Genomic DNA, 56887 nt, shown 5'->3' with positions numbered 1-56887 from the left:
GGCGTGGCGCTGGTCCTCAGCGTCCTGCTGGCGATGGTGATCATGCGCTTCGTCCGGGCAACCCTGGGCGCCGAGCCGACCGAGGTCGGCCAGGCCATCGAACGGCTGGCCGCGGGTGACCTGTGCCAGCCGCTCGTCACGCGTTACCCCAACAGCGTCATGGGCGTGCTCAAGACTGCCCAGGACCGTCTGGCCGACACCATCGCCCAGGTTCGCCTCGCCGCCCAGGACGTCAACCGCTCCTCCGGCCAGCTGTCGCAGACCTCCAGCGCCAACAACGAGCAGATCGGCCTGCAGACCCACGAGACCGAGCAAGTGGCCACAGCCATCGCGCAGATGGCCGCCACGGTCAACGAAGTCTCTGGCTACGCCGCCCAGGCTGCCGAGGCGACGCGCCAGGCAGACCAGGAAGTCGAACAGGGCAACCGTCTGGTGGCAGGCACCACCACGGCCATCGAACAACTGGCCACGACGCTGGCCGACACCACCGAGACCGTGGAGCAGGTCTCGCGCCAGGGCGAGCGGATCGAGACGGTCATCGACGTGATCAACTCGATCGCCTCGCAGACCAACCTGCTGGCCTTGAATGCGGCGATCGAAGCGGCGCGCGCCGGTGAGCACGGACGCGGCTTCGCCGTGGTGGCCGACGAGGTACGCTCGCTGGCCAACCGTACGCAGCAATCGACCGAAGAGATTCGCGAGATGATCAGCGCCTTGCAGAGTGGCACCGAAACCGCCAGCCGGACCATGCGCAGCAGCTGCGAGCTGGCGGACTCGACGGTCACCCAGACCCGCGATGCGCAGCAGGCCCTGGCGCGCATCAGCCAGGAAGTCGGCGCCCTGAACGCGATGAACGCACAGATCGCCAGCGCTGCCGTGCAGCAGAGCGCTGTGGCCGAGGACGTGGCGCAGAACCTCAACCGGATTCACGGCTCGACGGTGCAATCGGCCAGTGGTTCGCGGCAGGTCGCCTCCGCCAGTCAAGAATTGACCGAACTGGCCGATCGACTGACTGAAAAAGTCGCGATGTTCAAGGTCCGGTAAGCGCAGGATCGACGCCCTGGCCCGCCGATGCACCGGGCCAGGCGCCGGCCGGTACGCGCTGCCCTGGCCGCATTGCAGTAGAATAGGCAGTCGACGCACAGCGTAATGGGACGGTGAATGAGCGCCAATGACCCTCTGGGTTACTACCAACTGCTCGGGTTGCAACCGGGTGCTACACCGCAAGACATCAAGACCGCGTATCGCCGACAGGCCATGGCCCTGCACCCGGACCGCAATCCCGGGCAAGACACCACACCTCAGTTCCAGACCCTCAACGACGCCTTCGCGACCCTGTCCGACCCTGTCGCCCGCGCCGCCTACGACGCCCGTGGCCCACAGCGGCAGGCGCCCAAGGCGCCACGCTCGGTCAGGCCCGAGCCCGTGCGCTGCTCGCGTTGCGCCAAGGTCTCGGCGCAGCCGCGCGTGGTCGTGCTGCGTTCGGTCAGGAGCTTTCTGCTGCTGACGATGCGCAAGCCGGTCGCGGGCATCTTCTGCAGCGATTGCGCCCGACGCCTGGCGCTCAAGGCCTCGGCCACCACGTGGCTGCTGGGCTGGTGGGCGGTGCCGTGGGGGCCGATGTACTCGCTGCAGGCGTTGTTCGAGAACATGCTCGGTGGCGATCAGCCCGCGCTGGACAACGCCCGGTTGCTGGCCTATCAGGCCAACTACTTCCAGACCAAGGGCCGGCACGACATCGCCTATGCAGTGGCCAGCGACGCGCTGAAGTTCTGTGCGAAGATCCGCCCGACGTCGCGCCAGACCGGGTTGATGCACGAGCGCGACGACCTGCGCATCCGGCTCACGACCTTTCTCGACGCCTTGAAGCCGGCGGCCCCGGCAGCGCCGCTGAAGAACAGCTGGCGGATCCTCAACCCGCTGTTCCCGATCCATGCCACGGCCATGGGCCTGGGGATCGCCGCCCTCAGCTACGTCCTGGCGACGACGGTGTTCGACACCCCCAAGGCTGCGCCTGACGCCAACGATCAGTATTCGGTCCAGGTGCCGGCCGTCACGCCCCAGCTGTCGCTCGGCCTGCCGGCGCAACCGGCCTACACCATGCCCCAACGGGCGCCGAACGGTCAGCCATGGCCCCAAGGCGCCGGCTACCTCAAGGGCGAAGCGCAGACACGAACGGCCGGGTATTGCCAAGTCACCATCGACAATGGTGCCAACGATGCCGACATGCTGGTCAAACTGGTCTCGCTGGCCGGCGCCACGCCGCGCACGGCCCGCCAGATCTACGTACCCGCCCACGGCACGTTCACCATGAAGAACGTGCAACCGGGTCGATACGATGTGCGCTACCAGGATCTGCGCACCGGCCAACGCTCCCGCTCGCAGGCGATGACGTTGACCGAGAAGAAGACCGAACGCGGCATTGAGTACAGCACCCTGACCCTGACGTTGAGCCGGGTCAAAGGGGGCAACGTGCAGGTGTTCGACTTGCCGAAGGATGAGTTCTGAGGGGTGCGGGGGCGTACGTGTGAGGGGTTAGTGCCTACAGCGAGGGCAGCGGAGGCTGCACGGGCGCCATCGCGGGCAAGCCCGCTCCCACTGGCCCTCATTTCAGGCAACTGCCTGACATCAGCCTACTGACGAACCCCTCATTTCAGGCAACTGCTTGGTATCAGCCTACTGACGAACCCTGTGGGAGCGGGCTTGCCCGCGACAGGGCCGGTACATCCGCCTGAATTCAGCAGGCCAGTGCTTGGCCTGCTGATGATTCACAGCCGTGGAGCCCTACTGGCGCTCGCCAGGGTCTCTGCACGACAGCGCAGTACCGGGGGGCGGCAGGCGGACTCCCGTGACACGACGGTCCGTAATCCTGGGGTGTGACTGCAGGTGTGACGGCAGTCCTCGATGTATCCAAGCCACAGTGTACGCCCCCTGCCCTCGGTCAGACTTGCGCGTGGCCTGTGCCGTCCTTGATCACCTCGAGCACGATCTTGCCGATATGCGAGCCTTCCTCCATGCGTGCATGCGCCTGGCTCGCTTCGCCCAGGGCGAACACCTGATCGATGATCGGCAGACAGCGCCCCTGGGCCAGCAAGGGCCAGACGTGCGCCTCCAGGCTCTGGGCGATGGCCGCCTTTTCCTCGGCGCTGCGTGAACGCATCATCGAGCCGGTCACCTGGGCCTGCTTGTCGAGCAGTTTCATCAGCTTGAACCCGTCGATCGTGTCGCCCCCCAGGGTGCCGATGATCACCAGTCGCCCACGCCGCGCCAAGGCGGCCACGTTACGCTCGAAGTAGCTGCCGCCCATGATGTCGAGGATCGCATCCACGCCCTTGTCCTGGGTCGCGGTGGCGATGGCGTCGGCGAAGTCCACCTCGTGGTAATTGATGGCCTCGGCGCCCAGCGCGCGGATGCGCTCGCACTTGGTCTCGCTGCCGGCCGTGGAGAACGCCTTCACCCCGAGCGCGTCGCAGAGCATCAGCGCAGTGGTGCCGATGCCGCTGGTGCCGCCGTGCACCAGCACCGTCTCGCCCTTGCGGGCCTGGCCCAGCTGGAACAGGTTGGCCCAGACGGTGAAGAAGGTCTCCGGGATCGCCGCGGCCTCGATCATGCTCACGCCGGCCGGTACGGGCAGTACCTGCGTCTCGACGACGGTGCAGTACTCGGCGTAGCCACCGCCATTGGTCAGCGCGCATACCGCGTCGCCGACCTTGAACCGCGAAGCGTCAGGCCCGACGGCGACCACTTCGCCAGCCACTTCCAGCCCCGGCGACGGGCTCATGCCAGGCTTCATCGGGTAAGCGCCGGCACGCTGCAGCACGTCCGGGCGGTTGATGCCGGCGGCGTGCACGCGGATCAGCACTTCGTTCGCCTGGGGCGCGGGCGTGTCGGCGTCGGTCAGCGTAAGGACTTCCGGCCCGCCTGGGTGATCGATCTCGACGCGGCGCATGCGCTCGGGGTAGGACATGATGACTCTCCTGACGGTGAAAGGATGTGCAATGGACCGACCGCATGCGCGAGGCGTTCCGCCCGGCGCGGCGCCCGACCTGCACAGGGGCTCATATCACGCGGGAGGCAACGGCCATCACCGCAGGCAATGCCAGTGCCGCGAGCAGCGTCTGCCCGGCGATGATCCCGGCCATCAGCGGCGCATCGCCACCGAGCTGACGCGCCATGATGTAGGCCGAGGACGCCGTGGGCAGCGCCTGGAACACCAGTGCAGCCATCGCCGCATCGCCCTCGAGCCCGAGCAGCCGACACAACACGACGGTCACCACCGGCATCAGCAGGAACTTGAACCCGCAAGACACGGCGATCGGCGTCAGCCATTGCCTGACGGCACTGAGGTTCAATGCCGCGCCGATGCACAGCAAGCCCAGCGGCAAGGAGGCCTGCCCCAGTGCCTTGAGCGCCGGTTCCAGGCCCGGTGGCAGTGGCGCCTCGACCAGCCTGAACGCGCCCCCCAGGGCACAGGCGAGCAACAGCGGGTTCAGCGCCAGCTGCTTGAGCACGCCTCGCCAGGTGGCCCGCCCGCCGACGCCATAGCGGGCGAAGACCAGCACGCAAAGGATGTTCACCGTCGGTACGATGGCAGCGTTGGCGACCGCAGCCAGGGCGATGCCGTGCGCCCCGAACAGCCCGACGGCGGCCGAGACGCCGACGTAGTTGTTGAAGCGTACGCCGCCCTGGAAGACGGAGGTGAAGCCTGGGTCGTCGAAGGGCAGGCGCCGACGCGCCGCCCACAGCACCAGCGCGACCAGTGTGGTGGCGATCACCAGCACGCCCATCAGGCGCTCGACCGGCACCGCCTCCAGCCGCGCCGTGGCCAGGCCATGGAAGAGCAGCGCCGGCAGCAGCACGTAGTAGCCGAGCTTTTCGGCCTGGGGCCAGAAGGCCTCGGCGATCCAGCCGCTGCGGCGCAAGGCGACGCCCAGGGCGATCAGCAAGGCGACCGGCACCAGCGCCAGGATCAGCACGCCAGTCATCGCACCGGCCTGCCAGGCACGGACTGGATCAGCCACACCGCCTGTGGGCGGGTGTAGCGCAGGAAGACCTCTGGTTTCGCGTCAGGCATGGAAGGCTCGCGTGTCAGGAAAGCGCCCACGATACTCCCGCGCTTGTGTTGCGAACACTGGCCTCGAGGGCGCCCTGAAGGTCTACGTGCGACAGGATGACCCAGCACGCACGACATGGGTTTACACACCGGGACAGGCTCTGGATGATGGCGACCCGCTTCCAATGCCCTGGCCTGCCTTCCATGCACCTGTTCATCAGCTCCACCTCGCCTTTTGCGCGCATCGTGCGCATCCTGCTGCAAGAAAAGCAGCTTGCGCACGAAGCGATCATGGTCGACCCATGGTCACCGCCGCCGGCCCTGCGTGAGGCTAACCCGGCCTGCAAGGTGCCGGTGCTGATCGACCAAGGCGTCGCCATCAGTCACAGCCTGATGATCGTGCAGTATCTCGAATCTGCCTACCCTGAATGTGCCCTGCCGCCGGTCTCGGCCAACGAGACGGCCCAGACCGCCATGGCCTTCGTGGCCCTGGAGGCGTTTGCCTCCCTCATCATCGGCCGACGCTCGCGGGCAGATTTCGATGAATCGCCCGTAGGGCTGCGGCGACGCGACGGGTTGGCCGAGGCTTTGCGCCGTCTCGAGGCGCAACCACCCGCGCCGTTCGAGGGCGGTACGCCCAGCCTGCTGCAGACCGTGGTCGTGGTCCTGCTCGAGGCGGTGCGGTTTCGTTTCGACGATGCTGCCTGGGTGCCGGCCGTCCCCAGGCTGACGGCCTTGTGCACAGCGCTCGGGCAACGCCCGTCCTTTCAGGGCACGCGGCCGTTCATGGTCTAGCGCACGAGGCGCTCTGCCGATGCCCGCCGCTCGGGCACCGACGTTGCAGCGTGCGCAGCGCGGCGCTGCTCCCTGAGATGACGCCGCAAGACGGCCAACGGTGGCGCGTAGAAGAAGCCGAACGACACGCCCTTGCCATGCACCTGGCCACGGTGGTGCAGCCGATGCGCCAGGTGCAACCGACGCAGGTAGCCGTTCAGGGGCAGCAGGCGGCGCGGCCAGTGCCGGTGGAACAGCCCGTCGTGGAAGACGACATAGAGCACGCCGTACCCGGCCACGCCCAGCCCGACCCACTGCAACGCAGGATGGCCCGCCCGGCCCAGTAGCATCAGGCCACTGGCGATCAGGGCCAGGGCCAGCAGGTACAGGTCATTGGGCTCGAGCATGCCCAGCTGGGGCCGGTGATGCGAGCGATGCAGCCACCAGCCCCAGCCGTGCATGACGTGCTTGTGGGCCAGCGTGCCGACGCCCTCCATGGCCACGAGGGTGCCCAGCAGCACGGCGAGGTTGAACAGCATGGACGGTCCGTGAATGAGCGGCGAAAACGCCAAGGGTAGCATTGCCGGTTCGGCCTGCGTCCTTCGGTTGCGGTAAATCTTTGTCATGTTTCACGACTTGACCGATTTCCAGACGTTCTTTATCGTCCGCGCCGCCTCTGTATCGAGCCACAAGGAGCCTGTATTGGACAGTTCGTATCGGACAGTCACCCCCCTCGCGTGCGACAGGTCCGCACCGCCCGCCAGGCCAGCCTGCCACCCGTCACCCGTCTGAACGAGACGGGGGCGTCATCGGCCGACCTGGCCGACGCTTGCACCCTGCCCCCTCACCTCATCCGGTAGAGGGCGTTCGACCTCTCGCGCGTTCATCAACGATCGCATCGTCCACGGCGATGCCTGCGCGGGATCGCCCGCACGTGAGGTCCATCATGGAGTGGAAGCTCTTTCTGCTGCGCGTCGGCGCGGCCCTGGTCCTGGGGGCGCTGATCGGCGCCGAACGTCAACTGCGTCAGCGCCTCACCGGCCTGCGCACCAATGCCCTGGTCAGCACCGGCGCCTGCCTGTTCGTCCTGTTCACCCAGGCCGTGCCGGGCATGGTGCCCAGTGATGCCTCGCGCGTCGCGGCCTACGTGGTGTCGGGGATCGGTTTTCTCGGCGGCGGCGTGATCATGCGCGATGGCCTCAACGTGCGTGGCCTGAACACCGCCGCCACACTGTGGTGCACGGCGGCCATCGGCGTACTGTGCAGCCTGGGCCTGCTGACCGAAGCCCTGCTGGGCAGCCTGATGGTGCTGTGCGCCAACATCCTGCTGCGCGAGCTGGCGCAGCGCCTGGACCGTCAGGACGTCCTCCCGGCCCATGAGCAGGAACAGCGCTTCGACCTGCGCGTGGTATGCCGCAGGGGGGAAGACATTCACGTGCGCAGCCTGATGCTCCAGGGGCTGAGCGACCCAGGCCTGCGGCTGCAGGCGCTTCACAGCGAAACCGGGTCGGACCCTGCCTGCACCGAGGTGCGCGCCGAGATCGTCGGCAGCCCCCGGGCGCCGGCGCGCCTCGAGTCGCTGGTGAGCCGCATCGGCCTGGAGCCGGGCGTCAGCGTCGTGAGGTGGCAGCTGTGCACCTCGGCGAGCAGTGACTAGCCTCATGGCGCCTCGGCGACCCAGTAGCGGTCACGGCCCTGGCGCTTGGCGTGATAGAGCGCTTGGTCGGCCGCACCGGTCAGGGCTTCGGGCGGTGCCACCACCTGCCCTGGCAGGGCCACGGCGATCCCGGCGCTGAGCGTTACCTGGCCCAGAGGGCTGGCCGCATGCGCCAGGTGCAGATCACGTACCCGCTGGAGAACGTCATTGACCAGGCGCTCCGCGCCGGCCAAGTCGGTGTCGGGCAGCAGGAGTGTGAACTCTTCACCGCCATAGCGCACCGCCAGGTCGGCCGGCCGCTTGACGGCCGTGCGCAGGACGTCACCGATGCGCCGCAGGCACGCGTCGCCGGCCTGGTGGCCATAGTGGTCGTTGTAGAGTTTGAAGTGGTCGATGTCGAGCATGACCGCGGCGATCGCATACCCCTGACGTTGGGCACGTCGCACCTCATGGTCCAGCACCATGTCGAGCTGCCGCCGGTTGCCGAGCCCGGTCAGCCCATCGGACAGCGCCAGGTTTTCCAGGGCCTTGTTGGCCTGTTGCAGGGCATTTTCGAGCACCAGCCGTTCGCGCAACTGGCGCAACACCACCCAGCCGAAGGCTGCCAGACCAGACACCAGCAACAGCAGCACGATGGCGGTCTTGATCACATCGTGCCGCCAGGGCGCCATGATCGTGTCACGCGACAGCCCGGCTTCGACCAGCAAGGGATAACTGCTCAACGCCTTGTAGGCATACAACCGCCATGTACCGTCGACCACGGCTCGGGCCTCGGTGACGCCCTCGTCGGCATAGGGCAGGTGGTTGCGGAAGATTTCGCTGTCGACCAGGCTGCGCCCGACCTGACTGGCGATGAGGGGCCGACGCACCAGGATCGTACCATCGCGCTTGGCCAGCACCAGCGCCCCCCGCTCGTCGATCTCGAAGGCGCCGTAGTAACGCACGAACCAGTCCACCTTGATGGTGCCGAGTATCACCCCGGCGAAATGCCCGTCGGGGTACTCCAGGCGTCGCGAAATGGGGATGATCAGGTCGCCCGTGGAGCGGCTCTTGACCACCGAGCCGATCTGCACGCCTCGGTCACGGTGGTTGCGGTGGTAAGTGAAATAGGCCCGGTCGGCATTGTTGGCATCCTGGGGGATGACGTCCTTGTCCGTCACCACCCAGCGGCCCTGGGCGTCGTACACGAACAAGCCGTGCAGCTGCGGCATGATGCGCGCCTGCTGGTAGAGCGCCGCATGCAGGCGCTTGCGGTCGAGCTTGTCCAGGCCGTCGCCTTCGATGCGTTCGGCCAGGGCGGCGGTGACCACATCCACCTGGCGGATCGCATCGTCGGCATGCTGCGCCGTGGCCCGCGCCAGGTTGGAAACCGTCACTTCGGCGCTCTCGAAGGCGTGCCGGTAATCGCGCCAGATACGCCAGCCCTCGACCGCGACGAAGGTCAGCAGCACCACTGCCATGAAGCTCAGCGTCAGGCGAAACAGCGCAGCCGACCGCACCGGATCCGACAGCAACGTGTCGACGTCGTCAGGTGGGGGCGTGTGGGGTTGGCGACGGGTCGTCATGATCCACCTTGAGGCGCACCTAGACCGCGCGGCGCTTGCGGGTGCCCAGCTCGATCCAGGTGGGCGCATGGTCACTGGGGTGGGCTTCGTTGCGTACCCAGGCATCGACCCCTGCCGCTTTCAAGTACGGCGCGGCGGCGCGGTTGAGCAGCACGTGATCGATGCGCAGGCCGGCGTTGCGCTTCCAGTGATTGCGGAAATAATCCCAGAACGTATAGAGCCGGTCCTCGGGGTACTGCTGACGCAGCGCGTCGGTCCAGCCTTGTTCGAGCAAGGCGCGATAGCGCTCGCGTGACTCGGGCTGCAGCAAGGCATCCTTGCGCCAGGCGGTGGCGTCGTAGATGTCCTCGTCCGTGGGCACCACGTTGAAGTCGCCGGCCAGCACCACGGGATGCTCACTGTCGCACAAGGTGCGGGCATGGCGATTCAGGCAATCGAACCAGGCCAGTTTGTAGTCGAATTTCGGCCCTGGCTGTGGGTTACCATTGGGCAGGTACAAGCAGCCGACCACCACACCGTGCACGGCGGCCTCCAGGTAGCGGCTGTGCGGGTCTTCCTCCATGCCCGGCAGGCCGCGGCGAATCTCCAGCGGCTCGCACCCACGCCCCAGGATCGCCACGCCGTTCCAGGCCGCCTGGCCATGGTGCAGGCACCCGTACCCGCTGTTTTCGAGCGCTTCGCGCGGGAAGGCGCTGTCGGCGGCCTTGAGCTCCTGCAGGCACACGATGTCCGGTTGCTCACGCGCGAGCCAGGCGCAGAGCGCCTCCAGACGCGTACGAATGCCGTTGACGTTGAAGGTGGCGATCGTGAGCGCTTTCATGGGCTCAGGTGTCCGGATCGTCGACATGCGCCTGCACCGCCCGTTCGAGCGCATGGGCATGCGCAGCGTCGGCCAGGGCCTTGAGCGCCAGCCAGTCGTCCCAGTCGATGAGGCCGTCGTCGCGCAGGGCTTCGGCCATGCAGACCAGCGCACGGTGATAGGCGTCAGGGGACTCGCTCCGATAACTGACGTCATCGTACCGGGCGTACCAGGCCGCCAGTTCGGGAATCGTGCGTTCGATGCTCATGCAGCGCCTCCTGTGCAGGTCCGTCTGTTTTTCTGAGCCTGCTCGCCGGACGATCGTTCAACGCGATTGCCGAGGAGCGCCCCGCGCGGAAAAAATGAAAACTTTGGCGCCCAGGTGCGTTCAACCCTAGGTGACCCGGTGCAGGAGGCTGTCGATGTCGATCGCCACGCCCATTGCACGGTCCCACAGCGCCAGGTGACACAGGCTTTGCTCGACCGAGCCATCAGCGTCCAGGCGTGATCCGAATGCCGCATTCATCGACACGAGGTAATTTATGAGCAATGACGCACTGCAGGCCGAACTCCTCACCCGCTTGCTGCACGCCCATCCCCAGGGCCTGGGCAAGGAAATCCTCGACAACTACCGTGGCGAAAAGGCCGTCGCGGGCATGCTCAAGACGATGCAGGACCAGGGTCTGATCCACGCCGGCAGCGTCAGCGTCGAAGACCATGACATCAGTGTGACCTACCCGATCAAGCTGTCCTCGTCAGGGGTAGACGCTGCCAAGAGCGCCGAAGCCAAGACTCAGCTCGATACGTGAGGCAAGACGGGGCGTGCACGTCTGGTGCACGCCCCTTCAGGTCAGGCCTTCTTCTCGTGATCACGCGGTGGAATGGCCGGGCCTTCCGGGTCTACCTGAGGATCTTCCACATCCGGGGAGTCCGGATCGAAGCCCAGGTCGCTGCCTTTGTCCGCGTCTTGCGAGGAATGAGGGCCTTTATCGTGGCCGGTCGCCGGGCCTTTCGAATCGTGGTTGGACATGTGCGTTCTCCTGTGAAGGTCTACAGAAGAAACCCCCACGCTCAGGAAGTTTGATTTATCTGCCCGGCTCCACCGCAGCCTGCTTCGCCGCGTGCTCGGCAGCCAGGCGCGTCTCGCAGGTGTCGAGCCGTTCCTGCTGTTGCGCCACCTGACGCTCGAGCTGCACGAGGACCGTGTCCTGCCGGTGCGCCTCGGCTTGAAGCGTTGCAACCTGAACCTGGGCAGCCTCCAGTTGGCGACGCAGCTCCTCGGCGATCCCCTGACCTTGTGCCACCTGGTGAGTCAACCCTTGAATCTGGCCGTCCTTGCGCTCCAGCGCGTCGCGCAACTGATCCTGCGTCTTGGCGCCCTGCCGAGCGTCTGCCAGTAGGCGCTCGTTGTCCCGGTGCAACCGCGTCAACTCGTCCTGCTTGACGATCTGCGCCTGCTGCAGCTGACGCACCTCCATCTGCAACTGCTGCACCTGGGCTTCGTGGCGACGTTGTTCCTGTTCGCGCTGCTCACGCGTGGCGGCACGGTAATGCTCCAGGGCATCACGGGCATGCTGGTGCTTGTCTTCCAGCGAGCGGACCTGCTCGGCCTTGTCGGCCAGACGTACCTGCCATTCCCCCAGGGCCTGGTTGAGGCCGGCGTTGCGGGTCTGCTCGGTTTGCAGCGCCCGGGTGGTGGTCTCCAGTTCCTGCGCTTGGGCAGCCAGCGCCTCCGCCTGGATGGTCACTTGCCGCTCGGCACTTGCCTGCGCCAGGCGAGCGGCCTCGAGCGCGGTGTTCAGCGTGGCCTGGCGTTCCTCGAAGTCCAGGTGCGCGGCCCGTACCTGGGCGTCCGCTTCCTGCAGGAGCTGGGTCGACAAGTCCTGAACGAGCCGGCCCAGGCGATCGCCCAGGTAGGCGTCAGCGTCTCTCGGGGCGGACGCCTGGTCCTCGAGTTCCTTCAGGTAGCGATGAATCGTGGTTTTCGAACCCGTATTACCCATTTCGATGCGTACGGCATCGATGCTGGGGTGTTCGCCTCGGTCGAGCAGCGCCTGGCGGGCGTGCTGCACGAGGGCCTTGTTGATGCCACCTCTGGCCATGACGGCTCCTACGATTTCGTATTGTGGTACGTATTATGTATTTATGTACAAAAATGACAATGGATTTGTTCGTTTTCTCTTAAGAATTGAGAAAGGATAATCACGGCTTATCACATCTTAAGTCCGATTTGGGTCGTCTTAGAGGTATGAGTCAGTACGTTTGGCAGGGATCAGACGGGAGATGGCCGGATTCTGTGGTCAGGCGATGGCACTGGTGCCTACATGGGCGTGGAACTGCGGCATCGAAAGCCAAGGTGGCTGATGACTGATGCCACGAGACCGCCTGCTTCTGCGAACCACATCGGCTCGGCACCGGGACGGGGATTTTCGCAGGGGACGCTAAACGTTTGCCGCGCCGCACGTTCAAAGCGCCCATGCGCCCTACTTTTTTCTGGAGTCTGCTCACGTGAGCGATAAAGTCCGTGTCGATAACGCTGCCAGCGCCAACCTCAAACAACCGCACAAGGACGTGTTCTTCGCAGCGGTAGAAACGACGCGCATGCCGATGATCGTGACCGACCCGAATCATTCGGATAATCCGATCATCTTCGCCAACAACGCGTTTCTCGAGATGACCGGATACGCCTTGGACGAAATCCTCGGCGAGAACTGCAGGTTCCTGCAGGGCCCGGACACGGACCGGTCGGTGGTCGACGCCGTACGCGAGGCCGTGGCCAACAAGGAGGACATCGCCACCGAGATCCTGAACTACAAGAAGGACGGATCGAGCTTCTGGAACGCGCTGTTCATCTCGCCGATCCATAACGACAATGGCGACCTGATCTACTTCTTCGCCTCCCAGCTCGACGTGAGCCGCCGCCGCGACGCCGAAGACGCCCTGCGCCAGGCGCAGAAGATGGAAGCGCTCGGCCAGTTGACGGGCGGCATCGCCCACGATTTCAACAACCTGCTGCAGGTCATGGGCGGCTACCTGGGCCTGATCGGCTCGGCGGTCGACAAGAGCACCATCGACGTGGCGCGGGTCAAGCGCAGTGTCGAGCATGCCCGCTCGGCAGTGGACCGGGCCAGCACCTTGACCAAGCAGCTGCTGGCCTTCGCGCGCAAGCAGAGCCTGCAGGGTCGGGTGCTTAACCTCAACCACCTGGTCTCCGACATCGAGCCCTTGATCGAGCGCACCTTTGGCGCCGAAGTGGCCGTGAGCTACGACCTGGAGCCCAACCTGCGCAACTGCCGGATCGACCCGACCCAGGCCGAGGTGGCGCTGCTGAACCTGATGATCAATGCGCGTGACGCGCTGATCGGGCGCGAGGCGCCACGCATCCTCATCGAAACCCGCAACATCGCGGTCAAGGACCTGGCCAGCGTGTCCTACGACGGCCTGCTGCCGGGCAACTACGTGAGCATCTCGCTGACCGACAATGGCATCGGCATGTCGGCCGACATCCGCGACCGGGTCATGGACCCCTTCTTCACCACCAAGGAAGAAGGCAAGGGCTCGGGGCTCGGTCTTTCGATGGTGTACGGGTTCGCCAAGCAGTCGGGCGGCGCGGCGCGCATCTACACCGAAGAGGACGTCGGCACCACCTTGCGGCTGTACTTCCCCGTGGACGATGCCGGCGTGATCCATCAGGACCCGGTGCGCGCCGTCGACCGCAAGTCGGGCAGCGAGAAGGTCCTCATCGTCGAGGACCGGCCGGACGTTGCCGAGCTGGCGAAGATGGTGCTGGAAGACTACGGTTACAGTGCCGACATGGTGCTCAACGCGCGTGAAGCGCTCAAACGCTTCGACACCGGGCATGACTATGACCTGCTGTTCACCGACCTGATCATGCCGGGTGGGATGAACGGGGTGATGCTGGCCCGGGAAGTGCGTCGTCGCTACCCGAAGATGAAGATCCTGCTCACGACCGGTTATGCGGAAAACTCGCTGGAGCGTACGGACCTGGGGGGTTCGGAGTTCGAGGTGATCTCCAAGCCCTGCATGCCCCACGACCTGGCCCGCAAGGTCCGGCAGGTACTCGACGGGCCCAATGGCGTGGCATGAGCCGGTGAAATCGACGTAGCGCCCTACCGTTCGGCGCTGCGTCGTGCCAGGCGGATCCAATTTGTCGGTAGACCCCTCAAGGATCGACGCTGCATGGCCGATAAGCCGTGCATGTCATAGCAGGTAGCTCATCATGTTCAATACCCGACTCAAGGATACGATCGCCGCCCAAGCCGCCGAGCTGGCCGAGTTGCGGCAGCTGCGCGAGGGCCTGCAGCGTGAAATGCTGACGGTCAGCATCGACCCGGCGTTCATCATCCTGGCGTGCAACGCGCACTTTGCCCAGGCGCTGGGCTATCGCCAGGACGAACTGATCGGTCGCTCGATGGACGCCATCGTGCCGACCTACGTCTCGAAGCTGCCCTGCTATCACAAGTTCCGCGCTGCCATCAGCGCTCGCCAGTCGATCACCGACGAATACCGTTACCTGCATGCCGATGGGTCGCTGGTCTGGCTGCATGCTCATTGGCAGCCGATCCTGGCCGACAGTGGCGAGGTGAAGCAGATGATCTGCCATGCCACCAACATCACCCGGCGACTGGAAAAAGCGTCCGAAAACACATCGTTCATCGACGCCCTGCTGCGCTCCACGGCGGTCATCGAGTTCGACCTCGACGGCAAGGTCGTCATGGCCAACGAGCAGTTCCTCCGGGCCATGGGGTACACCCTGGCTCAGATCAAGGGCCAGCACCATCGGATCTTCTGCACGCCCGAAGAGTCGGGGGCGCCGGCTTATCAAGCCTTCTGGGACACGCTCAAGCGTGGTGAATTCGTTGCCGGGCGTTTCAAGCGGATCGACAGCCATGGCCATGTGGTCTGGCTCGAGGCGACCTACAACCCGGTCTACGACACCGAAGGCAACCTCTGCAAGATCGTCAAGTTCGCCACCGTGGTGACCGAGCAGGTGGCCCGCGAGCAGGAAATCAGCGAGGCGGCGAACACGGCCTTCGGCATCTCCCGCGACACCGACGTCGCCGCCCAACAGGGCGCCGTGGTGGTCAACGACACCGTGCAGACCATGCAGAAGATCGCCGACGACATGCAGCTGGCGTCCACCGGCGTCGAGGCACTGGGGCGTCAATCGCTGCTGATCAACTCGATCATCCAGACCATCGGCAGCATCGCCCAGCAGACCAACCTGCTCGCGCTCAACGCGGCCATCGAAGCGGCGCGCGCCGGCGAGCAAGGCCGCGGGTTCGCGGTGGTGGCCGACGAGGTTCGACAACTGGCCGGGCGCACCAGCACGGCGACCGAGGAAATCGCCGCGGTCGTGCTGCAGAACGGCAAGCTGGTAGAGAAGACCATTCAGGACATGTCCAACAGCAAGCGCGAAGCCGAGCAAGGGCTGGAACTGGCCGGTCAGGCGGGCAAGGTCATCGTGGACATTCGCGAGGCAGCCCGTCAGGTGGTCGATGCGGTCGGCCGGTTCAGCACGCACCTGGGCAGTTGAGTGGGCCGTGGCACGTGCCGGCATGACCGCTCGATCGAGTGACGCCACTGAACGTCTTCAGTGAGCCGGCCTCTGACACTCATGCAGGGCGAGCGACGCGCTGCCTCATGAATGTTTGGAGGATAGGCTCACATGAAGATCCTGATGGTGCTCACATCTCACGACCAACTGGGCGATACCGGCAAGCAGACCGGCTTCTGGCTCGAGGAGTTCGCGGCGCCCTACTACGCGTTCGCCGATGCCGGCGCCGAGATCACCCTGGCATCGCCCAAGGGCGGGCAACCACCGCTCGATCCGAAGAGCGACGAAGCCGATGCACAGACCGACCACACCCGTCGCTTCCAGAGCGATGCCCGCGCGAAAGAGGCGCTGGCCAACACGTTCCCATTGGGTGAAGTGGACCCGTACGATTTCGATGCCGTGTTCTACCCTGGCGGTCATGGCCCGCTCTGGGACCTGGCCAAGGACAAGGACTCGATCACCCTGCTCGAATCGTTCTATGCCTCCAACAAACCCATTGGCACGGTGTGCCATGCCCCCGCTGTGCTCAAGCACGTGAAGGCGCCCGATGGGCACCCAGTGGTCAAGGGCAAGCGTGTCACCGGGTTCAGCAACAGCGAAGAAGAAGCCGTAGGCCTGACCACAGTGGTGCCTTTCCTGGTGGAAGACATGCTCAAGGCCAAGGGTGGTGACTACTCCAAGGCTGACGACTGGACCAGCTACGTGGTCGAGGATGGGCATCTGGTCAGCGGGCAGAACCCGGCCTCTTCTGCGGCGGTTGCCGAGGCGCTGGTCAAGCGGTTGAAGAAAGAGCCCGGTATCGAGTGACGGGTACGATGGAGGCCGCTGTTGCATGCGGCTCTTTTGTAGCCAAAGGGGACCATTGAGTGGTCCCCTTTTTGCTTTTGCTTCTGATTACCTGCTTTTGTGGCACCAGTGATTTTTAAGGTGATGGTGCTTGTTTAATATCTATTCATACTGGGGTGGTATAAAAGGCACTGTGCCATCTGTCATCGTCCAGTCATTTCCCTGTCGTATCGTCCGGGCACTTCATCTCTTCGGGATCTCCAGCCGTGACCCAGCGTCGCCTGCTACATAACGGTCTTCTGCCGCTTCTTCTCTTGCTGTCGTGCACCGTCATGCTGGTGTTCCTGTGGGGCTCCTACTCCAGTCAACGCGCTTTGTCCCGCCAGGATGCGCTGGCGACCAAGGCCGCAGCGCACTTGAATCTGGCCAGCCTCGTCGCCGAGCAACTCGCGCAGACCCTGGAGCGCGCTCATGCATCAGGCGGCATCCCACAGACAGCGAGCACGGTGCGCCCTGGCCTGTCGCACGACCCGCTTCTGCAACTGACCGCGCTGTACGACCGCCAGGGACGACGGCTGCCTGGGCAGAGTACGCGGGCGCCCGAGCACTTGCCTGCCGCCTGGCTGGGCCAGGTGCGTCGTCACCTGGAACGCCGGGGCAGCGCGCCGTTGCTGCCCAACCAGCGATCGACATCGTTCCCGTTTCGATCGACCGCCCTGCCCTTCCTGCTGCCGCTCGCCGATGCGACAGGCCGGGTCGATGCCCTGCTGCTGGTGCAGCTCGACATCGCCTATTTTGCGCGGCTGTTTCGCCATGTCGATCTAGGCGAGACGGGCTTGATACGGCTGCTGCAGGAGGATGGCCAGGAGCGGTTGCGGATCGATACCCACGGGGTGGTCACCGAAGGGCAGCACCTGCTGCCTGACCTGCCGATCACCGACGACACGACCGGGCAACTGACGCAATACACCCAGGAGGGCACCTACCAGAGCCTGTTCCGCCGCACGCCAGAGCGTGGCATGAGCGTAGTGGTCAGCCAACGGCACGACGAGATCCTCGCGGCGCCGACCCAGGCCTACGCCCGGCAGTTCTGGTCGAACCTGGGCATCAGCGTGATGATCCTGGCCGGGCTGGGTTGGACCTTGCTGTTGCTGCACCGCCGACAGGACGCCTTCCATGCCCTCGAACAGGCCCAGCAGGTCAACCAGCAACTGATCGGCCGGCTCGAGGAAGAGCACCGACGCAGCAGCCATGCGGCGGCGACCGATCACCTGAGCGGGCTGCACAACCGTCGCCAGTTCGTCGAGCTGGCCAGCCAGACGCTGGTCCGCCAGCGCGGGCAGCGGCGCCTGATGGCGATCCTGTTCATCGACATGGACCGCTTCAAGTCGATCAACGACTCGCTAGGGCACAAGGTCGGTGACTTGCTGCTCCAGGCGGTCGCTGGCCGCATCACACGGTTGCTCGAACCGGGCGACGAGGCCTCGCGGTTCGGCGGCGACGAATTCGTCGTCCTGTTGGCCGGGCAACGCAGCGAAGACCAGATCACTGCGTGGGTGCGCGCCTTGGTCGACAAGTTGTCGGCGACCTATGCGCTGGATGGGCAGGAGGTCAATACCAGCCCCAGTGTCGGCGTCGCCATCTGCCCGCGCGATGGGCAAGACATCGACAGCCTGATTCGCCATGCCGACGCCGCGATGTATTCGGCCAAGCAGGCCGGCCGTGCCCAGTATCGGTTCTTCGACCCGTCGCTGAACCTGTCCGACATCCAGGCCTTCACCCTCGAGCAGGCGCTTGGCCAGGCCGTGGCCGAGCGGCAGTTCGTACTGCACTTTCAACCGCAGATCCGCCTCGATACGCTCCAGGTGACCGGCTACGAAGCCTTGGTCCGCTGGCAGCACCCTGCCTTCGGGCTGCTCTACCCCGATCGGTTCATCGGGGTCGCCGAACGCAGCGGTTTCATCGTCGCCCTGGGGTGGGAAGTCGTACACCTGGCGTGCGAAGCGCTGGCCGACTGGCGAGCCGAAGGGCAATCGGCGCGTCTGGCGGTGAACGTGTCCCCCATGCAGCTGTGGCAATCTGACTTCAGCGACCGCCTGCTCGACACGTTGGCGCAGTGGCAGGTCTCGCCCGAGCAGCTGGAGCTGGAAATCACCGAAACCACGGTGCTGGATCCGGAAGGCACGGCCATGGCGCACCTGCATCGCCTGCGGGCGGCCGGCCTGGGCATCAGCCTGGACGACTTCGGCCGGGGCTATGCCGGGTTCGCGCACCTGCAGTCGCTGCCCTTGAGCAAGCTCAAGATCGATCGGGCCCTGATCGCGCCGTTGTGCAACAGCCATGACGACAGCCCGATCGTCTCCTCGACCATCATCCTGGCCAAGCGCCTGGGCCTGGAAGTGGTGGCCGAGGGTGTCGAAACCCGCGAGCAGGTGGTCTGCCTCAAGCTGGCAGGCTGCGATGTCGCTCAGGGTTATCACTTCAGCCGCCCCCTGGCCCCGGCACAGCTGCGTCAGTACCCGCCATTCGCCGGCGCGCAACGCCTGGCTTGCGCCTAGACCAGTCGCGTGCAACCGGGTTGCCCGGCCGGGTCGATGGCTGGGCAGCGCGGTCAGGCTTGTTTATCCTGTGCGCTCGTTCCGCTCGACCTCGCCCTTCCCATGACCGATATCCAACGCTACGTTCAAGCGGCCACCCGCGACAATACCCGGCGCAGCTACCAGGCGGCCGTGGAGCACTTCGAGGTACAGTGGGGCGGTTTTCTGCCAGCGACCGCCGAGAGCATCGCCCGCTACCTGGCCGAGCACGCCGATCGCCTCGCGGTCAGCACCTTGCGTCAACGCCTGGCCGGCCTGAGCCAATGGCACCAGAGCCAGGGGTTTCCCGACCCGACCAAGGCACCGCTGGTCAAGCAGGTTCTTCGCGGCATTCGCACGCTGCACCCTGCCCCACCCCGGCAGGCGGCGCCGCTGCTGCTCGATCACCTGGCCAAGGCCACCGAAGCCTGTGAGCGCGAGGCCGAGCAGGCACGCGAGCACGGCGACCTGGGCACGCTGCTGCGGGCCCGACGCGACCAGGCGCTGCTGCTGCTGGGGTTCTGGCGCGGCGCGCGCGGCGATGAGCTGGCACGCCTGCAGGTCGAGCACATCCAGGCGCACGCGGGCAGCGGGCTGACCCTGTTCCTGCCCCAGAGCAAGGGCGACCGTCAGGCGCTCGGAGTGCAGCAACGCGTGCCGGCGCTCAAGACGCTGTGCCCCGTGCAGGCGTACCTGCGATGGATCGAGACGGCCGGCCTGGTACGGGGGCCGGTGTTTCGCAAGATCGACCGCTGGGGCAACCTGAGCGATCAGGCGCTCAACAGCAACAGCCTGATCGGGCTGTTGCGTCGTGTGCTGGAACGGGCCGACGTGCCGGCGGCGCTGTACACCGGGCACTCGCTGCGCCGCGGGTTCGCGACGTGGGCGACGGCCAATGGCTGGGAGTTGAAGGCTTTGATGAGCTACGTCGGCTGGAAGGACGCCAAGTCGGCCCTGCGTTATATCGATGCAGCGCAGAGCTTTGGCGAGCTGGCCGTCCTGCCTGGTGACCCGCGGTTGCTTCAGGAGCAGGCGTTGGTGGGGGTCGAGAAGGGATAGGGCCTGTTCAGCCCAGAATCTGGTGGGGTGGTATAGAAATACCCCTTTCTACCGATCACCCGTGGCTCGAAGGCGCCGGAAAGCGGCGTCACCACACTGAAGAACGGTCAGCCTTGATCGAGGCCGGCCGTTCGATGATCACGCGATCACTACCCCCCGCAGGCCGCCAGGCGCCAGAGCCGCACGATGTCCCCAGCACGCGCGCGCAGCAGGCGCTCGGCGTCGGTGCAGGCCTGCTCCAGGCTCATGGGGCCACTGGTCAAGGCGAAGGCTGCATCGATGCCATGGGCGTACAACTGCTCGTACCCCTCCCCCAGCGTGCCGGCGATCACCACCACCGGCACGCCGTGGCGCTTGGCGACCCGCGCCACGCCCAGGGGGGTCTTGCCGCGCAGGGTCTGGGCGTCGAAGCGCCCTTCCCCGGTGATGACCAGGTCCGCGCCGTCGACCAGCGCTTCGAGCCAGGCCAGCTCGGCCACCACCTCGACGCCTGGACGGAAGCGCGCCGCCATGAAGGCCTTGGCGGCGAAGCCCATGCCGCCTGCCGCACCGCACCCGGGGAACGCGCGCACGTCCTCGCCCAGCAGGTCGCGACAATGATCGGCGAAATGCCCGAGCGCCTGATCCAGGGCCTCCATCTGTTCGGGGCTGGCCCCTTTCTGAGGGCCGAAGATCGCCGACGCGCCGTGGGGGCCGCACAGGGGGTTATCGACGTCCGCAGCCACCTCGACCTGGACCTCGGCCAACCGCGGATCGAGGTCGCTGGCATCGATGCGTGCCAGTTTCGCCAAGGCCAGGCCGCCCTCTTCCAGCGGCTGCCCATCGGCGTCCAGCAGGCGCAATCCCAGCGCGCGGAGCATGCCGCTGCCGGCATCGTTGGTGGCGCTGCCCCCGATCGCCAGGACGATGCGCTGTGCCCCCGCCGCCAGGGCTGCGGCGATCAGCTCACCGGTGCCCCACGTGCTGCTGCGGCAGGCGTCCCGTTGGCCGGTCGGCAGCAACTGCAGCCCGCTGGCCTGGGCCATCTCGATGATCGCGGTGCGGCTCTGCGCCAACCAGCCCCAGCCTGCTTCGACCGCCTCGCCCAGAGGCCCGCGCACCGTCAGGTGTCGCAGCTCGCCCTGGCTGGCCGCCAGGATGGCTTCCATGGTGCCCTCCCCGCCATCGGCCATGGGGCATTCGATGCACTCGGCCTCGGGCCAGGCCTGGGTGATACCCTCAGCGATGGCCCGGGCGACCCCGGCAGCGTCGAGGCTGTCCTTGAACGAGTCGGGCGCGATGACGATCTTCATGGGTGGCTCCTTATCCAGATGAAGCGATGCTGACAGCAAGGCACGGGCAGCACCTCGGTCGGTTGCACAATCGCTCGCCAGGTTGTTTGGGCATTCGCTGCGCCGACGAGACCTCAGGCCAGAGGCAGCAGTTGCAAGGCCAGGTACAGGCCGAGCAGGCCTTCGAGCCGGAAGGGGTCGACCTCGCACAGCTCGGCGATACGCTCCAGGCGATACCGGAGGCTGTTGCGATGGATGCCCAGCGCTTCGGCACAGGCCTGGCTCTGGCCCTCGTGCGCGCACCAGGCGCGCAGGGTAGCGAGCAACTGGCCGCTGGCATCACGGGCGCTCAAGCGGCGCAGCGGCTCGAGCACCGCGTCGAGCGCTTCTCTGTCCGGGTGTCGCCATAGCATGGCCGGGATGCGGTAGCGGTGCAGCTCGAGCAGACGCTCGGTCGGCCGGACCTGCCGGCCATAGGCGCTCAAGTCTCCGACCCGCTGGTGCCCCTGGCGCAGCCGCTCCAGCGTGTCTGCCGGCGAGCCGATCGACAGCCGCTCCAAGGTCCAGCCATGCCTGCCCAGACGCTCGAGCAGGCGCTCGTCGTCCACGGCCACGCTTGCCAGACGGCACCACAGCAGGGTGTGCGCCCCGGTACTCAGGCACCAGCTGTCCGGGAAGCGGCTGAGCAGCCAACCGCTCAGGCCTTCGACGTGGGACTCGCTGCCCAGCTCGAGCAGGCAGGGAATGCGGGGCACGTGCGGCTTGAGCCCGAGCTGACGGGCCTCGTCGAGCAGGCGGGGCGTGTCCCCATGTCCGCCGAGCAGCAGCGCCAGCACGTCGTCGCAGCGTTGCCGCCGCCATTGCTGCTCCTGCTGCTGGTGACGCTGGGCAAGCAGCATTTCAGCCGTCATGCGCACCAGCTCGCCGAAGGTGCGCATGGTCGCCGGCTCGCCGGTCAGCCCCAGCACACCGACCAGCCGGCCATCGAGCAGCAGCGGCAGGTTGACACCAGGTTGCACGCCTTTGAGGCAACGGGCCGCCTCGACGTCGAGTTCGACGATGCGCGCGTTGGCCAGCACCAGTTGTGCGCCCTCGTGGCGCGTGTTGATGCGCTCCGGCTCGCCACTGCCCAGGATCAGCCCCTGGCTGTCCATGACGTTGACGTTGCAGGGCAGAATGGCCATCGCCCGGTCGACGATGTCCTGGGCCAGGTCATGGTCCAGTTCGAACATGATACGGTCCTTGCAGGAGGGGCATGCAGGAGGGGCATGCAGGCTGGCACTCGATGTGACGCCTGGGTTGGTCGCTCGCACAGCACGGCGCAGCGCCCACTGTGCAGCGGCACAAAGACAGCCGCGACACACTCCAAGAGACTCATGGGGCGAGCGTCGACGAGCGCCGCAGCGACTACATAACAAAAGAGAGCTCATCATGGCACACAGCCCTGCCGCCGACCAAGGCACCGATCCGTCCCGCGACGCGCTGTACCGGCGCATCACCGTGCGGTTGATCCCCTTCATCTTCATCTGCTACCTGTTCAACTACCTGGACCGCGTCAACGTCGGCTTCGCCAAGCTGCAGATGCTCGACGCACTGAAGTTCAGCGAGACCGTCTATGGCCTGGGCGCCGGGATCTTCTTCATCGGCTACGTGGCCTGCGGCCTGCCGAGCAACCTGGCCCTCAACCGCTTCGGGCCACGACGCTGGATCGCCCTGATGATGATCACCTGGGGCACCTTGTCGACCTGCCTACTGTTCGTCACCACGCCAATCGAGTTCTACGCCTTGCGCCTGCTCACCGGCGCGGCGGAGGCCGGGTTCTTCCCCGGTGTGGTGCTGTACCTCTCGCGCTGGTTCCCGGCGGCGCGCCGGGGCCGGATCATGGCGCTGTTCATGTCGGCGATCCCGGTCTCGGGCCTGCTGGGCGGCCCCTTCTCGGGCTGGATCCTCGAGCACTTCTCCACCGGCCAGCACGGCCTGGCGGGCTGGCAGTGGATGTTCCTGATCCAGGGCGTCCCTACCGTGCTGCTGGGGTTGCTGGCCATCGTGCTGCTCAGCGACGGTCATCGCAGCGCAGCCTGGCTGAGCCCGGCGCAGCGGCAGATGATCGAAGCGGACCTCGCCGCCGACGCGGCCCGCCAACCGTCCACGCGTGGCGACGGCGTGCTGGCGGTGCTGCGCAACCCGCTGGTGTGGACGTTCGGCTTCGTCTACTTCTGCATCCAGAGCGGTGTGTACGCGATCAACTTCTGGCTGCCCTCGATCATCAAGAACATGGGCTTCGACAGCGCCCTGCTGATCGGCTGGCTGAGCGCGATCCCCTACCTGCTGGCCGGCGTGTTCATGATCCTGGTCGGCCGCTCGGCAGACCTGCGCAACGAACGCCGCTGGCACCTGGTGGTGCCGATGTTGATGGGCGCGCTGGGCCTGCTGATCGCCGTGAACTTCGCCCAGACCCCGACCATCGCCATCCTTGGCCTGTCGATCGCCACCATGGGCGCATTGACCGGCCTGCCGATGTTCTGGCCGATGCCGACCGCCCTGCTGGGCGCCAGTGCGGCCGTCGCAGGGCTGGCGATCATCAACTCTGTGGGCCAGATGGCAGGCTTCCTGAGCCCGTACCTGGTCGGGTTCATCAAGGACCAGACCGGATCGACCGATGCGGCGCTGTACTCGCTGGCGGGGTTGATTGTGGTGGGGAGCCTGGTGGCGTTGCGGGTGACGCGCACTCGCATGGCGTAAACAGTGACACTGCCGGCCCGTCAGGTGACGGGCCAGGCGGGCGCGCCTGATCATCCGTCTTCTATCGAGAAGGAGGCGGTGATCACACCTTCTTGGAAAGGCCTCAGCGCATACTCATGGCTTTTCCGTAACGTGGTTTTGCAAAGTCAGCGCATTGTCACGCCTTGAACGAATTCGAGTTGTCTCGATGCTTGAGTGCATGGCCTTGGCTCATTAAGGTCTTGGGTGATTCAGCCCTATCACTGCTGGCCCCCTTGATGCCCTTTTCAAGCCATGCGCCCAGAAAATTCATCCACCTCGACATGGACGCCTACTTCGTCTCCGTCGAACTGCTCGACGCGCCTCACCTGCGCAACGCCCCTGTTGCCGTAGGGGGCACGGCCGCCGAGCGTGGGGTGATCAGCACTGCCAACTACCTGGCCAGGCAGTTCGGCATCAAGAGCGGCATGGCGACGGCCACCGCGCAGCGGTTGTGCCCGGCGCTGGTGCTGCTGCCGGTCAGGTTCGAGCGCTATGAGGCGGTCACGTGCCAGCTCGAGCGCCTGTTCAAGCGCTACACCGATCGGGTCGAGTTCTTTTCGCTGGACGAGGCGTCGCTCGAGGTCACCGGCCAGCCCCATTGTGGCGGCTCCGCGACGCGCATGGCGAGCGCCCTGCGGGCCGAGGTGCAGGCCGAACTGGGGTTGACGGCATCGGCCGGGGTCGCGCCGCTTCGGTACCTGGCCAAGATCGCCTCCGAGATCAACAAGCCCAACGGCCAGTTCGTCATCCGCCCCGCAGACGTGCCGCGCTTCCTGGCAGACCTAGACATCCGCAAGCTGCCGGGCGTCGGCCCGCAGACCTGGCGGGTACTGGAGCGTTTGGGGTGTCGGTGCTGCGGCGACCTGGACCAGGGCAAGATTCCGATGCTGCTGCGCCACCTCGGCCTTCACGGCTATCACCTCTGGGCGCTCAGCCAAGGCCGCGAGCCCGACACGGAGGCTGCCGGCGACACCCGATCGGTCGGTGTGGAACGCACGCTGCCGGACGATTGCGCGGACGCCGTCGAATGCGCGCGCCAGTTGTTCGCCTTGCTGCCCGCGCTGCGCGAGCGCGTCGAGACGCTGGCCGAGGGCGAACAGGTGGTGCGCAATCAGGTCAAGCTGAAGTTCGATGACTTCAGCGTGGCGAGCACCGAGGCCTGTGCCACGACGGTCGATGAGCGGGTGCTTCGTACGTTGTTGCAGCGCTTGTGGCAGGGCCGTCGCGCGGGCCGCGCCGTTCGCTTAATCGGCATTGCGGTGAAGGTCCGCAAGCCCGACCCGCAGGCGAGCCAGCTGGCCTTCGAGTGATAGCCGTCTCCACCCATTGGGCAGTGCACAGCGCCATGGGGTGGACGAGCGAGCAGGTGAAGCCTCTGGCTCAGTCTTGGGCAGGAACAACGGGCTCTACGCGCTTCACCACGACCGATTGCTGGGTGTAGAGATCGGTCAAGGCCACCTCCCCTTCGGTGAACTCAGGCGTGATCAGCACCGAACGGATCAGGCGCAGCGTCTGGCCCTCGCGCTCCTGTATGTTCTCGAACGTCACGATGACCGACTTGTTGCGCCAGTCGGCGATGTCGAAGCCGCCCGCGGCGAGAAAGCGGTCGATGTCGCGACGGTCGTTGAAGGCCTTGGCCGGGAGCACCAGGGGGCGCCCTTGCAGGTAGACCTGGTAGAACTGGCGTGTGCTGGCCGGAAAGTTGTGCTCCACCACGTGCTCGATACGCCAGTGGTAGACGGTGTTTTCATACACCACGGTGCGTTCGGTCTGCTGACCGGCGCAGGCGGTGAGCAGCGGTAGCAGCAAGCCGCCGAGCCAGGTCTTGAGCGTGCGCATGACGGGTCCATTCGGGCAGGGTCGTCTACCCTAGGGCGTTGAAGCGCCCGGCGCAAGCGCGCATGGGAACGATCCGGCACATGCGCCGTCAGCAAATCGTCCAGCGCGGGTGTCCAACCGTACACCCACGGACAACCGGACCTCCTCCATGCGCCTCGGCCTCATTTCCGACACCCACGGCCTGCTCCGCCCGCAAGCGCTGGCGGCACTCGACGGCTGCGACCTCATCCTGCACGCCGGCGACATCGGCAAACCGGAGATCCTTTCAGCACTGTCGGCGCTCGCGCCCCTGCACGTGGTGCGAGGCAACAATGACCAGCAGGCGCCATGGGCCAGCGACATCGCCGATCACCTGCGGCTGTCGCTCGACGGTGTCGACACCCTGCTCGTGCATGACATCGCTGACGTGCCGGCATTGCTGAACGACACGACGCGGCTGGTCATCACAGGGCACTCGCACAAGCCGCTGTTCCAGTGGCGTGGCGAGCGGTTGTTCATCAACCCCGGCAGCGCGGGACCGCGGCGGTTCAAGCTGCCGGTGACGGTGGCGTTGCTTGATCTGTCGCAGGCGCCGTGGGTGCCACGGTTGGTGAACCTGCTGCCCTAGAGGTGCCCCGCGTTGAAAAGGCCACGTGTTTCGACTCGATCTCTTTCAGGCCAAGACGTCACGCGCAGCGGCGGACACCTTCTTGATACAGAGCCCTTGCGCCAACTCCATGATGCCTGCCACCAGGCCAAGGCTTTCCCAAGAACTTTCCGACACGACGTACGACACGGCCAACAGCGCGTCGATTGACCCGCGCCTGCGCGTGAAGAACCATTGGACAGTGCCCTCTGGCATGAAGCTTCTGGGGGGAAGGCCTCACCTGAGCGCCTTTCAGACACGCTGACACCCTATTGCAGGCCTCTACGAGATGAACTGTCCGATAACCCTGTTCAGACGACTGAGCAGTCTTTCTCTCATTCTTCTGAAAGAACAACTGAAAGAACCCACCGCCCTCTTGTGGTCCATCGTTTCACCCTGCGCCTTCTACCTCATGCTGCAATCCTCGACCGCCACCGACGACCTGTCATTCGAGGCGTACCTTCCCAAGGCTGCATGGTTCCTGGCTTATCTGTCGGCAACCACGGCGTTCTTCGGGATGAGCTTCTACCTCATCGGGCGCAGGGAAAGCGGATTCGTCCGCTCGTTCATCTACACCCGGAACACGATCCGCCTCTTTCTGTGTGCCCACATCACCACGCACCTGGTCGTCAGTCTGCTTTACGCCACCGTCTTCTACGGGATCACGCGATCGGTCTTCGGCTCCCCTGGCTGGGCCGAGTATGGCCACGTCTTGTCGGCCTACTTCGTCAGCTACCTGGCGTTCGCCAGCGTGGGGTTGCTGGTCTCGCTGTTGCCCCTGACCTTCTCGGGCGCGAACACCCTGTTTTCGATCCTGTCGTTCGCGATGCTGACCTCGGGATACGTCGGTGCTCAACAGACGGCTTCAGTGGCGAGTGCAGGGCTGACGTACAACCCGCTGATGGTCTGCACGCGGTTGTTCATGGCACCGATCGAGCTGCACGTGGTGATGGCGGGACTCGTGATGTTCGGGGTCTGCGCCTGCGCCACGGCCTGCCTGTTCAGGGTACAACCGGTCTGGAGTCGCTACGCATGACGCTCGTTTCGCTGGAAGACCTCACCTTCGCCTACCCGCACCGCCCTGTGTTCGACAAGGCGTGCATGACCGTCGCGCGTCATCGGATCACCGGTATCGTAGGGCCCAACGGCGCGGGCAAGACCACGTTCTTCGACATTCTCTGTGCATTGCGCACGCCGCAGACGATGAACCTCACCGTTCATGCACGCGACAGGGTCTACCTGTCGCAGACCGTCTCAGCGCCCGCCTCGCTGCGCATGCGCGATGTGTATGGGCTCATGGCCCATGTGCATGGGCGTACGCCGCTTTCCGAGCGCGCTCTGGTCGCCCGCCTCGAGCGGATTTCACCGCGTCTGGGCGCTCGCTACGCCGACATCTGGAAAAAACGACCCGCGCTGTGCAGCTATGGCGAACTGCGCAGTTTCTTCACGCTGTCGATGCTCATGCTGGACGCCGAACTGATCCTCCTCGACGAGCCGACGGCCGGAGTCGATCCGGAATTCAGGTACTACCTGTGGCAGGGGATGAAGCAGGCGTGCCTGGAGGGGGCGAGCGTCGTCGTGTCCTCTCACCACATCGATGAAATCGCGACCTACTGCGATCGGTTCTACCTCTTGCACGATCGGCGCTTCGAGGCGTTCGAGAGCGGCGAGGCGTTCATGAGCCGGTTCGGGGCGACGACGCTGGATGGCGCTTTCATCCAGGCGCTGGAGGCCACCTAGCGTGAACCGTGCCGACGCTCACCTTCCGACCGTCCAGGCTCTGCATCAGCCGGCGAACCCTGCCCCTTGATCCATTGTCACTGGATCAAGGGGCAGCGTGCAGCAGCATCGCCTGCCCTTCATCCTCGTCCGCGGCCAAGGAGGCGTCATGGACCTGCTGTTTCTAGGTACCTGCGCCGGTCTGCCGACCCGTGCCCGCAACGTCAGCGCCACCGCCGTCATCGCGTCCAGCGGCAGCGACTGGTACCTGGTCGACTGTGGCGAGGCGACGCAGCATCAGCTGCTGCGCACGCCGCTGTCGCTACGGGACCTGCAGGCGATCTTCATCAGCCATGTGCATGGCGATCACTGCTTCGGCCTGCCGGGCCTGCTGGCCAGTGCAGGCACCACGGGACGCACCGCGCCGCTGGACCTGGTCATGCCCCGAGCCTTGCACGAGTGGGTGCGCCTGAGCCTGGCCGTCAGCGAGTCGCGGTTGTCGTTCGAGTTGCGCCTGCGGGCGGTGGAGGACTTTGAGCCGTGGTACCACCGGACCGTTCGCGTCGACACGGTAGGCCTGTCGCACCGGGTGCCCAGCCATGGTTTCGTGTTCACCGAGACCGACCCTCATCCGCGCCTGGACATCGAGCGGTTGATGGCCGACGGCATCCCGCGCGGGCCGTTGTGGGGCGAGATCGCCCGAGGCCGAGGCGTCGAGCATGCGGGCGCCTGGGTGGCGCCTGGTGCCTACCTGCGTGCAGCGTGGCCCGCACAGCGGGTGATCGTCTGTGGCGACAACGACACGCCTGAGTTGCTGGCCGAAGTGGCCGTAGGCGCGGATGTCCTGGTGCACGAGGCGACCTTCACCGAACCGGTGATCGCACGAACCCAGGAAACCTATGGGCACAGCACGGCGGCGGCGGTGGCACGTTTCGCCGAGCGCGTGGGGGTGCCGAACCTGGTACTGACGCATTTCAGTGCGCGGTATCAGGGAGATGCACGGCGCAGCCCGTCGATCGAGGACGTGCGGGCGGAGGCGCAGCGGCAGTACGCAGGGCAACTGGTGCTGGCGCGGGACCTGCAGCGGTATCGGTTGAACCGGGAAAAGGTCCTGGCGCCTGTATTTCAGGAAGGTCGCTGATGCATGCGTTCGCTGGGTAAGTCTGGAGGTGAGGTGTGCGGACGTCATCGTCGGCAAGCCGACTCCCACAGGGATACCCGTTCTGGGGCTAAGGTTCTGGGTGGACTGGCTGGCGTCATCGTCGGCAAGCCGGCTCCCACAAAGTGGAGCCGTTGGGGCTGAAGTCTTCCACAAGGGCTGCTGTCGCTGCAGGTAATGACCATGACGCCAGCGTGCAGTCCACCTGTGGGAGCCGGCTTGCCGGCGATGGCGACGGTAAGGTCGCCTCGATCAAGACCCTGGTGCCAAGCACGACGCCACCGCTCAGCGTGCCTCGTGACCGACCGCTGTTCGCCTAGGCTCATCACCCGCCCTCGGGTCCATACCCCGTCATCTCCAGATACCCTTCACCACCCTCGCCACCCACCACCCGCACCGGCCCTTCCCAATACGGGAAGCGCGTCTGCATCCAGGCGTGGGGCTCGATGGCCTGCACTTCCACGTCGACACCCCGTTCAGCCAACCGCACGCGCCAGCGCGTCGGTACGGAAACGCCATTGGCTTGCTGCGTCCAGGCCAAGGGTTCCAGGTGTACCTGCTCGCCGCTCACGGAAGACGCATGCCCTGCCGGATCGATCCAGGTGCCGGCCCGATAGGCCGCGCCCTGCGCCTCGCGCACACGGAACAGCATCAGCTTCGCACCATCGCCCAGGTGCAGTGAAAACCAGTCCCACCCCGACTGGCCTGCCGCAAGTGGCTGGCTGCTCCATTCGCGGTCCAGCCACGCCTTGCCCGTCACGTCGACCCGCTGCCCGTCCAGTTCGACCTGGCCTTGCACCGTATAGAACGGCTGGCTGTAGTAATACGACGCCTGGCCCTGGCCGGATTTCTCGCTGTAGCCGCGGTCGCCATGCAGCACCAGCGGCTTGTCGGTCTGCAAGCGCAGGTCGTAGGCGAAGCCCTTGCCAGCGGCCGTCATGCGCAAGCGGTCGATGTCGCCTTCACCGCGCAGCGCCCAATCGTTGATCCAGGCGCGAAACGGTCGGGCGTCGACCCCGGCCTGGCCGATGCCACCGCGTGCCAGGGTGTCGGCCGAGCGGTGCCCGTGCGGTCCCGTCAAGGCGGCATTGCCCATCCACAGGTTCGGGCTGTTCCAGTCGCCCGTCTCGGGGCCGGGGCGTAGTGCCGAACGGAATAGCGTCCATTGCACGCCCCAGTCGCGGCCCTGGGCATCCTGGAGGTTGGCAGTCACGTACCACCACTCGATGCGAAACCCATCGTGGGCGCCATGGTCGCGCGGGAACACCAGCGGCCGACCACGCTGTACGGGCACGAAGGCCTCGGCCTGCTGCCCCAGGCCTGCGAACCCGTGGGAGGCAGGCGGAGCGTCATCAGGCCCGCAGCCGCCAAGCAGCAGGGCCAGCAGGAGCCAGGCGGTCTTAGCGTTCATCGGCGAAGGCCCTCAGCAATTCGTTGGGTTGGCGGCGAGCCAGCTGCCACAGCGGCCAGGCGCTGGCCAGCACGCTGCTCAGGATGCCCATGAGGGCCAGGCGCAGCAGTTGGTCGGGAAACACCGACAACGGCAGGCGCCAGCCGAATGCCTGAACGTTGACCACCGCCACCAGGCACCAGGCCAGCAACAGCCCCAACGGGATCGCCAGGGCGACGGTCAGCCCACCGAGCAATACGGTCTGCCCCAGGCTAAGCCAGATCAGGTGCGCGCGGCGTACGCCCAGGGCCCACAACGGCGCCAGCTGGCCGAGCCGGGTCTGCCCCAGGGTCAGCAGGCTGATGAACAGGGCCACGCCTGCGATGCCTAGGGTCAGGCCGTTGAGCGCCGTGGTGGCTGCGAAGGTACGGCTGAAGATCTCGGTGGACCAGCGCTTGAGCGCTGCCTGCTCGATGAGGTGATCGTCATCCAGGGCGAAGGCTGCCTGCACGGCAGACTTGAGCGCCGGCGCCTGGCCTGGGTAGGTCTGCACGCCCAGGCTGCTCAACGTGGCCTGGGGCCAGAGGCTGCGCAAGGCTTCGGCTTCGAGCAGCAGGTGACCCTTGGGGTTGCCATAGTCGGCATAGAGCCCGACCACGGTGAACGAACGCTCGGCGCCCAGGGCCACGGCATCGCCTGTCGTCACGTCGAGCCGTCGAGCCAACTGCTCGCTCAGCATCACGCCCTCGCCCGTCGTCACGCGTCGCCAGGCGTCCGGCACTTGCGCCAGCAAGGGCCAATGCTCACGCAGCCGAGCCGGCTCGGCGACCCCTTGCGCCTGCACCGGCCAGCCTTGTACCCGGACATCGGTGCGCCAGCTGGCCACCACCGAGGTCACCTCCGGTCGCCGGGTCAGCCAGTCGGCCAGGTGCTTGGCGTGTTCGGTGTCCCGGGGGCTGATGTACAGGTCGGCAGACAAGCGCTGGTCGAGCCAGCCGAGGAACGTGCCGCGAAAGCCTTCGGTCATGCTGCCGACGCCGACGCTCGCCCCCAGCGCCAGCAGCAGCGCCATCAAGGCCAGGCTCAGGGCTGGCAACTGCTGGCGGCTGTCGGCGATGAACCATTGGCCCAGCGGCCGCCGTACCAGCCGGGCCAGCCCTGCCAGGCAGACCTCAAGCAACAGCGGCAGCAGCAGCGCCGCCGCCAGCAGTACGGCAGCGACCATGGCAAAGGCACTGGGCAGGCCATGGCCGTAGCGCCAGCAGGCCAGCGCCACCCCGGCCAGGCCGACGGCGACCAGGGCCTGGCGCTTGAGCCAGGGCACCTGGGCCAGACGCCAGGCCTGGGGGCGTGCCAGGGCCAGCAACGGCAAACGGGCTGCCCGAACCACGCTGCTGGCACCGGCGAGCAGCGCGCCGAGGATCGCGACGCCGATCCCGCTCAGCCACCAGTGGGCAGGCAGGCTCAACTGCCTGGCCACCTGGGCGCCATATAGGCCCTGCACGCTGGTGGCCACGTCCGGCAGCAGCAGCGTGGCCAGCCCATAGCCGCTGGCCACACCGGCGAGCCCGCCCAGCACGGCGAACGCGCCCAGCTCCAGGGCCAGGCCCAGCAGCAACACGCGCTGGCTGACGCCGCAGGCGCGAAGGGTACGCAGCAGCGCGCGCCGTTGCTCCAATGCCAGGCCGATGGCGGCATGGGCGATGAACAGACCGACCACGAACGCCAGCAACCCCAGCGCGGTGAGGTTGAGGTGGAAGCTGTCGGTGAGCCGCCCCAGGTCGCCGTCATCGCCCCCTGGTTGCACGCTGACACGCTGGGCGAGCGCCTCTGGCAAGGGCGGACCCGAGGCATTGATCAACAGTCGCGAGAGCTGACCGGGAGCGTTCAGCAGCGCCTGGGCCTGGCCGATGTCCATGATCAGCACACCCGGGGCCAGGTCGGGTTCGAGCCTGAACGGCGGCAGGGGCCGACCGTGCAGGTCATGGGCCGTCTCGCCCGCCGTGAGCCCCAATGCCTGCCAGGTGTCCGGCGCGATCAAGGTCTGCCCGGGCGCGTTGATGAAGGCCTGCAGGTCGAAATCCTGCAGCCGCTGGCCGGCCACGCGCGCATCGCTCGGCTGGCTGAGCGGTTCGATCCCGATCACGCGCAATTCATGGGGTGACGGGGTCGCCACGCTCAGGCGACCTTCCAGCAACGGCGTGACGTCCCAGCCCAGCGTCCGCAGCTGTACATACAGGGGCTGATCCAGACGCTGCCCGTCACGCGCCACCAACCGCGCCTGCGTCGAACTGCTCAGCACGGCGCTGGCACGCGCGTAGTCGCTACGGGCCTGGGCATTGAGGGCCTGCACGCCGGTCCACAGCGCGGTGGCCAGCCACAGCCCCGTGAAGATCGCCACGCACTGCAGGCGATGGCGGTGCCAATGGCTCAGCAAGGCCTGGAGGGTGATCAGCCAGGTGCTCATCGGGAGGTCCCGTCGCACACCTGGCCGGCCTGCAGCCAGCACTGGCGTTGCAAACGGCTGGCCAGGCGCTGGCTGTGGGTCACCATCAGCACGCTGCTGCCCGCCTCGTCGACCAGCTGCAGCAACAGCGCCAGCACCTCGTCACTGCTGGCCTCGTCCAGGCTGCCGGTCGGCTCGTCGGCCAACAGCAGAGGGGGCTTGCTGGCCAGTGCACGGCCGATGGCCACGCGCTGCTGCTGACCGCCGGACAGCTGTTCCGGGTAACGGTCCAGCAGTGCGCCGAGGCCCAGGCGCTGCACCAGGTGTGCGGTCCAGCGGGGGTCATGGCGCTTGGCCAAGCGCGCCTGAAACGCCAGGTTGGCCGCCACGTCCAGGCTGCTCAGCAGGTTGTACTGCTGGAACACCAGCCCGATGTCCTCGCGTCGCCAGCGCGCCAGGCCTGCCTCGGAGCGGCCGTCCAGAGGAACGCCGTCGATCAGCACGCGGCCCTGGTCAGCGCGGTCCAGGCCGGCGATCAGGTGCAGCAAGGTGCTCTTGCCGCTGCCGGACTCCCCCATCAGCGCCAGGCTGTCACGCGCCCCCATCGTCAGGTCCACGCCACGCAGGACCGGCAAGGCCCCCTGGGCCGTGGCGAAGGATTTGTACAGGCGTTCGACGATGAGCATGAAGAAGGTTTCCCTGCGGTTGAAACGTCTGGATGACGCGTGTGATAGGGCGTGCTGCTGTGACAGCGTTCGACAAGCACTGGTGCCACCGGATAAACGGATTGCAAATACGAATCGTTGGCAGATAGTATGCGCCACCTTTTTTAGCGCGCCTCGTCGCTGCGCTCCGCGCTTCTGGTTCGAGACCCCCATGACCCGCTCTTCGTCGACACCCTTCGCCGTCCCTCATGCCCTGTGCTATGCCTTGGGCGTCAGCCTGGCCTGGCCGACCCTGGTGCAGGCCGCACCGCCTGCAAGCGCCCCCGTGGTCGTGGACCTGCCGGCCAGCACGGTGCAAGCCGACGCCCTGCAGCACGAGGCCGACGCCTTCACCCCGGCCACGGCTCAGGTCGCCCAGTCGTCCCTGCCCCTGGCCGAGACGCCCCGCAGCGTCCAGGTGGTGTCACGGTCCGTGCTGGACAGTCAACAGGCCCTGAGCCTGGCCGACGCCCTGCACAACGTGCCTGGCGTCACCGCGGGGCAGTACGGCCGACGGGGTTGGGACGACCTGATCATCCGTGGCCAGGTGGCCTCGGACTCGCTGTTCGTCGACGGCCTGCGCACGGGCGTGTCCAACCGGGTGGCCGAGCAGATCGCCGGGTTCGAGCAGGTCGAGGTGCTCAAGGGGCCGGCGTCGTTGGAACATGGCCTGGTGATGCCGGGCGGGGTGGTGAACATGGTGAGCAAGCGGCCACGCCTGGAGCCATTCGCCACCTTCGGCCTGAGCTATGGCAGCGATGACCTGCGCCAGGGCACGTTCGACGTGGGCACGCCGCTGTCCGACACGGGCAAGGCTGCCTTGCGGGTCAACGGTCTGTTGTCCAGGTCCAACGACGACACCGACCATGTCTGGTTCAAGAACCAGTACATCGCGCCCTCCCTGACCCTGGACCTGGGCCCCGACACCGACTTCACCGTGCTCGCCAGTCACCAGGACCGTCAGTACCTGCGCCAGCAGGGCCTGCCGTTGTCCGGCTCGATCCAGGCCAACCCCAATGGCGACCTGCCTCGTCGGCGCTTCACCGGTGAGCCAGGGCAGGACCCGTATCACGGCGTCGCCAACCGTATCGGCTACAGCCTGGCGCATCGCTTCGGCGACGGCTGGACCTTCAACCAGAACCTGCGCTGGCAGACCTACCGCCTGGACGGGCAGCTGGTGGCCAACGGTCGCCTGCAAGCCAACAATCGTACTCTGGCGCGCACCGCCCAGACCCAGCACTTCGACGGGGACACGCTGAGCCTGGACAACAACCTGCAGCGGGTCTTCGACACGGCCTGGGGCGCCCACGACCTGACGTTCGGCGTCGACTACCTGCGCAGCCGGGAAAGCAACCGCACCGTCGCCTGCAAGGTGGGCAACCTGAACGTCTACGCGCCGCGCTACGGCCAGGCCATCACCTGCCCGGACACGCCACGCACCTGGACCGACACCACGGTGCGCATGGTCGGCAGCTACCTGCGCGACAGCTACCAGATCGACGAGCGCTGGCTGGTCACGGCCGGCCTGCGCCACGACCGCAGCGACACCTACGGCGACAACCACCTCACCGACCGCCGCGCCAGCAGCCCGGCCAGCGCCACCACCGGCGCCGTCGCGGTGATGTACGAGCTGCTGCCGAACGTACGCCCGTACCTGAGCTTCGCCACCTCGTTCTACCCCAACACGGGCACGGACGTGGCAGGCAAGACCTTCGAGCCGGAAAAGGGCCGCCAGTGGGAGGCCGGCGTGAAGTTCGACCTGGTGCCGGGCAGCACCTTGCTCACCGTCGCCGCCTTCGACCTGCGCCGGCAGAACGTGCTGCAGGACGACCCACGCAATGACGGCTTCAGCATGGCCATCGGCGAGCAACGCACCCAGGGCGCCGAGCTGCAACTGACCGCCGACCTGAGCGACCGGCTCAGCCTGCTGGCCGGCTATGCCTACACCTGGGCCATTGTCACCGACGACGGCGACCAACAGCCCTCGACCGTGGGCGATCGCCTGGCCAACGTGCCGCGCCACAGCGCGAACGTGTTCGCCCGCTATCGCTTCGAGGGCACGCCACTGGGCTGGGAGATCAACGGTGGCCTCACTGCGGTCGGTGAGCGTGAGACCAACGGCTATTCGCTGCCAGGCTATGCGGTGGTCGATGCCGGCATCGCCTACGGCACACCGCACTGGCGCACGGCGCTGAACGTCAAGAACCTGTTCGACCAGCCCTACTACGCCGGTGGCCTGGCCCAGGCCGTCGCGCTGGGCAACGACCGCACGGCGGTGATGTCGGTGACCTACAGCTACTGAGCCGCGCCGCGTATCAGCGCCTGGCCACCGTCGAGCTTGCGCCGCCATGCGTTCTGGCCCAAGCTCGACGTTCCGCTCACGCTGGGTCGTCCGATGTCACCGCGCTACCGTTTGCTGATCGCCGTTTCATTTCTGGTCCTCGTGCCAGGGGTGATCGGTTATCTGTGGCACGAGCCGCCTGCGCCCGCCCCCAGCGTGCCGCCGCACAGCTACCATCAGGCACTGCGCCAGGCACACCAGGGGCAGCCGGGCGCGGCGCGGGTGCTGTACCAGCAGTTGCAGCGCCCTGACCTCGCGCCCGAACGCCGGGTGGCCCTGCTCGCCGAGCTGCCCCACTACCCTTCGCCCCAGGCCTTGAAGCTTGCGCAGGACGCCCTCGAGCACGAGTATCCCAGCGTTCGTCGGGCGGCGATTCTCAGCGTACGCGGGTTGCTGTCGGACGCGCAGCGCAGCCTGGTGCTGGGCCCCTTGCTGGACGACGACGAACAGTCGGTGCGCTTTGCGGCTGTGGATGCCTTGCTGGGGCTCGCGCCGGACGACATCGGGGTGTACTTCGGCCCATTGCAGGATGTGCTGGAACAGTATCAGCAGGTGCTCGAGCAACAACCCGAGCAGCCTGCCGCGCAAGTCCACCTGGCACGCCTGTACCTGCACGAGCGCGCGTTCGACGCAGCCGCCCAGGCACTGGACCGTGCCCTGGCCCAGGATGCCGAAAACCTGGAAGCGCTGATACTGCAGGTGCGACTGCTCGAAGGTCAGGGCCAGCACGACGCCTCACGCCGCGTGCTGGCCGAGGCCCTGGTCCGCCACCCGCACGCTGCGGTGCTGCAGTACGAGCTGGGCCGCTGGCTGCTGCGCCACGACCAGGCCGAATATGCGCTGCTGGCCTTCTCACGCGCGGTCGAGTTGGGGCCGCGCAACGCCGACTATCGGTATGCCCTGGCCACGACCCTGCATCGCCTGGACCAGGTAGAGGCGGCGCAGAAACAGCTCGAGACCCTCGTCGATCAACAGCCGGCCAACCGCAAGGCCCGGGTGTTGTTGATCCAGTACTGGAAGGAAACCGGCCAACTGCAGAACGTTCAGGTACTGCTGGCGCAACTCGAGCAGTTGAACCCGGACGACCCCCTGGTGCAGCAAGGTCTGTGATCGCAGCTGGGCGCCGGGCGCCTCCCCCAGCCGACCCGAGACGTGAGCACGCCTGGCGTACCGTGCCTCAGTGACCGATGTCCTCATGCCAGAGCGCAGGCTCGCGCTCGATGAAGGCCTGCATCAGGGCCCGGCACTCGTCATTGTCCACCACCTGTACTTCGACCCCTCGACGGCGCAACAGCTCCTCCTCGCCCAGGAACGTCCGGTTTTCGCCCACGATCACCTTGGTGATGCCATAGAGCAGGATGGCGCCACTGCACATGGCACACGGTGACAGGGTGGTATAAAGCGTAGCGTCTCGGTAGACCTTCGCCGGCTGCCGGCCTGCGTTCTCCAGCGCGTCCATTTCACCGTGCAGCACGGCGCTGCCCTGCTGCACACGGCGATTGTGGCCGCGGCCGATGATCCTGCCCTGGTGGACCAGCACCGAGCCGATGGGAATGCCGCCTTCGTCGAACCCTGCTCGGGCTTCATCGATCGCCGCTTGCAGGAAGGGATCCAGGGTCGTGGGTGAGGACATGATGGGGAGGCCTTGTTCGACGGAAAGAAGTCAGGAGGCTAGCACAGACCCGCACCCTGTTCCTGGGACGGGACCAGGCGACTTCTTGCAGGGCCTCGTCATGAGGTCTTACAGCGCGTTGTACACATCCCGCGCGTGCATTGGCGCAACGGCCTACAGCATGCCGTGCACGCTCTCCCTAGGCTTGGACGGATTCCTGTCACGTTCCGCCTTCTCCACGAGCGACTCGAGCCATGCCTAGATTGTCTGCCGGACGCATTCTGCTGGACCTGCTGTTGACCCTCACCATCGGCATGATGCCGATCGCCTGTGGCGTGCTGATGATGGTGTTCCAGCTGGAGGCCAAGCTGAACGAGAACGTTCGGGTGTCGCTCAGCGAGGCCATCTATGCGGTCGACAAGCTCATCGATGAGTTGCACGACGCCAGCGCCAGGGCACTGTACCTGACCGATCAGCCATGTGCCCAGGCGCTCCCTGAACTGAACGCAATGACATCGGGCAACCCGCTGCTCCGCTCGCTGGTGTTGACACGCAACGGCGAACCGCAGTGCAGCAGCCTGCGGGGCAACAAGGTCGGCCGAATCAATCTCGAGCAACTGCGCGGCGAGCGTCTGAACCTGATCTTCGCCTCGCAATCTTCACCGGGGCTCTCCGTACTCACCTACACGCTCGACACCGGGGAAGCCGGGGTCATCGCCACCGCACACGGGCGCTCGCTGAGCAGCGAACTGGCGGGCTTTCAGGATCAGCTGGTACTGATCGCGCGCATCGGCGAGGCGACGATATGGGCTTCGGGCAGCAGCACCAGTGACGCCGGGACGCCTGTCATGGAGCAACGAGGTGTCAAGACCTCGGCCAAGCACGGCTACATGATCGAAGTGGGCTACCCCCCAGGACAGCTCGGTCGAGAAGTACGCATGACCTTCCCCATCGTGCTGCCTTCGCTGCTGCTGGTCGGCTTGTTCACCGCCAGCATGGCCTACTGGAGCCTGTACCGCAAAGAGCGGGAACTGCGGTACAGGAGGCCAGCCCGTGACGCGGCAGTGGACGACGCTTAACCGGCATCCAGGACGCCACGCCGTACCTGATCCCGCTCGATGGACTCGAACAGCGCCTTGAAGTTGCCCTCGCCAAACCCGTCGTCACCCTTGCGCTGGATGAACTCGAAGAACACCGGGCCGAGCAGGGTCTCGGAGAAGATCTGCAGGAGCAGGCGCCGGTCGCCCTGCTCCGAGGCCCCGTCGAGCAGAATGCCGCGTGACTGCAGTGCGTCGACCGGTTCACCATGGCCCGGCAGGCGCCCTTCGAGCATTTCGTAGTAGGTCTGCGGCGGCGCGGTCATGAAGCGCATCCCCAGGGATTTGAGCGCATCCCAGGTCGCGATCAGGTCGTCGGTGAGAAACGCGACGTGTTGGATGCCTTCGCCGTTGAACTGCATCAGGAACTCTTCGATCTGGCCCGCGCCGCGCGAGGATTCCTCGTTCAGCGGGATACGCACCAGCCCGTCAGGCGCGGTCATGGCCTTGGAGGTCAGGCCGGTGTACTCGCCCTTGATGTCGAAATAGCGGATCTCGCGGAAGTTGAACAGCTTCTCGTAGAAGTTCGCCCAGTACGCCATGCGCCCGCGATAGACGTTGTGCGTCAGGTGGTCGATAGTGCTGAGACCGGCACCGACCGGGTGCCGATCGACACCGTCGAGGAAGGTGAAGTCGATGTCATAGATCGAGCTGCCCTCCTCGAACCGGTCGATCAGGTACAGCGGCGCACCGCCGATGCCCTTGATCGCCGGCAGGCGCAGCTCCATGGGCCCGGTCTCGATCTCGACGGGCTGGGCGCCCAGCTCCAGGGCCCGTGCATACGCTTGGTGGGCGTTGCGCACGCGAAACGCCATGCCGCAGACCGAGGGACCATGCTCGGCGGCGAAGTAGGAGGCGATGCTCTGGGGTTCGTTGTTGAGGATCAGGTTGATCCCGCCCTGGCGATACAGGTGCACCTGCTTGGAGCGGTGGGTGGCGACCAGGCTGAAACCCATGGCCTGGAAGACCGGCTCCAGCACGCCAGGGGTCGGTGAAGCGAACTCGATGAACTCGAAGCCCATCAAGCCCATCGGATTGTCGAATAGATCGGCCATGTGTGTGTTCTCATCGGTGGCAAGCAAGCAAAGGAAGGGTTGCGGTCAGGCACGGCGATGAGCCACAGGGGGGGCGCAGGGAATGCCCCTGACGCTGCGGGAAAGGAAGTCTCCGAAGAGCAGTCTGAAACCGTCGCATGCCATGGCATCGGTTCTCGGTACGGGGACGGGCCCGGACGGCGCGTCTTGTTATTGTATTCGTAACCTGATTCTATCTGGCGTAAAGCGGTTTGTCGTCCTGCTTTCTGACGCTGAAACGGTTATTCTCCCAACCCGCTACCCACCGTACAGGTAGAGCGTCATGCCCCTCACCGTCAAACGCGCTGGTCGCTGGAGCTGGCGAACCCTGTTGCCCTGGTTGGTCGGCCTGGCCCCATTGCTGTGCGGCGGCGTCGTCATGCACTGGCAGACCCAGGCCGAACTGCGCGCCTTGAGTCAGTCGACGGCCACCCAGGCGGCTCGTGAGATCGATACCATGCTCGACCAGCTCGACGACGCCACCCGGGCGCTCCTGCCGCTGGCCGGTCAGCCCTGTGACCGGGTCAGCCAGGCGCTACGCCAGCAGGTGACCAGCCACGCCTTCATTCGCTCGACCAACCTGGGCTGGCGCGACACCCTGTACTGCACCTCCCTGATGGGGCACTTCAAGGAGTCGATCGACGTCTCGCGCTACGTCGATGGTCGCTTGCTATTGATGCCCGGCAACGACGTCACGCCCAGTCATCCTCTGCTGGTCTACCGCGGCGACGCCAATGAGCGCAGCGTGCTGGTCGGGCTGGATGGTCAGCACCTGGCGCTGATCCTGCGCCTGCTGGGGGCCGAGACGGAGTTGTCCGTGTGGATCGGCGGAGACTGGCTGGACAAGCGTGGCGTCGTGATGGGCCGGCCCTTTCCGACACCGCCAGTGGCTGCGGTGCAGGTGCACTCGATCCGTTACCCGTTCATCGTGAGCGCAGGCTTTGCCGCCGGCAAGGCCGGTGAGCGCATGCTCGATCACTACCCGCCGATCCTGGGTCTGCTGCTGATGCTGGGCGCGCTGTGCGGCGGTGTCTGCCGCTGGCAGCTGCGCAAGGTGCACTCGCCCCATGCCGAGCTGCAACGCGCAATGAGCGCCAACGAATTCGTGCCGTTCCTGCAGCCTCTGGTCGACACACGGGACGGCCACTGGGCAGGCGCCGAGGTCCTGCTGCGCTGGCGGCATCCGCGCGAGGGGCTGGTGGGCCCGGAGCTGTTCATCCCGTACGCCGAGCACAGCGGGCAGATCGTCGAGATGACCCAGCGCATGATGACGTCGCTGGCACGGCAGTTGGCGCCCTATGCCGACCACCTGAGCGACGGCTTTCACATCGGCATCAACATCACCGCCGATCACTGCCAGGACCTGCGCCTGGTGCACGACTGCAAGGCATTCCTGGCGCAGTTCCCGCCCGGTCGCGTGGTCCTGAACCTAGAGCTGACCGAGCGCAAGCTGCTGCGCGCCAGCCCGGTCACCTGGGCATTGTTCGAGCAACTGCATGCGCTGGGCGTGACGATCGCCCTGGACGACTTCGGCACCGGCCAGTCGAGCCTGGCCTACCTGCGCCAGTTCCAGGTGGACTACCTGAAGATCGACCGCGGCTTCGTCGCGCTGATCGGCGGCGATGCGCTGTCGGTGCACATCCTCGATACCATCATCGAACTTTCGACACGCCTGGGCCTGGGGTCGATCGCCGAAGGGGTGGAGACCGTCGCGCAGCGCGATTACCTGATCGCCAGCGGCGTCACGCTCCAGCAAGGGTACCTGTACGCACGCCCGATGCCAGTTGCGACCTTCATCGATGCGATCATGCACGATAACGGTGCAACACGGTTGCCGAACGCCCCGCCCCCCTGAGATCATGCCCGGCTGATCCTTCCGTCCTTCCGTTACCGAGGCGCCCGTGTCAAAAGGCATCGTTGCATCCGTCATGGCCTCCTGCCTGTTCGCCGTGATGTACTTCTATACGTCTCTCATGCACCCGCTCGATGGCGAAGAGATCTTCGGCTGGCGGACCTTGCTCACCCTGCCGTGCCTGACCGCGTTCATGCTGGTGTCCAAGGACTGGAAGCGTGTGCCCGAGCTGTTCGGTCGCGTTCGCCGGACCCCGCTGCTGTTGCTGGGCATGGTCGGCACCTCGTGGCTGATGGGCATCCAGCTGTGGCTGTTTCTCTGGGCACCCTTGCACGGGCGCAGCCTGGACGTGTCGATGGGCTATTTCCTGCTGCCGCTGACCATGGTGCTCACCGGCTTTCTGGTCTACCGCGAACGCCTGTCACGGCTGCAGAAGGTCGCCGTGCTCTGCGCCGCGACCGGGGTCGGGCACGAGCTGTACCTGCATGGCAGTTTCGCCTGGGAAACGTTGGTGGTGATGATCGGCTACCCGATCTACTTCGTGCTGCGCCGACGCTGCCGCACCGACCACCTGGGCGGGTTGTGGTGCGACATGTGCCTGTTGCTGCCTTGGGCGGTGTACTTCGTGATGCAGGGGCCCTCGTCGACCCAGGCCCTGGTCGAGCGCCCTGCCCTCTATGGCCTGATCCCGGTACTCGGGCTGATCAGCGCCTCGGCGCTGATCGCCTACGTGCTGGCCAGCCGCCTGCTGCCCTTCAGCCTGTTCGGCCTGCTCGGCTACATCGAACCGGTGCTGCTGGTCGGCGTCGCCTTGCTGCTGGGCGAGTCCATCGGACCGGACCAGTGGCTGACCTACCTGCCGATCTGGGCCGCCGTACTGGTCCTGGTGCTCGAGGGGGTCAGGCACCTGCTGCGTCAGCGTCGCCGCGTGGGGTGAGGCGCACCTGACGCACGCGGCGCTCCTCGACGGCAACCACGGTCAGCGACCAGCCGCCCCAGGTCAATTGGTCACCGACCCGTGGCAGACGGTCCAGCAGGCTCATCACCAGCCCTGCCACGGTCTGGTAGTCCTCGGTGGCGCGGGCGGCGAACCCGGTACGGGCCTGCACCTGCCCCAGGCTCAACGCGCCATTGACCAGGAAGCCGTCCGCCTCCTCGACGATGCCGGGGCCTTGCACTTCGCTGGCGTCCGGCAGCTCGCCGGCGATGGACTCCAGGATGTCGGTCAGTGTCAGCACACCGGTGAATTCGCCGAACTCGTTGACCACGAACGCGATGTGCGTGGACTGCTGGCGCATCTGCTCCAGGGCATTGAGGATGCTGAAGCTCTCCAGCAGGTGCAGCGGCATGCGCACCAGGGCTTCCAGCTCGGGCGTCTCGCCGGCCAGCAGGGCCTTGAGCAGCTCTTTCTTGTGCACGAACCCCAGGGGCTCTTCGATCCGACCGCCACGAATCAACGGCAGCCGGGAGTACGGTGAATGGATCAGCAGCGTGTCGATCATCTCTTTCGGCTGCGCCAGGTCGATCGCGTCGACTTCGGCGCGCACGGTCATGACGCTGCGAATCGGCCGCTCGGCCAGGTTCAGCACGCCACTGATCATCACCCGTTCGCGACGGTCGAACAGCACCTGTTCCTCGCCGCCTTCGACCAGGTCGGCGATCTCCTCGTCCAGTTGGTCGGTCTCCAGACGACGGCCACCCATCAACCGCAGCACGGCATGGGCCGTGCGCTCGCGCAGCGGACGCAGGCCTTGCACGCTGCGCTTGCGGCGGGCGCGTGCCAGCTGGTTGAACAGCTCGATCAGCAGCGAGAAGCCGATGGCCGCGTACAGGTAGCCTTTCGGAATGTGGAAGCCCAGGCCCTCGGCGGTCAGGCTGAAGCCGATCATCATCAAGAAGCCCAGGCACAGCATGATCACGGTCGGGTGCGCATTGACGAAGCGGGTCAGCGGCTTGCTGGCGATGATCATGATGCCGATCGAGAAGACCACCGCGATCATCATCACCGACAGGTGCTCGACCATGCCCACGGCAGTGATCACCGCGTCCAGCGAGAACACTGCGTCGAGCACGACGATCTGCGCGACGATGGGCCAGAAGGCGGCGTGACGCACCGGGCCGCTGGCCTGGGCGACATGCCCCTCCAGCCGCTCGTGCAGCTCCATGGTGGCCTTGAACAGCAGGAATACGCCCCCGAAGAGCATGATCAGGTCGCGCCCCGAGAAGCTCTTGCCCATGACCTCGAACAGCGGCGCGGTCAGCGTCACCATCCAGGAAATGCTCGCCAGCAGGCCCAGGCGCATGATCAGCGCCAGGCTCAGGCCGATCACCCGCGCACGATCACGCTGATGCGGGGGCAGCTTGTCGGCGAGAATCGCGATGAACACCAGGTTGTCGATACCCAGCACCAGTTCGAGCACGATGAGCGTGGCAAGGCCTAGCCAGGCCGTGGGGTCGGCTATCCATTCCATGGGCGATCACTCGAGCGAAGGGTGCGACGGGAGGTGACGTGAAGACAAGACGGCGCAGGCCAGGACGGCAAGCGACTGTGAGGCTCCAGAAAGGTGTTCATGAAGGACCTGATGTGGATTTGGGAGTTTGATCCTACAGATATGTCAGCAGAGTCCTACAGCGAGAAACTATTACAAAACCTGTCTCACACGCTCGGAGCCAAGCGATCGGCAACGCGGCACGCCGACACCGGTCGAGTACGAACGTCGACATGCCTTGTGCCGCTCGAGCCGGTCATCGCGACGCAAGAGGGCTGAATCGTCGTGCCGTGTGGCACCCGGTCGGGTTCGGCACGGGCGCGTGGTGCTTGTGGTCGGGCCCTCAAGGCGTCTAAGATGCCGGCCGCCGGTTTCCACCACGGAATTAATAGGGAATGCCGTACCTGCCCCGCAGGAAAACGGAACTGCCCCCGCAACTGTAGGTGCCGAGCCTGCTCCACACGCCACTGGGACGCTCCCGGGAAGGCGGAGCCAGGCCATGACGCACCAGTCAGGAGACCTGCCGGCCTTCATCATTCACCAACCGGCGGGGTGTCCGGGAAGGTCATCGACGCCCTGCCCCAGGGTGCGGTCCCATGCCATCGGCCTGGAGCTGGCGATGCCTGTCCGTGCGCCTTCCGGTGCGTCCTCGATAGGAGATCGCCCCATGTTCCCTCGCGTCCTCACGCTGCTCGCCGGTCTCGGCCTGAGTGGCCTGGCCCAAGCCGCCAGCACCCACTACCCGCTGACCCTGGAGAACTGCGGTGTATCCCAGACCTTCCAGCAGGCGCCCCAACGTGCGGTGACCATCGGCCAGTCCGGGACCGAGATGCTCTATGCCCTGGGGCTGGGCGACACGCTGGTGGGCACGTCGCTGTGGTTCAACGATGTGCTGCCGGCCTACCAGGCGCAGGACGCCAAGGTCGAGCGCCTGGCCGACAACGACCCCAGCTTCGAGGCCGTGATCGGCAAGCGTCCGCAACTGCTGGCCGTGCAGCTGGCGTGGATGGTCGGCGAGCAAGGCGTGGTCGGCACCCGCGAGCAGTTCCACGAGCTGAACATCCCGACCTACCTCATGCCCTCGGACTGCGAAGGCAAGGACAACCGCGTCGGCGCCGACGGTACGCGGCTGCAGCCCTTCCAGATCGACACGGTGTACAAGAGCATCGCCCAGCTGGCGCAGATCTTCGATGTCCAGGACCGGGGCGAGGCCTTGAACCAGTCGCTCAAGGCGCAGCTGGCCAACGCCCAGGCGCGCCTGGCAGGCAAGGACCTGTCGGGGACCAGCGCCCTGTTCTGGTTCTCGAGCGCTGATCTCGAGATCGACCCCTACGTCGCCGGTCGCAAAGGCATTCCCGATTTCATGCTCCAGACCCTGGGCGTGCGCAACGTGGTCCAGTCCGATGAAGAATGGCCCACGGTGGGCTGGGAAACCCTGGCCAAGGCCAACCCGACCTGGCTGGTGATCGCGCGCATGGACCGCCGCCGCTTCCCGGCCGACGACTACCAGAAGAAGCTCGATTTCCTGCGCAGCGACCCGGTGACCCGCAACATGGACGCGGTCAGGCACGGCCGCATCATCGTGCTCGACGCCCATGCCATGCAGGCCAGCCTGCGCCTGTTCAGCGGCATGGACACCTTGGCCCAGGCCTTCGCCAGCGGTGAAGCGCCCCAGCCATGATGCGTTCGTTGCCCGCCGTGGCCTTGGCCCTCGCCGCGCTGGCCCTGGCCCTGCTCGCTGGTATCGCCATCGGCGAGACGCGCCTGTCGCCCAGCGTGGTCTACCAGGTGCTGGCCAACCAGCTCTGGCAGGCCGGGCATGCCGTCGACCCGATCGACCAGGGGATCGTCTGGAACTACCGGCTGACCCGCACCCTGGTCGCTGCCGCCTGTGGCGCCGGGCTGGCGACCTGCGGGGTGATCCTCCAGGCGCTGCTGCGCAACCCCCTGGCCGAACCCTACCTGCTGGGGCTGTCGGCCGGGGCCTCGACCGGTGCCGTCCTGGTCGCGCTGCTGGGCGTGGGGGCCGGTGCGCTGACCCTGTCCGGCGGGGCCTTCATCGGTGCCCTGGCCGCGTTCGCGCTGGTGCTGTTGCTGGCCCGTGCCAGCGGCCCGAGCAGCGGCGCCAATGCCCAGGTGATCCTGGCCGGGATCGCCGGCTCGCAGCTGTTCAATGCCCTGACGGCCTTCCTGGTGACCAAGTCGGCCAGCGCCGAGCAGGCGCGCGGCATTCTGTTCTGGCTGCTGGGCAACCTCAGCGGCGTGCGCTGGCCATCGGTGTGGCTGGCCGTGCCTGTGGCCGTGGTCGGCCTGGTGATCTGCCTGTGGCACCGACGCGCGCTGGACGCCTTCACCTTCGGCGTGGACTCGGCCGCCTCGCTGGGCATCCCGGTGCGCCGGGTGCAGCTGCTGTTGATCACCTGCGCGGCGCTGGTCACGGCGATGATGGTGTCCATCGTCGGCGCCATCGGCTTCGTCGGGCTGGTCATCCCGCATGCCCTGCGCCTGCTGCTGGGGCCAGGGCACAGTCGCCTGCTCCCGGCCAGCGCCCTGGGCGGCGCCCTGTTCCTGATCGCCGCCGACATCCTGTCCCGCACCTTGATCCCCGGCCAGGTGATTCCGGTGGGCGTCGTCACCGCGCTGATCGGCGCGCCGGTCTTCGCCCTGATCCTGGTCAGCCGCAGGCACCCCCGATGACGACCCTGACCCCGCTTCTCGAGACCTTCCCCCTGGCCTGCCACGGGCTGGGCTACCGCGTGCGCGACACCCAGCTGCTGTATGGCGTGAACCTGGCGGTGCTGCCTGGCGAGACGCTGGGCATCGTCGGCCCGAACGGCTCGGGCAAGTCGACCTTGCTCAAGCTGCTGGCAGGCCTGCGCGCGCCGAGCAGTGGCCAGGTATCGCTGCTCGGGCAGGCCCTGGCCCGTCAGCCCCGTCGCCAGGTCGCCCAGGCCCTGGCGCTGGTCGAGCAGCAGGCCGACACCCATGACGCCGTGGACGTCTTCGATGCCGTGGCGCTGGGCAGAACGCCCTGGCTGTCGGCCCTGGCGCCCTTCACCGCCGAAGACACCGCGATCGTCGATCAGGCCTTGGCCGACGTGGACGCCCTGCACCTGCGCCAGCGCACCTGGAGCAGCCTGTCGGGTGGCGAACGTCAGCGAGTGCACATCGCCCGCGCACTGGCCCAGCGGCCTCAGGTACTGCTGCTCGACGAGCCGACCAATCACCTGGACATCCAGCACCAGCTCGGGCTGCTGCAACAGATCCAGGCCTTGAAGGTGACCACGCTGATCGCGCTGCACGACCTCAACCAGGCCCTGACCTGCGATCGCCTGGCGGTGCTGGACAAGGGCCGCCTGGTGGCCCTGGGCGTCCCGCACGAGGTGCTCACCCCCGAGCGGCTGCGCACCACCTTCGGTGTCCATGCCCACTATCTGACCGACCCTTTCGACGGCGCGCGCATCCTGCGTTTTCGCGCCCCCTGACCTGGACGTTTTCATGTTGCTGCGTACGCTTGCGCTGTCCCTGCTGACCATGGCCTTCGCGCCCACCGCGCTGGCCGAGGTGCATGAGGTCCACATGCTCACCCGTGGCGCAGAGGGCGCCATGGTCTACGAGCCCGATCACCTGCGCATCGCGCCGGGCGACAGTGTGCGCTTCCTGCCGACCCAGAGCGGGCACAACGCCGCCAGCCTGCCCGATCTCTGGCCCGACGGTGCCCCCACCTTCAAGGGCCCGATCAACCAGCCGCTGACCTACACCTTCGATGTGCCAGGGCGTTATGGCATCCAGTGCATTCCGCACCTGGCCATGGGCATGGTCATGCTGATCGAGGTCGGCCTGTCGTCCGCCCAGCCCCTGACCGTGCCTCCGGGATTACCGGCACGCGCCCAGACACGCCTGACGCTTCAGGCCCAGCGTCTGGAAGCGATGCCGTGAAGGGTGTTCGCGCCTCCCTGATCGTGCTGGTTCCCCTGTTCGGACTCAGCCCGATGGCGTGGGGCGAGACGGCCCAGTCCCAGTCCAAGGGGTTTCTCGAAGACGGCACCTGGAGCGTGCTCAACCGCAGCGTCTTCGATCAGCGCGACTACCGCCATGGCGGTCGCAACAGCGGCGCGCGCAATGCCTACAAGCCGCGCGCCGCGCGCAATGGCCAGGCCGAAGAATGGGGCTACGGGCTCATGGGGACCGTGCAGTCGGGCTTCACCCAAGGGACCGTGGGCGTAGGTGTCGACGCCCATGCCTACCTCGGGGTCAAGCTCGACAGCGGCGGCGGGCGCGCGGGCAAGGCGCGTCTGCTGGGGCTGGACAACCAGGGTCACCCCAAGGACACCTACGGCCGTGCCGGTGCCGCGCTCAAGCTGCGGCTGTCGGACAGCGTGCTCTGGTACGGCGAACAGCGGGTCAAGACGCCGGTGTTCAGTACCTCGGACAGCCGCCTGCTGCCCGAAACGGCGACCGGGCTGTTCCTGATCAGCAATGAATTCGAGGCACTCAAGCTGGTGGCCGGCCATTTCACTGAAGACGCCGACCGCAACGCCAGCAGTCATGACCAAGGGTTCGCGGTCAACTATTCCAATGCCACACAGGGCGATCACTTCGACCTGGCCGGTGCCGTGTACAGCCCAAGGCCCAACCTCAGCGCCAGCCTGTTCACCTCGCGCTACGAGGACACCTGGAACCAGCAGTACCTGGGCGGCAACCTCGCCCAGGCGCTGGATGACCAGCGCAGCCTGAGCCTGGACCTGAACCTCTACCGCACCACCGACACCGGCAAGGCCCTGTCGGGACGCATCGACAACACCACCTGGAGCCTGGTTTCGCGCTACAGCCAAGGCCCGCACAGCGTCAGCCTCGGCTACCAGCAGGTCGACGGCGACACCCCGTTCGACTACGTGAGCCGTGGCGCCATCTTCATCGGCAATGCTGTGCAGCTGTCCGATTTCAACGCGCCCCACGAGCGCTCCTGGCAAGCGCGCTACGACCTGAACATGAGCGCCTATGGGGTGCCGGGCCTGAGCCTGACGGCGCTGTACGTCCGAGGTTCGGGCATCGATGGCAGCCATGTGGACCCCACCGGCGGTTATGCCTACCTCGGCTATGGCCAAGGCGGTAAGCACTGGGAGCGCGACCTGGAGGCGCGCTACGTCATCCAGAGCGGCCAGGCCAAGGGCACTACTTTCTCGCTGCGGCACGACGTGCACCGAGGCAACACCGCGCAGGCCGAATTGGACAGCGACCAGCTCCGTCTGGCGGTGGAATACCCGTTGTCCGGGCCGCTCTGATCGCCGCTGGCGGAATGGTCGATCAGGCCGGTCGGCTCATGTGGGTGGTGTGCCAGACCGGATCGTCCTCGACGTCCACGATCTCGAAGCCCTGGCGCTCCCAAAAGGCGATGGCGCCAGGCAGGAACGGGTGGGTATGCAGGTACAGGCATTCAACCCCGGCGTCACGGGCCTGCTGACACAGGGCTTCGAACAGGCGCGCAGCCAGGCCACCGCGACGGTAACGGGGGGACACGAACAGCCGGACGATCTCCACGGTGCAGCGACCGTGGTAATCGAGCTGGGCGAAGCGATGGTCGTAGGGCAGATAGCCGATGGCCGCGACCAGCTGCCCGTGATCCCGCGCGACCAGGAAGCAGCCTGGCCCGGTGACGTACGTGCGTTCGAAGTGCGCCAGGTCGGCTGGCAGCGGTGCATCGGCCAGCTGGGGAAACAGCTCGCGTCGCGCCTGGTCGACGAAGGCGCGTACCTCGTCGACGGCTTCGGCCGTGACGCGGTGCAGGGTACAGGTGGATGTGGGCATGTGGACCTGAAACATCATGGGTGGGAGGGACGGTTCTACCGTACCCGGCTGGCACTCGCAACGATGGCATGGTCGCTGGCCAGGTGGCCGAGGTACACTCGGGCCCTCCTCTCTCGCCCAAAGGGCCTGCGCATGCCGATCATGAAGAAGACGTCGTTGTTGATGCTGCTCGTCCTGCTGGCAGCCTGCGACCAGCAGAGCGGTCGGGACCAGGAGATTTTGGCGCAGTTGCCGATCCAGGACGCCTACGAGCACAACATCGACAAGATGGCCGAGCTGCTGGCCGGCACGCACCCCGACGTGCCGTTGCCGACGATCGAAGAGGTGCTGCGCCGCAACCTGACGGTCGAAGACCAGCGTCAGGACCTGCTGGAGCTGTACAGCGAGAAGAACTTCAGCGACGCCGAATTCGAGATCATCAAGGCCTCGACCCGCGACCCGGTCAAGGCCCAGGCGCTGAACCAGACGCCCGAAGGCCGCCAGGTGAGCGAGAAGCTGACGCGACTGATGGACCAGCGGGCCAACGACCCGGCGGCCAAGGCGAAGGCCGAGGCGCGGTTGCGCAAGGTGGATGCGGAGTTGGCGGCGTTGGCGAAGGGTCAGGGGTGATCGAGCGCGTTAGCCGGGGCTGATCTTTTCGTGTGGAGGCAGAGCCGGCGGGGCTGATTCCACGGCCCCTGCGGGCCCGATCGCGGCACAGGGGCCCACACAGGGGACCGCGATGGTCTGCAACACCGCGGGGTGGCTACGGGTGAGCGACCCCCGCCGGACCGACCGCGATCGGGTCCGTCAGGATCCACATCAGCATTTGGCAGAAACCATAGAATCTCCCACATGGGAACCGCGACGACCTGCCTCACCGCGGTGTGGCTACGGGTGTGGGAGCGGCCCCTGTGCCGCGATCGGGCCCGCAGGGGCCGTAGAATCAGCCCATTCGCACGTTCAGTCCACCTCGCGCGTTCAGCCCCTCAAGGCTCCTGCGCGAATGCCGTACGCTCCTGCCACCCGCCCCCCAGCGCCGCGATCAGCTGCACACTGGCCACCAACCGGCCTTCGAGCACGTTCAGCACACTGCGCTCGTTGCTCAACGCCGTCGCCTGGACATTGACCACGTCCAGATACCCGATCAGCCCGGCCTTGTACTGGTTCTCCGTCAGGCGCAGCGACTGGCGTGCCGCTGCCAGGGCCTCGTCGCGCACCCCCGCCTCGTCGGCATAGACGCGCAGTTGCGCCAGGTAGTTCTCGACCTCCCTGAACCCATCGAGCACGGTCTGGCGGTATTGCGCCACGGTCTGGTCGTACACCGCCACCGTCCGGTCCACCTCGGCGCTGCGGCGTCCGCCATCGAACAAGGTCATGGCCAGTTGCGGCCCGACCGACCAGAAGCGGTTCGGCAGGCTGATCCAGTCGCGGAAACTGCTGCTGCTGTAGCCGCCGCTCATGCTCAGCGTCAGGTCCGGGAAGTACGCAGCGCGGGCCACGCCGATGTTGGCGTTGGCCGCCATCACCTGACGTTCGGCCGAGGCGATGTCCGGGCGCCGCTCGAGCAGTTGCGAAGGCAAGCCGACCGGGATGCTCGGCAGCGCCGGGATGTCGTCGCGCGCGGCCAGGGCGAAGTCGGCCGGTGCCCGGCCCAGCAGCACGGCGATGGCGTTCTCGAACTGGGCACGCTGCCAGGCCAGGTCGATCAGGTCGGCCTGGGTGCTCTTGAGCTGGGTGCGCGCCTGGGCGACGGCGTCCGGGCCGGAGACGCCGGCGCGGTACTGGTTTTCGGTCAGGCGCAACGACCGTTCGTACGTGGCGACAGTGGACTCGAGCAGGCGCTTCTGCGCGTCGATCACCCGCAGCTGCAGGTAGTTCTGCGTCAGTTCCGACTGCAGGCTCAGGCGGATCGCCGCCAGGTCGGCAACGCTGGCCTCGGCGCTGGCCCGGCTGGAGGCCAGGGTGTCGCGCAGCTTGCCCCACAGGTCCAGCTCCCAGCTCACGCCCAGCTGGGTCGTGTAGGTGTCACGGATCCCGCTGCTGTTGTTGCTCAGGCTCGAACTGCTGCTGCCGGCACCCTGGGCCGAGCGGGTCTTGCCCGCCGACAGGTCGAGGCTGGGGAACAGCGCGCCGCGACTGCTGCGCACCAAGGCCTGGGCCTGACGGTACTGGGCCTCGTACTGGGCCACGGTCTGGTTGTTACGGTTGAGTTCGGCGATCAGCTGGTTGAGCTGCGGGTCGTTGTACAGCTCCCACCAGGCGCCGCGTGCCAGCGCATCGGAGGGGTTGGCCGGTGTCCAGCCCTCGGCCTGCTTGAACTGCACGGCGTGGGTGGTCACCTCGGGGCGATGATAGTCCGGGCTCAGGGTGCAGGCACTGAGCAGCGCAAGGCACGCACCCAGGCCCAGCAGGCGCAGGCTCGGTGCGTGCAGGCGCTGGCGCAGCGCACGGTGGACGGGGGGCTGGACGAAAGTCATAACGGCGTTTCCAAGGCAGCGTCGGTACGCACGCCTCGCCAGCGATTGACGCGGTGGCGCAGGCGATCGAAATAGAGATAGACCACGGGCGTGGTGTACAGCGTCAGGACCTGGCTCAGGATCAGCCCGCCGATGATGGTCAACCCCAGGGGCTGGCGCATCTCGGCGCCCTCGGCACTGCTCAGCAGCAGCGGTAGCGCGCCGAGGATGGCCGCCAGGGTGGTCATCAGGATCGGACGCAGCCGTTGCAGGCAGGCCTGGCGGATCGACTGCTCCGGGCTGAGGCCCTCGTGGCGCTCGAGCTGGAGCGCCAGGTCGATCATCAGGATGGCGTTCTTCTTCACCACGCCGATCAGCAGGAACAACCCGAGCATCGAGATCAGGCTGAACTCCCCGCCCGTGAGGTACAGCGCCAGCAACGCACCCACGCCCGCCGACGGCAGGGTCGAGAGAATGGTCAACGGGTGCACGTAGCTCTCGTAGAGGATCCCCAGCACCAGGTACACCAGCAGCAAGGCACCGAGGATCATCAGCGGCTGGCCCTGCTGGGTCTTGGCGAAGGCATCGGCGGTGCCGCCGAGCTTGGCGATCACCGTCTCGGGCAGGCCGAGCTTGGCGATCTCGCGCTCCACTGCCGCCAGCGCCTGGTCCGGGCTGTAGCCTTCGGCGACGTCGAAGGCGATGTCTTCGGAGGCGAACTGCCCGTCGTGGCTGACCCGGTCGTTGGCCAGGCTGTTCTCGTAGCGGGCAAATGCCGACAGCGGCACACGTGCGCCATCGGCCGTGATCACCTGCACCTGCTCGAGGGTGCTCGGGTCCCAGGCGTACTTGGGGTTGATCTCCAGCACCACCTGGTACTGGTTGAGGCTGTCGTAGATGGTCGAGATCTGCCGCTGGCTGTAGGCGTTGTTCAGCACCGTGGTGACCATGTCCATGTCGATGCCCAGGCGCTTGGCCTGGTCGCGGTCGACCACCAGGGTCACCTGCTGGGTACCACTGCTGTCGCGCGCATCGATGGCGGTGACCTGCGGCAAGGCCCGGAACGCGGCGGTGACCTTGGGGAACCACTCGCGCAAGGCGGCCAGGTCGCCGCTCTGCAAGGTATAGAGGTACTGCGAGGTGCTCTTGTCGCGCCCGCCGCCACCCAGTTGCAGGTCCTGGTCGGCCATCAGGAACAGGCGCCCGCCGGGCACCTTGGGCAGGGTCTTGCGCAAGCGCTCGATCACCTGCTGGGCCGAGTCGGCGCGCTCCCTGATGGGCTTCAGTCGCACCAGCACCAGGGCATTGTTGGTCCCGCTGTTGCCGCCGATGAAACCGGCCACGCTCTGCACCGCCGGGTCCTCGAGCAAGGCGCGGCGGTAGGCTTCCATCTTCGGCTGCATGACGGTGAACGACAGCCCGTTGTCACCGCGCACGAAGCCGATCAACTGGCCGGTATCCTGCTGCGGCATCAAGGTCTTGGGCACCACCACGTACAGCGCGACGTTGAGCACGATGGTCGCCAGCAGGCTGAGCAGGGTCAGGCGCCGATGGCGCAGGGCCCAGCCGAGGCTGCGGTCGTAGCCGGCGACCATGCGCGCATGGACCCGCTCGCTCCAGCGCTGCAGGCGGGTCTGGCGGTGGCTCTGCTGCGCCGTCAGCCAGCGCGCGCAGAGCATGGGCGTGAGCGTCAGCGACACCAGCAGCGACACCAGGATCGCCGCCGCCAGGGTCACCGAGAACTCCATGAACAGGCTGCGCACGATGCCGCCCATGAACAGGATCGAGACGAACACCGCCACCAGCGAGACGTTCATCGACAGCAGGGTGAAGCCCACTTCCTGGGCGCCCAGGTACGCCGCGCGCAGCGGCGTCTGGCCCTTCTCGATGTGTCGCGAAATGTTCTCCAGTACCACGATGGCATCGTCCACCACCAGCCCGGTGGCCAGGATCAGCGCCATCAGCGACAGGTTGTTGAGCGAGAAGCCGCACAGGTACATCACCGCGAAGGTGCCGACCAGCGACACCGGCACTGCCAGGCTGGGGATCAGCGAGGCGCGCAGGTTGCCCAGGAACAGGTAGACCACCAGGATCACCAGGCCCACGGCGATCACCAGGGTGTGCTCGGCCTCGGCCAGGGTCGCCTGGATCACCGGCGAGCGGTCCATGGCCACGTCCAGCTGCACGCTGGCCGGCAGCAGCGACTGCAACGCGGGCAGCTGCGCCTTGATCTGCGCCACGGTCTCGATGATGTTGGCGCCGGTCTGCCGGTTGATCACCAGCAGCACGGCCGCCCGGTCGTTGAAGAAGCCGCTGTTGTAGCGGTTCTCGACACCATCGGTGATCGTCGCCACGTCGCTCAGGCGCAGGATCGCACCGTTCTCCTGGCGAATGACCAGCGGCTCGTAGTCCTCGGCCTTTTCCAGCTGATCGTTGGCACGCACCTGCCAGTTGCGCTGGGCGTCCTCGACGAAGCCCATGGGCCGACGCTGGTTGGCATTGGCCACCGCCGCGCGCACGTCGTCCAGGGCCAGGCCGTACTGGTTGAGCAACTGCGGCTCGACGGCGATGCGCACGGCGGGCAGCGAGCTGCCGCCGATCTGCACCTCGCCGACGCCGGACACCTGCGCCAGGCTCTGGGACAGGATGGTGTCGGCCAGGTCGTACAGCTGGCCCTTGTGCAACACGTCGGAGGTCAGCGACAGGACCATGATCGGTGCCTGGGACGGGTCGATCTTCTTGTAGGTGGGCATGCTGCGCATGCCGCTGGGCAGCAGGTTGCGCGCCGCGTTGATCGCCGCCTGCACCTCGCGGGCCGCGGCGTTCACGTCACGCCCCTGCTCGAAGCCGATGATCACCCGGGTCGAGCCCTGGTTGGAGCTGCTGGTCAAGGTGGTGACCCCGGCGATGCTGCCGAGCTTGCGCTCCAGCGGCGTGGCGACGCTGGACGCCATGACCTCGGGGCTGGCGCCGGGCAAGTTGGCCTGCACCACGATCACCGGGAAGTCGATCTGCGGCAGCGGCGCCACCGGCAGCAGCCCGAAGCTGACGCCGCCGAGCAGCATGATCGCCAGGCTCAGCAGCAGGGTCGCCACCGGGCGACGGATGAAGGGGGCCGACAGGTTCATGGGCGGGCCTCCAGGCAGCGGCGCATGGCACGCGGCAAGCAGCCAGCCTGCGCGCGCTGTCGGCGCGCCTGCTGCCCTGCCCTGCGGCGTGGCCGGCGTGCTCCCTGCCGCTCACCGCTCGCCACTGTTCTCATGGCTGCTCCGCGGTGCGCTGCTTGCCGACGCGCCGGGCCAGGCGGTCGAAGTACAGGTAGATGACGGGCGTGGTGAAGAGGGTCAGTACCTGGCTGACCAGCAGCCCGCCGACCATCACCAGGCCCAGGGGCTGGCGCAGCTCGGCGCCCGAGCCGGTGGCGAGCATCAGCGGCACGGCGCCGAACAGCGCTGCCAGGGTGGTCATCAGGATCGGGCGGAAACGCAGCAGGGCCGCCTGGTAGATCGCCTCGTGGGGCGCCATGCCCTGGTGGCGCTCGGCCTCCAGCGCGAAGTCGATCATCATGATGGCGTTCTTCTTGACGATGCCGATCAGCAGGATGATGCCGATGATGGCGATCATGCCCAGGTCGTTGCCGCTCAGGATCAGCGCCAGCAAGGCGCCCACCGCGGCCGAGGGCAAGGTCGACAGGATGGTGATCGGGTGGATGTAGCTCTCGTACAGCACCCCCAGCACGATGTACATGGTCACCACGGCTGCCAGGATCAGCAACAGGGTGCTCGACAGCGAGGCCTGGAACGCCTCGGCAGCGCCCTGGAAGCGCGTCTGCACGCCGATCGGCAGGCCGATGGCCTGTTGCACCTCACCGATCACCTTGACCGCCTCGCCCAGCGAGACGCCCTTGCCCAGGTTGAACGACAGGGTCACCGCCGGGAACTGGCCGATGTGCGAGATGGCCAGCTGCGCAGGGCGCTGCTCGATGCGCGCCAGGGCCGAGAGACGCACCTGGCCACCGTCGGCTGCCTTGACGTGGACCTGCTCCAACGCTTCCAGGCCGACGCTGCCGCCGTCGCGCGACTGCAGCACCACGCGGTACTGGCTGGCCTGGGTGTAGATGGTGGAGATCTGCCGCTGGCCGAAGGCGTCGTACAGCGCGTTGGTGATCTGCGCGACATTGATGCCCAGGCGGCTGGCCCGGTCGCGGTCGATGTTCAGGTAGACCTGCAGGCCCTTGTCCTGCAGGTCGCTGGCGACGTCGGCCAGCTCGGGCCGCTGGCGCAGCGCGTCGACCAGCGTGCCGCTCCACTGCGAGAGCAGCTCGGCGTCGGGTGAGGACAGGCTGAACTGGTACTGCGTGCGGCTGACCCGGTCTTCGATGCTCAAGTCCTGCACCGGCTGCATGTACAGGCGG

49 protein-coding genes, 1 pseudogene and 1 riboswitch (2 of these 51 only partly in view) are annotated in these 56887 nt (G+C 66.5%); of the genes and pseudogenes, 28 read left to right on the top strand and 22 right to left on the bottom strand.

Annotated elements, in window-relative coordinates:
- Both G7Z99_RS03910 and G7Z99_RS03905 read left to right on the top strand, forming a co-directional pair.
- Nucleotides 1-1044: the 3' portion of a methyl-accepting chemotaxis protein gene (locus G7Z99_RS03910; RefSeq protein WP_375139132.1), read on the top strand. The gene continues 687 nt to the left of window position 1, outside the view; the window shows 1044 of its 1731 coding nt (coding positions 688-1731); its start codon lies beyond the left edge, outside the window; its stop codon occupies nt 1042-1044.
- A 117-nt stretch (nt 1045-1161) separates the two neighbouring features.
- Nucleotides 1162-2508: a J domain-containing protein gene (locus tag G7Z99_RS03905; protein ID WP_181092239.1), complete on the top strand. Its 1347-nt coding sequence runs from the start codon at nt 1162-1164 to the stop codon at nt 2506-2508.
- Nucleotides 2509-2941: 433 nt separating this feature from the next.
- On the opposite strand, the gene G7Z99_RS03900 is transcribed toward G7Z99_RS03905, so the two are convergent.
- Entirely contained in the window at nt 2942-3967 is a 1026-nt protein-coding gene (locus tag G7Z99_RS03900; protein WP_181092237.1) for an NAD(P)H-quinone oxidoreductase, read from the bottom strand.
- Nucleotides 3968-4058: 91 nt separating this feature from the next.
- Nucleotides 4059-4985 (bottom strand): AEC family transporter, encoded by a 927-nt coding sequence (locus G7Z99_RS03895; protein ID WP_181092235.1) that lies wholly within the window; start codon nt 4983-4985, stop codon nt 4059-4061.
- A gap of 272 nt (nt 4986-5257) precedes the next feature.
- Here G7Z99_RS03895 and G7Z99_RS03890 point away from each other — a divergent pair, with 272 nt between their 5' ends.
- Complete coding sequence (locus G7Z99_RS03890) at nt 5258-5848, top strand: glutathione S-transferase family protein (protein ID WP_181092233.1); 591 nt, start codon at nt 5258-5260, stop codon at nt 5846-5848.
- Here G7Z99_RS03890 and G7Z99_RS03885 read toward each other — a convergent pair.
- Nucleotides 5845-6366 (bottom strand): beta-carotene hydroxylase, encoded by a 522-nt coding sequence (locus tag G7Z99_RS03885; RefSeq protein WP_181092231.1) that lies wholly within the window; start codon nt 6364-6366, stop codon nt 5845-5847. The two genes, G7Z99_RS03890 and G7Z99_RS03885, sit on opposite strands and share 4 nt — an antisense overlap.
- A 407-nt stretch (nt 6367-6773) precedes the next feature.
- Between G7Z99_RS03885 and G7Z99_RS03880 the strand changes: the two genes are divergently transcribed.
- A complete protein-coding gene (locus G7Z99_RS03880) occupies nt 6774-7484 on the top strand; it encodes an MgtC/SapB family protein (protein ID WP_181092229.1) in 711 nt (236 codons plus the stop codon).
- 2 nt (nt 7485-7486) lie between these two features.
- On the opposite strand, the gene G7Z99_RS03875 is transcribed toward G7Z99_RS03880, so the two are convergent.
- The 4 genes from G7Z99_RS03875 to G7Z99_RS19815 all read right to left on the bottom strand — a co-directional run bounded on the left by G7Z99_RS03875 (nt 7487) and on the right by G7Z99_RS19815 (nt 10374).
- A complete protein-coding gene (locus tag G7Z99_RS03875; RefSeq protein ID WP_258196952.1) occupies nt 7487-8944 on the bottom strand; it encodes a sensor domain-containing diguanylate cyclase in 1458 nt (485 codons plus the stop codon).
- 124 nt (nt 8945-9068) lie between these two features.
- Nucleotides 9069-9869 (bottom strand): exodeoxyribonuclease III, encoded by an 801-nt coding sequence (gene xth / locus G7Z99_RS03870; RefSeq protein WP_181092225.1) that lies wholly within the window; start codon nt 9867-9869, stop codon nt 9069-9071.
- 4 nt (nt 9870-9873) lie between these two features.
- Nucleotides 9874-10116 carry a hypothetical protein gene (locus G7Z99_RS03865; RefSeq protein ID WP_181092224.1) on the bottom strand — a complete coding sequence of 81 codons (243 nt, stop codon included), beginning with the start codon at nt 10114-10116 and terminating at the stop codon, nt 9874-9876.
- Nucleotides 10117-10242: 126 nt separating this feature from the next.
- Nucleotides 10243-10374 carry a hypothetical protein gene (locus G7Z99_RS19815; protein ID WP_258196942.1) on the bottom strand — a complete coding sequence of 44 codons (132 nt, stop codon included), beginning with the start codon at nt 10372-10374 and terminating at the stop codon, nt 10243-10245.
- A 16-nt stretch (nt 10375-10390) separates the two neighbouring features.
- Between G7Z99_RS19815 and G7Z99_RS03860 the strand changes: the two genes are divergently transcribed.
- Nucleotides 10391-10657, top strand: coding sequence for a hypothetical protein (locus tag G7Z99_RS03860; protein WP_181092222.1), 267 nt, complete (start codon nt 10391-10393; stop codon nt 10655-10657).
- A gap of 41 nt (nt 10658-10698) precedes the next feature.
- Here the strand turns inward: G7Z99_RS03860 and G7Z99_RS03855 are convergent, their stop codons facing one another.
- Together G7Z99_RS03855 and G7Z99_RS03850 are read right to left on the bottom strand one after the other, a co-directional pair.
- Nucleotides 10699-10878 carry a DUF6021 family protein gene (locus G7Z99_RS03855; RefSeq protein ID WP_181092220.1) on the bottom strand — a complete coding sequence of 60 codons (180 nt, stop codon included), beginning with the start codon at nt 10876-10878 and terminating at the stop codon, nt 10699-10701.
- A gap of 55 nt (nt 10879-10933) precedes the next feature.
- Complete coding sequence (locus tag G7Z99_RS03850; RefSeq protein WP_181092218.1) at nt 10934-11950, bottom strand: DNA-binding protein; 1017 nt, start codon at nt 11948-11950, stop codon at nt 10934-10936.
- Nucleotides 11951-12356: 406 nt separating this feature from the next.
- On the opposite strand from G7Z99_RS03850, the gene G7Z99_RS03845 reads away from it, so the two are divergent.
- The 6 genes and pseudogenes from G7Z99_RS03845 (at nt 12357) to G7Z99_RS03825 (ending at nt 19847) form a co-directional block, all read left to right on the top strand.
- Entirely contained in the window at nt 12357-13955 is a 1599-nt protein-coding gene (locus G7Z99_RS03845; RefSeq protein ID WP_181092216.1) for a histidine kinase famiy protein, read from the top strand.
- Nucleotides 13956-14088: 133 nt separating this feature from the next.
- Nucleotides 14089-14865 (top strand): annotated as a pseudogene (locus G7Z99_RS20100) (PAS domain-containing protein); the annotation flags it as partial.
- Nucleotides 14845-15405, top strand: a complete 561-nt coding sequence (locus tag G7Z99_RS20095) for a methyl-accepting chemotaxis protein (protein WP_375139134.1) — start codon at nt 14845-14847, stop codon at nt 15403-15405. The pseudogene G7Z99_RS20100 and the gene G7Z99_RS20095, both read left to right, overlap by 21 nt.
- Nucleotides 15406-15537: 132 nt before the next feature.
- The gene (locus G7Z99_RS03835) at nt 15538-16233 is read left to right on the top strand and encodes a type 1 glutamine amidotransferase domain-containing protein (protein WP_181092212.1); all 696 of its coding nucleotides are present in this window, start codon (nt 15538-15540) and stop codon (nt 16231-16233) included.
- Between the two features lie 245 nt (nt 16234-16478).
- Nucleotides 16479-18770, top strand: coding sequence for a putative bifunctional diguanylate cyclase/phosphodiesterase (locus tag G7Z99_RS03830; protein ID WP_181092210.1), 2292 nt, complete (start codon nt 16479-16481; stop codon nt 18768-18770).
- Nucleotides 18771-18872: 102 nt separating this feature from the next.
- Nucleotides 18873-19847 (top strand): site-specific integrase, encoded by a 975-nt coding sequence (locus tag G7Z99_RS03825; RefSeq protein WP_181092208.1) that lies wholly within the window; start codon nt 18873-18875, stop codon nt 19845-19847.
- A 149-nt stretch (nt 19848-19996) separates the two neighbouring features.
- On the opposite strand, the gene G7Z99_RS03820 is transcribed toward G7Z99_RS03825, so the two are convergent.
- Complete coding sequence (locus G7Z99_RS03820; protein ID WP_181092206.1) at nt 19997-21139, bottom strand: glycerate kinase; 1143 nt, start codon at nt 21137-21139, stop codon at nt 19997-19999.
- Nucleotides 21140-21252: 113 nt separating this feature from the next.
- Nucleotides 21253-22350, bottom strand: a complete 1098-nt coding sequence (locus tag G7Z99_RS03815) for a sugar diacid recognition domain-containing protein (protein WP_181092204.1) — start codon at nt 22348-22350, stop codon at nt 21253-21255.
- 199 nt (nt 22351-22549) lie between these two features.
- Here G7Z99_RS03815 and G7Z99_RS03810 point away from each other — a divergent pair, with 199 nt between their 5' ends.
- On the top strand, nt 22550-23860 hold the full coding sequence (locus G7Z99_RS03810; protein ID WP_181092202.1) for an MFS transporter: 1311 nt from the start codon (nt 22550-22552) through the stop codon (nt 23858-23860).
- Nucleotides 23861-24117: 257 nt separating this feature from the next.
- Nucleotides 24118-25191: a DNA polymerase IV gene (gene dinB, locus G7Z99_RS03805; RefSeq protein WP_181092200.1), complete on the top strand. Its 1074-nt coding sequence runs from the start codon at nt 24118-24120 to the stop codon at nt 25189-25191.
- A gap of 70 nt (nt 25192-25261) precedes the next feature.
- On the opposite strand, the gene G7Z99_RS03800 is transcribed toward dinB, so the two are convergent.
- Nucleotides 25262-25720, bottom strand: a complete 459-nt coding sequence (locus G7Z99_RS03800) for a hypothetical protein (RefSeq protein WP_181092198.1) — start codon at nt 25718-25720, stop codon at nt 25262-25264.
- Between the two features lie 148 nt (nt 25721-25868).
- Between G7Z99_RS03800 and G7Z99_RS03795 the strand changes: the two genes are divergently transcribed.
- The 4 genes from G7Z99_RS03795 to G7Z99_RS03780 all read left to right on the top strand — a co-directional run bounded on the left by G7Z99_RS03795 (nt 25869) and on the right by G7Z99_RS03780 (nt 29205).
- Nucleotides 25869-26327, top strand: coding sequence for a metallophosphoesterase family protein (locus G7Z99_RS03795; protein ID WP_181092196.1), 459 nt, complete (start codon nt 25869-25871; stop codon nt 26325-26327).
- 307 nt (nt 26328-26634) lie between these two features.
- Complete coding sequence (locus G7Z99_RS03790; RefSeq protein WP_181092194.1) at nt 26635-27381, top strand: ABC transporter permease; 747 nt, start codon at nt 26635-26637, stop codon at nt 27379-27381.
- Complete coding sequence (locus G7Z99_RS03785) at nt 27378-28085, top strand: ATP-binding cassette domain-containing protein (RefSeq protein WP_181092192.1); 708 nt, start codon at nt 27378-27380, stop codon at nt 28083-28085. Before G7Z99_RS03790 ends, G7Z99_RS03785 begins: the two co-directional genes overlap by 4 nt.
- 148 nt (nt 28086-28233) lie before the next feature.
- A complete protein-coding gene (locus G7Z99_RS03780) occupies nt 28234-29205 on the top strand; it encodes a ribonuclease Z (RefSeq protein WP_181092190.1) in 972 nt (323 codons plus the stop codon).
- A gap of 343 nt (nt 29206-29548) precedes the next feature.
- On the opposite strand, the gene G7Z99_RS03775 is transcribed toward G7Z99_RS03780, so the two are convergent.
- Genes G7Z99_RS03775 through G7Z99_RS03765 form a run of 3 tightly spaced genes read right to left on the bottom strand, consistent with a single transcriptional unit; the run spans nt 29549 to nt 33745 of the window.
- Entirely contained in the window at nt 29549-30634 is a 1086-nt protein-coding gene (locus G7Z99_RS03775) for a lipocalin-like domain-containing protein (protein ID WP_181092188.1), read from the bottom strand.
- A complete protein-coding gene (locus G7Z99_RS03770; protein WP_181092186.1) occupies nt 30624-33080 on the bottom strand; it encodes an ABC transporter permease in 2457 nt (818 codons plus the stop codon). Before G7Z99_RS03770 ends, G7Z99_RS03775 begins: the two co-directional genes overlap by 11 nt.
- A complete protein-coding gene (locus G7Z99_RS03765) occupies nt 33077-33745 on the bottom strand; it encodes an ABC transporter ATP-binding protein (RefSeq protein WP_181092184.1) in 669 nt (222 codons plus the stop codon). Before G7Z99_RS03765 ends, G7Z99_RS03770 begins: the two co-directional genes overlap by 4 nt.
- A 190-nt stretch (nt 33746-33935) precedes the next feature.
- On the opposite strand from G7Z99_RS03765, the gene G7Z99_RS03760 reads away from it, so the two are divergent.
- Both G7Z99_RS03760 and G7Z99_RS03755 read left to right on the top strand, forming a co-directional pair.
- Entirely contained in the window at nt 33936-36065 is a 2130-nt protein-coding gene (locus G7Z99_RS03760) for a TonB-dependent siderophore receptor (protein ID WP_181092183.1), read from the top strand.
- A 93-nt stretch (nt 36066-36158) separates the two neighbouring features.
- Complete coding sequence (locus tag G7Z99_RS03755; RefSeq protein WP_181092181.1) at nt 36159-37214, top strand: HEAT repeat domain-containing protein; 1056 nt, start codon at nt 36159-36161, stop codon at nt 37212-37214.
- A 67-nt stretch (nt 37215-37281) separates the two neighbouring features.
- On the opposite strand, the gene G7Z99_RS03750 is transcribed toward G7Z99_RS03755, so the two are convergent.
- On the bottom strand, nt 37282-37719 hold the full coding sequence (locus G7Z99_RS03750) for a nucleoside deaminase (RefSeq protein ID WP_219854058.1): 438 nt from the start codon (nt 37717-37719) through the stop codon (nt 37282-37284).
- Between the two features lie 251 nt (nt 37720-37970).
- On the opposite strand from G7Z99_RS03750, the gene G7Z99_RS03745 reads away from it, so the two are divergent.
- A complete protein-coding gene (locus G7Z99_RS03745) occupies nt 37971-38795 on the top strand; it encodes a CSS-motif domain-containing protein (protein ID WP_181092178.1) in 825 nt (274 codons plus the stop codon).
- Here G7Z99_RS03745 and hppD read toward each other — a convergent pair.
- On the bottom strand, nt 38792-39868 hold the full coding sequence (hppD, locus tag G7Z99_RS03740) for a 4-hydroxyphenylpyruvate dioxygenase (RefSeq protein ID WP_181092176.1): 1077 nt from the start codon (nt 39866-39868) through the stop codon (nt 38792-38794). The two genes, G7Z99_RS03745 and hppD, sit on opposite strands and share 4 nt — an antisense overlap.
- Nucleotides 39869-40169: 301 nt before the next feature.
- On the opposite strand from hppD, the gene G7Z99_RS03735 reads away from it, so the two are divergent.
- The gene (locus tag G7Z99_RS03735) at nt 40170-41741 is read left to right on the top strand and encodes an EAL domain-containing protein (RefSeq protein ID WP_181092174.1); all 1572 of its coding nucleotides are present in this window, start codon (nt 40170-40172) and stop codon (nt 41739-41741) included.
- A 46-nt stretch (nt 41742-41787) separates the two neighbouring features.
- A complete protein-coding gene (gene rarD, locus G7Z99_RS03730; protein ID WP_181092172.1) occupies nt 41788-42675 on the top strand; it encodes an EamA family transporter RarD in 888 nt (295 codons plus the stop codon).
- Here rarD and G7Z99_RS03725 read toward each other — a convergent pair.
- On the bottom strand, nt 42638-44209 hold the full coding sequence (locus G7Z99_RS03725) for a TerC family protein (RefSeq protein WP_181092170.1): 1572 nt from the start codon (nt 44207-44209) through the stop codon (nt 42638-42640). The genes rarD and G7Z99_RS03725 overlap by 38 nt on opposite strands.
- A gap of 369 nt (nt 44210-44578) precedes the next feature.
- Nucleotides 44579-44769: riboswitch (cobalamin riboswitch) on the top strand.
- A gap of 125 nt (nt 44770-44894) precedes the next feature.
- Between G7Z99_RS03725 and G7Z99_RS03720 the strand changes: the two genes are divergently transcribed.
- From G7Z99_RS03720 to G7Z99_RS03700, 5 genes are read left to right on the top strand one after another with little or no spacing between them, the layout of a single operon-like run.
- Nucleotides 44895-45908, top strand: coding sequence for an ABC transporter substrate-binding protein (locus G7Z99_RS03720; RefSeq protein WP_181092168.1), 1014 nt, complete (start codon nt 44895-44897; stop codon nt 45906-45908).
- Nucleotides 45905-46924: a FecCD family ABC transporter permease gene (locus tag G7Z99_RS03715; protein WP_181092166.1), complete on the top strand. Its 1020-nt coding sequence runs from the start codon at nt 45905-45907 to the stop codon at nt 46922-46924. The genes G7Z99_RS03720 and G7Z99_RS03715 overlap by 4 nt, the downstream gene beginning before the upstream one ends.
- Nucleotides 46921-47712 (top strand): ABC transporter ATP-binding protein, encoded by a 792-nt coding sequence (locus G7Z99_RS03710; RefSeq protein ID WP_181092164.1) that lies wholly within the window; start codon nt 46921-46923, stop codon nt 47710-47712. The genes G7Z99_RS03715 and G7Z99_RS03710 overlap by 4 nt, the downstream gene beginning before the upstream one ends.
- Before the next feature lie 13 nt (nt 47713-47725).
- A complete protein-coding gene (locus G7Z99_RS03705; RefSeq protein ID WP_181092162.1) occupies nt 47726-48166 on the top strand; it encodes a pseudoazurin in 441 nt (146 codons plus the stop codon).
- A gap of 53 nt (nt 48167-48219) precedes the next feature.
- Nucleotides 48220-49512, top strand: a complete 1293-nt coding sequence (locus G7Z99_RS03700; protein ID WP_181092295.1) for an OprD family porin — start codon at nt 48220-48222, stop codon at nt 49510-49512.
- A 22-nt stretch (nt 49513-49534) separates the two neighbouring features.
- Here the strand turns inward: G7Z99_RS03700 and G7Z99_RS03695 are convergent, their stop codons facing one another.
- A complete protein-coding gene (locus G7Z99_RS03695; protein ID WP_181092160.1) occupies nt 49535-50035 on the bottom strand; it encodes a GNAT family N-acetyltransferase in 501 nt (166 codons plus the stop codon).
- Nucleotides 50036-50167: 132 nt separating this feature from the next.
- Here G7Z99_RS03695 and G7Z99_RS03690 point away from each other — a divergent pair, with 132 nt between their 5' ends.
- On the top strand, nt 50168-50644 hold the full coding sequence (locus tag G7Z99_RS03690; protein ID WP_181092158.1) for a hypothetical protein: 477 nt from the start codon (nt 50168-50170) through the stop codon (nt 50642-50644).
- Between the two features lie 359 nt (nt 50645-51003).
- On the opposite strand, the gene G7Z99_RS03685 is transcribed toward G7Z99_RS03690, so the two are convergent.
- From G7Z99_RS03685 to G7Z99_RS03675, 3 genes are all read right to left on the bottom strand, one after another.
- Complete coding sequence (locus tag G7Z99_RS03685) at nt 51004-52494, bottom strand: efflux transporter outer membrane subunit (RefSeq protein WP_181092156.1); 1491 nt, start codon at nt 52492-52494, stop codon at nt 51004-51006.
- Nucleotides 52491-55601: an efflux RND transporter permease subunit gene (locus tag G7Z99_RS03680; RefSeq protein WP_181092154.1), complete on the bottom strand. Its 3111-nt coding sequence runs from the start codon at nt 55599-55601 to the stop codon at nt 52491-52493. The genes G7Z99_RS03685 and G7Z99_RS03680 overlap by 4 nt, the downstream gene beginning before the upstream one ends.
- 130 nt (nt 55602-55731) lie before the next feature.
- Nucleotides 55732-56887, bottom strand: the 3' portion of a protein-coding gene (locus tag G7Z99_RS03675; protein ID WP_181092152.1) for an MdtB/MuxB family multidrug efflux RND transporter permease subunit. 1937 nt of this gene lie beyond the right edge of the window; 1156 of the gene's 3093 nt are visible here — the last part of the coding sequence; the start codon falls outside the window, past its right edge; the stop codon is at nt 55732-55734.

The sequence above is a fragment of the Pseudomonas entomophila genome (assembly GCF_013523165.1).
Taxonomy (GTDB): Bacteria; Pseudomonadota; Gammaproteobacteria; order Pseudomonadales; family Pseudomonadaceae; genus Aquipseudomonas; species Aquipseudomonas entomophila_A.
This window is presented reverse-complemented; position numbering and strand designations above follow the sequence as displayed.

Excerpts from the sequence above, each read along its gene's own strand:
- G7Z99_RS03905 (WP_181092239.1), top strand. The coding sequence starts at position 1,162 with ATGAGCGCCAATGACCCTCTGGGTTACTACCAACTGCTCGGGTTGCAA.
- G7Z99_RS03900 (WP_181092237.1), bottom strand. The coding sequence starts at position 3,967 with ATGTCCTACCCCGAGCGCATGCGCCGCGTCGAGATCGATCACCCAGGC.
- G7Z99_RS03895 (WP_181092235.1), bottom strand. The coding sequence starts at position 4,985 with ATGACTGGCGTGCTGATCCTGGCGCTGGTGCCGGTCGCCTTGCTGATC.
- G7Z99_RS03890 (WP_181092233.1), top strand. The coding sequence starts at position 5,258 with ATGCACCTGTTCATCAGCTCCACCTCGCCTTTTGCGCGCATCGTGCGC.
- G7Z99_RS03885 (WP_181092231.1), bottom strand. The coding sequence starts at position 6,366 with ATGCTGTTCAACCTCGCCGTGCTGCTGGGCACCCTCGTGGCCATGGAG.
- G7Z99_RS03880 (WP_181092229.1), top strand. The coding sequence starts at position 6,774 with ATGGAGTGGAAGCTCTTTCTGCTGCGCGTCGGCGCGGCCCTGGTCCTG.
- G7Z99_RS03875 (WP_258196952.1), bottom strand. The coding sequence starts at position 8,944 with ATGGCAGTGGTGCTGCTGACCTTCGTCGCGGTCGAGGGCTGGCGTATC.
- xth (WP_181092225.1), bottom strand. The coding sequence starts at position 9,869 with ATGAAAGCGCTCACGATCGCCACCTTCAACGTCAACGGCATTCGTACG.
- G7Z99_RS03865 (WP_181092224.1), bottom strand. The coding sequence starts at position 10,116 with ATGAGCATCGAACGCACGATTCCCGAACTGGCGGCCTGGTACGCCCGG.
- G7Z99_RS19815 (WP_258196942.1), bottom strand. The coding sequence starts at position 10,374 with ATGAATGCGGCATTCGGATCACGCCTGGACGCTGATGGCTCGGTCGAG.
- G7Z99_RS03860 (WP_181092222.1), top strand. The coding sequence starts at position 10,391 with ATGAGCAATGACGCACTGCAGGCCGAACTCCTCACCCGCTTGCTGCAC.
- G7Z99_RS03855 (WP_181092220.1), bottom strand. The coding sequence starts at position 10,878 with ATGTCCAACCACGATTCGAAAGGCCCGGCGACCGGCCACGATAAAGGC.
- G7Z99_RS03850 (WP_181092218.1), bottom strand. The coding sequence starts at position 11,950 with ATGGCCAGAGGTGGCATCAACAAGGCCCTCGTGCAGCACGCCCGCCAG.
- G7Z99_RS03835 (WP_181092212.1), top strand. The coding sequence starts at position 15,538 with ATGAAGATCCTGATGGTGCTCACATCTCACGACCAACTGGGCGATACC.
- G7Z99_RS03825 (WP_181092208.1), top strand. The coding sequence starts at position 18,873 with ATGACCGATATCCAACGCTACGTTCAAGCGGCCACCCGCGACAATACC.
- G7Z99_RS03820 (WP_181092206.1), bottom strand. The coding sequence starts at position 21,139 with ATGAAGATCGTCATCGCGCCCGACTCGTTCAAGGACAGCCTCGACGCT.
- G7Z99_RS03815 (WP_181092204.1), bottom strand. The coding sequence starts at position 22,350 with ATGTTCGAACTGGACCATGACCTGGCCCAGGACATCGTCGACCGGGCG.
- G7Z99_RS03810 (WP_181092202.1), top strand. The coding sequence starts at position 22,550 with ATGGCACACAGCCCTGCCGCCGACCAAGGCACCGATCCGTCCCGCGAC.
- dinB (WP_181092200.1), top strand. The coding sequence starts at position 24,118 with ATGCCCTTTTCAAGCCATGCGCCCAGAAAATTCATCCACCTCGACATG.
- G7Z99_RS03800 (WP_181092198.1), bottom strand. The coding sequence starts at position 25,720 with ATGCGCACGCTCAAGACCTGGCTCGGCGGCTTGCTGCTACCGCTGCTC.
- G7Z99_RS03795 (WP_181092196.1), top strand. The coding sequence starts at position 25,869 with ATGCGCCTCGGCCTCATTTCCGACACCCACGGCCTGCTCCGCCCGCAA.
- G7Z99_RS03790 (WP_181092194.1), top strand. The coding sequence starts at position 26,635 with ATGAACTGTCCGATAACCCTGTTCAGACGACTGAGCAGTCTTTCTCTC.
- G7Z99_RS03785 (WP_181092192.1), top strand. The coding sequence starts at position 27,378 with ATGACGCTCGTTTCGCTGGAAGACCTCACCTTCGCCTACCCGCACCGC.
- G7Z99_RS03780 (WP_181092190.1), top strand. The coding sequence starts at position 28,234 with ATGGACCTGCTGTTTCTAGGTACCTGCGCCGGTCTGCCGACCCGTGCC.
- G7Z99_RS03775 (WP_181092188.1), bottom strand. The coding sequence starts at position 30,634 with ATGAACGCTAAGACCGCCTGGCTCCTGCTGGCCCTGCTGCTTGGCGGC.
- G7Z99_RS03770 (WP_181092186.1), bottom strand. The coding sequence starts at position 33,080 with ATGAGCACCTGGCTGATCACCCTCCAGGCCTTGCTGAGCCATTGGCAC.
- G7Z99_RS03765 (WP_181092184.1), bottom strand. The coding sequence starts at position 33,745 with ATGCTCATCGTCGAACGCCTGTACAAATCCTTCGCCACGGCCCAGGGG.
- G7Z99_RS03760 (WP_181092183.1), top strand. The coding sequence starts at position 33,936 with ATGACCCGCTCTTCGTCGACACCCTTCGCCGTCCCTCATGCCCTGTGC.
- G7Z99_RS03755 (WP_181092181.1), top strand. The coding sequence starts at position 36,159 with ATGTCACCGCGCTACCGTTTGCTGATCGCCGTTTCATTTCTGGTCCTC.
- G7Z99_RS03745 (WP_181092178.1), top strand. The coding sequence starts at position 37,971 with ATGCCTAGATTGTCTGCCGGACGCATTCTGCTGGACCTGCTGTTGACC.
- hppD (WP_181092176.1), bottom strand. The coding sequence starts at position 39,868 with ATGGCCGATCTATTCGACAATCCGATGGGCTTGATGGGCTTCGAGTTC.
- G7Z99_RS03735 (WP_181092174.1), top strand. The coding sequence starts at position 40,170 with ATGCCCCTCACCGTCAAACGCGCTGGTCGCTGGAGCTGGCGAACCCTG.
- G7Z99_RS03725 (WP_181092170.1), bottom strand. The coding sequence starts at position 44,209 with ATGGAATGGATAGCCGACCCCACGGCCTGGCTAGGCCTTGCCACGCTC.
- G7Z99_RS03720 (WP_181092168.1), top strand. The coding sequence starts at position 44,895 with ATGTTCCCTCGCGTCCTCACGCTGCTCGCCGGTCTCGGCCTGAGTGGC.
- G7Z99_RS03715 (WP_181092166.1), top strand. The coding sequence starts at position 45,905 with ATGATGCGTTCGTTGCCCGCCGTGGCCTTGGCCCTCGCCGCGCTGGCC.
- G7Z99_RS03710 (WP_181092164.1), top strand. The coding sequence starts at position 46,921 with ATGACGACCCTGACCCCGCTTCTCGAGACCTTCCCCCTGGCCTGCCAC.
- G7Z99_RS03705 (WP_181092162.1), top strand. The coding sequence starts at position 47,726 with ATGTTGCTGCGTACGCTTGCGCTGTCCCTGCTGACCATGGCCTTCGCG.
- G7Z99_RS03700 (WP_181092295.1), top strand. The coding sequence starts at position 48,220 with ATGGCGTGGGGCGAGACGGCCCAGTCCCAGTCCAAGGGGTTTCTCGAA.
- G7Z99_RS03695 (WP_181092160.1), bottom strand. The coding sequence starts at position 50,035 with ATGCCCACATCCACCTGTACCCTGCACCGCGTCACGGCCGAAGCCGTC.
- G7Z99_RS03690 (WP_181092158.1), top strand. The coding sequence starts at position 50,168 with ATGCCGATCATGAAGAAGACGTCGTTGTTGATGCTGCTCGTCCTGCTG.
- G7Z99_RS03685 (WP_181092156.1), bottom strand. The coding sequence starts at position 52,494 with ATGACTTTCGTCCAGCCCCCCGTCCACCGTGCGCTGCGCCAGCGCCTG.
- G7Z99_RS03680 (WP_181092154.1), bottom strand. The coding sequence starts at position 55,601 with ATGAACCTGTCGGCCCCCTTCATCCGTCGCCCGGTGGCGACCCTGCTG.